Raw genomic sequence first — 57,671 nt, 5'->3', positions numbered from 1 at the left:
AATAAAACCGATAGACGAACCTTCAAAAGCAACCGCTGATCGACTTAACGATCTCATTTTTGCTTCTCAGCGTTTTTTGGCAGACCATCCCATTAACCATAAACGCAAAGCTGAAGGGAAAGATCCTGCCAATAGTATCTGGCTATGGTCTCCCGGATACAGACCCGCCATGAAAGCTTTGAAAGATATGTTCCCGATAAAAAACGGAGCAGTTATCTCAGCAGTAGATTTGATTCGCGGAATCGGCGTTTATGCCGGATTGGAAGTGATAATGGTGGAAGGTGCCACAGGATTATATGATACGAATTATGAAGGGAAGGCTCAAGCTGCAATAAAAGCACTAAAAGAAAAAGATTTCGTTTATCTTCATATTGAAGCCAGTGATGAAGCCGGGCACGAAGGTAACGTGCCGCTGAAAATAAAAACCATCGAAAACCTTGATTCACGAATCGTAAAACCCATTTATGAAGAGATCGAGAAAATGAACGAGCCGGTTACCATTGCCGTTTTGCCTGATCACCCAACTCCTTGTGCTATCCGCACTCACACTCGAGGAGCTGTTCCCTTTGTAATCTATCACCGATATATAAAGCCGGATGATGTGATGACATATGACGAATTTGCAGCCCGAAAGGGAAGCTACGGACTTTTGCATGGCAACGAATTTATAAAAACATTATTTTCAGAACAACCAGAATAAAATGAAATACTACAGTACAAGACATATTGCCCCAATTGCTTCTTTGCAAGAAGCCGTAATAAAAGGACTTGCACCTGATAAAGGATTATATATGCCTGAAAAAATAAACCGGTTGCCTGCCGATTTTTTCAATAAAATCGGGAATCTCAGCTTAACAGATATTGCAAAAATAGTTGCCGAAAAATTCTTCGGAGAAGATATTGATAAAGAAAAATTGAATGCTATCGTAATCGAATCACTCAATTTCGACATCCCGCTCAAAAAAGTGGAAGAAGGTATATATGTACTGGAACTCTTTCACGGACCGACATTTGCTTTTAAAGACGTTGGAGCGCGTTTCATGTCTCGCATGTTATCCTATTTTGTAAAAGAACAACATCACGAAAACCTGAAAGTATTGGTTGCAACATCAGGAGACACAGGAAGTGCGGTTGCTAACGGTTTTTTAGGCGTAGAAGGCATTCAAGTGTTTATTTTGTATCCATCAGGTAAAGTAAGCGAGATTCAAGAAGCGCAATTCACAACCCTTGGACAAAATATTGTTGCATTGGAAATCAATGGCACATTCGACGATTGTCAGGCATTGGTAAAATCGGCTTTCGTGGACGAAGAACTCAACAAAAAAATGTACCTCACCTCAGCCAATTCTATTAATATTGCCCGCTTTCTGCCTCAATCCATTTACTATTTTTATGCCTATTCCCAATTAGCAAAACAACAGCTCGAAGATAATGCAGTTGTCGCTGTACCGAGTGGCAATTTGGGGAATCTGGCTGCCGGTTTATTTGCAAAAAGAATGGGATTGCCCATCAAACGGTTTATTGCTGCCAACAATCGGAACGATGTTTTTTATCAATACCTCAATAGTGGTAATTACAACCCAAGGGCTTCAATTCAAACCATTGCTAACGCAATGGATGTGGGTAATCCCAGCAATTTTGAGCGTATTCTCGATCTTTACAATCATTCACACAAAGCTATACAAAACGATATTTCGGCAAGTACATACACCGATGAAGAAATCAAAAATACTATCCGAATCGTTTACGAGAAAACCGGTTATCTGCTGGATCCTCACGGAGCATGTGCATATCAGGCCTTGAAAGATGGGAAAAAAACCGACGAAACCGGTGTTTTCCTTGCTACTGCACATCCGGCAAAATTTAAAGAAACCGTAGAAAAATGCATAGGTCAAGATGTCGAGGTTCCCGATAGATTATCCGCTTTTATGCAACGCAAAAAACAAGCTTTCCAACTTTCGAATGATTATAATGCATTTAAAAAAACCTTATTCAATCTCACTTAAATTTTATTTTTATACTTTTGTTCCATATTAAATGATCAATTATTCATGCTGTCGGGCTATTTTTGAATGAAACATCTCGAAATAAGCATATTTTTTTTCTTAGTATTCACTTTTTTTTCTCAATCTCCTTTTGCTCAAATAAAAGAGGAGAGTAATAATTTGTTATCCCAAAACGACTCCATCTCAGCAACCCCTGCCGATACTACAAAAACAGACTCCCTAAAAGCAAAAAAAGAAACACTTGAAGCGCCGGTTGATTATTCCGCTGCAGATTCCCTTGTTTTTACAAAAGATAATATCGTCCATTTATATGGCGATGCCAATGTAAAATATGGCAATATCAGCATCAAAGGCGAATATATTACGTTGGACCTGGATAGCAGTATTATTTCTGCCACTTTTGGTATTGATTCTGTCGGTAAAGAATTTGGATATCCTGTTTTTGAAGAAAATGGCACTCAGTACGAAATGAAAAAAGTAAGTTATAACTTTAAAACCGGGAAAGCTTTCATTAATCATGTGGTAACCCAACAAGGGGAAGGATATATAGTAGCCAATGAAGCGAAAAAAAATCCCGATAATTCGTTTTATATGCTAAACGCAAAATATACAACCTGCGATAATCATGAACACCCCCATTTCTACCTGAATTTATCGAAAGCAAAAGTTCGTCCCGAAAAAGATGTAGTAACGGGACCGGCATGGCTGGTTGTGGCAGATGTCCCCCTGTTTCCGATCGTCTTGCCTTTCGCTTTTTTCCCTTTCACCAAAACCTATTCTTCCGGTATAATCATGCCCTCCTACGGAGATGAAATGGAACGGGGTTTTTATCTTCACAACGGCGGATATTATTTTGCTATAAACGATTATGTCGATTTGGCTGTCACGGGAGAAATATATACCAAAGGAACTTGGGGAATCGGCGCACAATCGAATTACCGAAAACGGTACAAATTCTCCGGAAATTTCAATGCCTACTATCTTAATACTGTTCTTGGTGATAAAGGGTTACCTGATTATTCGGTATCCAAAGACTTCCGTATCAGCTGGACACATTCGCAAGATCCAAAAGCAAACATGTATCGCACGTTGTCGGCAAGTGTGAATTTTTCTACCAGTAAATACGAGAAAAACGATATGACCCAATTGTATTCACGGGAATCGACAAACAATACCAAAAGTTCAAGTGTAAATCTCACCCAACGCTTCCCTAATTCGCCTTGGAGCTTGTCTGCTTCAATGAATATCAATCAAATATCGCGAGATTCCACGGTTTCGGTAACCTTACCTAACTTTTCGGTAAACATGAGTCGTATCTTCCCGCTTAAACGCAAAAAGGCTGTAGGAGCCGAACGTTGGTACGAAAAAATATCGATGAGCTACTCGGGAGAATTCAGGAATTCTATCACGACCAAAGAAAATAAATTTCTCCAATCAAATATTATCAAAGATTGGACAAACGGCATGCGTCACAGTATTCCCGTTAGTGCCACATTTACAGCCTTCGATTACATTCAGATATCCCCTTCAATTAATTATAACGAAAGATGGTACACTTCACGCTTCGTAGAAGCATGGGATTCCATTCAAAAAAAGAATGTGAGAGTCGATACGGTTTACGGATTCAATCGCGTATACGACTATAGCACTTCCCTTAGTTTTAACACCAAACTTTACGGAATGTATACACCATGGAAAATATTCGGAAATAAAATACAAGCCATACGCCATGTTTTTACTCCATCCATCAGTTTAAGCTATTCTCCCGATTTCAGCTCATCCCGTTATAATTTTTACGAAAAATATACCTACAAAAATGAATATGGTGAAGATATAGAATACACTTATTCGCCCTATTCCGGCATGATGTTCGGAACAGCTCCAATGGGAGAGAACGGAAGCATCGGATTTAGTTTTAAAAATAACCTCGAGATGAAAATTCGCGACGAAAACGACTCCACAGGTTACCGGAAAATCAGTCTTATTGATGACTTGGATATTGGATTTAGTTACAACATGATGGCCGATTCCATGAAATGGAGTAATATCAACACCGCTTTACGTCTCAAACTAAGTAAATCGTATACACTTAGCTTAAGTGCTACTTGGGATCCTTATTTATATGAACTGGATTCGAACGGAAGGCCGGTGCATGTTGACAAACTTCGTGCATTCAACGGGAAAGGAATCGGAAAACTCATGAGTACAGGCACCTCTTTTTCTTACTCTCTCAATCAGGACACTTTCAAAAAATGGTTTGGGAAAAAGGATGAACAAGAAAATGAGAAGGAAAGAGAAAACCAATCCGCTGATAATCTTACCGATGATAGAACGTTGAGCGAAAACCCCACTGAAGAAACCCCTCCAAAAAGCTTGTTCGATGAATCCAATCAAGATACCGGAGAATATGATGCTGACGGTTACCTGAAAAATGGAATAAATTGGAATCTTTCTTTTAATTATTCCCTGCGTTATGGATATGGAGAATTTGATAAAAACAAGATGGATTATAAAGGAAAATTGACACACAGTTTTGGATTAAGCGGTTCGCTTCAACCTACGAAAAACTGGAATTTCACTTTCAATACCGACTATAATTTCGAAACTAAACGTTTTTCTTACGTGAACTGTACCTTAACACGCAACTTGCACTGCTGGAGCATGTCGGCTAGTTTTATTCCTGTAGGCCCCTATAGATCATATAATTTCATTATCCGTGCCAATTCCTCTTTATTACAAGACCTGAAATATCAGCAACATAGTTCACCATACGATTCATTGAAGTGGTATTAAAAGATCAGAACTGTTTATTTTTTGTTTCCCCATAATTTTTTCATCCATTCGCTTAATTTTGCTTCAGAAGAATTGTTCTGTGGTTCCCAAAAACGATAATTTTTAATTTCAGGAGGCAAATAATCCTGTTCCACAAAATGATTTTCAAAATCGTGCGCATATTTGTAATCTTTGCCATAATCAAGTTCTTTCATCAACGCTGTTGGTGCATTGCGCAAATGAAGAGGAACAGGGAGATCGCCACTTTGCCCGACTTCGCCCAGCGCTTTATCTATAGCAAGGTAAGCCGAATTGCTCTTGGGTGAGGCGGCTAAATAAATCGTTGTTTCGGCCAACACAATACGCCCTTCGGGCCAGCCGATTTTCTGTAAAGTATCAAAACAGGCATTCGCCAATAACAAGGCATTGGGATTAGCTAATCCAATGTCTTCGGCTGCCAAAATAACCAACCGACGTGCAATAAAAGCAGGGTCCTCACCCCCCGCAACCATTCGTGCCAGCCAATAAATCGCTGCATCAGGATCGCTCCCACGGATAGATTTAATAAATGCTGAAATAATATCATAGTGCATTTCTCCACCTTTATCATAGGCTGCCGGATTTTCTTGCAATCGTTCGGTAACACTTTTATCGGTAATCACGATTTTATCGCTATTTTCAGCCGTAACAACCAGCTCTATAATATTCAACAGCTTACGTGCATCACCACCTGCGAAACGAAATAAAGCATTCGTTTCTTTAACTTCTATCTGTTTATCCTTCAAAAAAACATCTTGCGCCAAAGTGCGATGAAGCAAAATTTCGAGATCCTTTTTTTCAAGCGGCTTCAACACATAGACTTGACAGCGAGACAATAAGGGACGAATTACCTCGAATGAAGGATTCTCGGTTGTTGCGCCAATGAGCGTGATTGCTCCTGTTTCAACCGCATTCAACAGCGAATCTTGCTGCGATTTACTAAATCGATGAATCTCATCGATAAATAAAATAGGGCTTATCGTGTCAAAAAAACGTTCGCTTTTCGCTTTTTCAATTACATCACGCACATCTTTTACTCCTGAATTAATTGCACTCAACTTATAAAAGGGAGCATGAAGGGTATTTGCAATAATATTTGCTAGCGTGGTTTTCCCCACCCCCGGAGGTCCCCAAAAAATAAGCGAAGGCACTCTTCCCGAATCGATCATTTTTCGCAAAACAGCCCCTTTACCGACCAAATGCCTTTGCCCGATAAAATCGTCCAGATTTTGAGGACGCATCCGTTCTGCCAACGGTGGATTCATATAACTATCTCCAATTGTTATTTACAAATGTACGGGTTAATTTTTAATTTACACACACAGATAAAAAATCATCCTCCTGAATTTTCTATTCTCACGATGATTCAAATAATTCACATTATTCCTCCCGATTTCTACTCGCAGACTACTAAAAAGAGACCACCTTGCTCAAGATGGTCTCTTTTGTCACGGTTTATATGGACTAGTAATTAAGGTAAAAAGATTGTTTTAGGTTATCGGTTACAAATTTATATGAGTCTTATAAAAAAAGCAAATAAAAAAGCATATTATAAAACATACTTTTACAATATGTTTTTAAGGGTTTATAGTAATCCCTATAGGTTATTTATTTAAAAATCAATCTATTTCGATGCTCCAAATTGACATGGATCAAAAACAAAAACGAGCAAATAATAATTAATTATTTACTCGTTTTTTGACTTTTTCTTGAAAATTTATTTCCTTATACCCAATTCTTTGATAATTGCTCTATACCTTTCGATATCGGTTTCAATCAGGTAATCAAGTAAACGACGACGTTTACCTACTAAAATTTTCAAAGCTCTTTCGGTGTTATAATCTTTTTTATTTGACTTTAAATGTTCAGTCAAATGCGCAATACGGTACGAAAACAATGCTATCTGCGCTTCCGGTGAGCCGGTATCAGTGTTAGACTTCCCGTATCGAGCAAAGATTTCCTTCTTTTTCTCTGCGTCTAAATACATATACTTAATAATTAAATAACTTAGGGCTGCAAAGGTAACGGTTATTTTTTTAATCGCCAAGCATTTCCAAATTATTATTGCTGACGACGACGAAGTTTGCCACTAAGCTTTTTAATTGCAGTAGATATTTCTTCATCGGGTTCAATAACATTATATTCGCCCCAAAAATCGGAATTTTGAAAATCTTCTACTTTTTCAGCAATAACATCAGTTGAACGAATCCGCTCATTTCGCGGAAATTTAACCACATCATCTGTATAACGATCGGTAATGGCAATTTCAGAACTGATCGTATACATAGGGGCAAAAAGGCCAAAGAATCGGTTTGACCAATTTACTTTAAAAGCAACATCCGTTCTGCTATGATTGAAATACCATTTATCGTCTTTCTCGATATAATCCACAATATATTTTGCGTAATTCATATCCACTTTCATCTTGAGCGGTTTCTTTTTAATAAAAATGTTCGCCGCATCTTTTCGATTTTCAACATTCATATTAAATTCCATTCGGGTGAAAGCCAAACTTTTTGCATCCAAATAGATTTTCCCCCGGAAAAGAATATCCTCAATACCGGGACGTGGTAAAAAAGAGATTACATAATTGGGTTTATCGTTAAAACTAACGATATTTTCGATAGTAAAAAGGTATTCTTCACCCTCTTTCCCAAAAACAACCTCCGGATTCTTAGCAATATCAAGCAATAGAGCATCAGTAAGTCCTCCCTGAAATTTAAGCAAAATCGTATCGCGGGGACTGATATCGGTTGCTTTACGTCCCATGTAAATACGAGCCTGATCGTTTTCGAAGGAGCGATACGATGCCTTGTAAATATCTACCACGGCTTCAACAAGTGATATATAAGTATTCCTTTTTTTGATCGATTCCCGATAAAAAGCGATCATCATGTTCGGAACATCAGGATAATTATCCGGAATGCGAAGCAATGCTTCACGTACCAATGGTCCTCCATCTCCTGAAACTACTTCAACCTCTTCCAGCAAGATAGAAGATGGCTGCATCATTATATAATCGTTTAGTCTATCAATCAACGTTATAACGGGGATGACTTTATTTCGGTATCCTAAATGTCGAATAATGAGCTGTGAATTCTTTGCCGATTCCGGAACCTTGATCGAAAAATATCCATCTTGGTTGGTAATGGTGGAAATATTTGAATTTATCACAGAAACACCTGCATAAACCAATGGTTCGCGCGTATCTTCTCCCAACACTCGTCCACGCAACAAGTAATAGGTAGAATCATTTTTTTGCTGCAAAGCGGCTGCATTCAGAATTGTAACCGTTGCACATAACAAAAATAATAAGGTTAATGAAAATGCTTTCATATGGGTATATAACAAATTAAAAATAAATGTCGTAATGAACAGTATCTTATAACAAAGAAAATATTTTATTGCGAATATAGCAATAGAATTCCAATATTTAACCAAATAAATAACTGTACTTTTTAATGAAACAAATTCCACGTTCTAAAACAAAGCATAACTCATTGTTTATCTGCAAGAATAAACAATGAATTAAAAAAGATTTTCGCTGTGAATGGACTATTTTGAATTTAAAATGACCATGATTAAAGTTTAATTTATAAATTTGTAAGATAGAAGGAGCAAATATACCTATATGACTTATAAATATGACTTTTTAGTAATAGGTTCAGGCATAGCAGGAATGAGCTTTGCATTAAAAGTTGCCAATTATGGCAAAGTGGCTATCATTGCAAAAAACTCGTTGGAAGATGCCAATACCTACTATGCACAAGGAGGAATAGCTTCCGTAACCAATCCTTGGGATAATTTCGATAAGCATATTGCAGACACCTTAGATGCAGGTGCGGGATTGTGCGATGTGGCAGTAGTAGAAAAAGTAGTGCGAGAAGCACCTGCACAAATTAAAGAACTGATCAGTTGGGGTGTTGATTTCGATAAAGATGAACAAGGAAATTTCGATCTCCATAAAGAGGGCGGCCATTCCGAATTTCGCATTCTTCATCACAAAGACAATACCGGCGCGGAAATCCAACTTAGGTTGATTAATGCAATTAAAAACCACCCCAATATCGATGTGTTCGACAACCATTTTGCAATTGAAATTCTCACTCAACACCATCTAGGGCAAATAATTACATCTGAAACCCAAGGGATCGAATGCTATGGCGCTTACATCCTGGATCAGAAAACGAACCAAATCGATACGTTTCTATCCCGAATAACCATGATGGCTACAGGTGGAATCGGCTGTATTTATCAGACGACCACCAATCCGTTGGTTGCGACCGGAGACGGTATCGCTATGGTATCCCGTGCAAAAGGCGAAATTAAAGGAATGGAATTTGTACAATTTCATCCTACCGCCCTGTATCATCCCGGTGACCGCCCTTCATTTCTGATTAGTGAAGCGGTGCGAGGATATGGAGCCATCCTGAGGACAAAAGACGGCAAAGAATTCATGAATAAATACGACAAACGAGAATCGTTGGCGCCGCGAGATATTGTTGCAAGAGCCATCGATACGGAAATGAAAAATCGTGGTGACGATTATGTATATTTGGATGTTACACACAAAGATCCGGAAGAAACAAAAAAACATTTTCCCAACATTTACGAAAAATGCAAGTCGTATGGCATCGACATCACCAAAGATTACATTCCCGTAGCACCTGCTGCCCACTATTTGTGTGGTGGAATACGGGTAAACATTAACGGGGAAACCAGCATTAAACGATTGTATGCAAATGGAGAATGTGCTTGTACCGGTTTGCACGGAGCAAACCGATTGGCCTCCAATTCACTTATCGAAGCCGTTGTTTTTGCCGATGCAGCGGCCAAACATTCCATTTCCCGATTCAAAGATTACTCTTTTCAGGAGAATATCCCCCCATGGAATGCAGAAGGTACTACACTACCTGAAGAAATGGTATTGATAACCCAGAGCTATAAAGAGGTAAATGAAATCATGTCGTCGTATGTCGGCATTGTCCGCTCCGATCTTCGCTTACAGCGTGCAATGGCAAGATTGAATATTTTATTTCGCGAAACAGAAAGCTTATTTCAACGCTCGGTAGTTTCTCGGGAAATTTGTGAGTTACGTAATATCATAAAAGTGGGATACTTGGTAATCAAACAGGCAATGGCACGAAAAGAAAGTCGCGGATTGCATTACAATATAGATTATCCGTATCAGTTGCCAACTTCCACATTATAAGAAATGAAAAAATTTCTCAACATAAAAGGATCACTAATGGATCTCTCAACTCCATTAGTAATGGGTATCATTAATATTACTCCCGATTCTTTTTACTCAGAAAGCCGTAAAAACTCGGAAAAAGAAATTCTCGAAAGAGCAAACCAAATTCTGGAAGAAGGTGGAACTATTATCGATATAGGAGGGCAATCCACTTCACCATCATCCGTTTTACTTTCTGAGAAAGAGGAACTTAATCGGTTGGAACCTGCTCTTAAAATTATCAGAAAAGAATTTCCCGATGCCATTTTATCGGTAGACACTTTTTACGCAGAGGTAGCCAAAAGCGCTGTCGAAAAATATGGAGTTGACATGATAAACGACATTTCAGGCGGGCAAATCGATAAAAACATGTTTGCAACAGTAGCTCAACTAAACGTTCCCTATATTCTTATGCATATGCGTGGCACTCCTCAAACCATGCAGCAATTGACAAATTACGATAACTTTATTCAAGATATTTTCTACTATTTTTCCGAAAAAACAGCCCAACTCAATCTATTGGGAGTAAATGATATTATTATTGATCCCGGTTTCGGCTTCAGCAAGACATTATCGCAAAACTATCAACTGATGGCTTATCTCAGGTATTTCGATATTATTGATTTCCCTCTGCTGGTGGGAATTTCACGAAAATCGATGATTTATCGGCTTCTCGATTCCGATCCATCAAAATGCCTGAATGGCAGCACTATTTTAAATACCTATGCATTAATTTATGGTAGTGATATTCTCCGTGTACACGACGTGAAAGAAGCGGTAGAATGCATACGGATTATATCGGAACTCAAAAAATTCGAAATTCCCTTAACCCGACAAAACGAAACAAGTTGACCATGTTTGAACATTTCGGCATAAAAGATTTTATTGATATCTTTCTTGTAGCTCTTCTGCTCTATTATCTTTATAACATAGTAAAGATATCCGGCATACGTCCTTTGTTCATGGGAATACTGGTCTTCTTAATTATTTGGGTGCTGGTTTCTCAAGTATTTAACATGGTTTTATTAGGAGCCATCCTGGATCAATTTGTAAGCGTAGGTCTATTCCTGCTGGTAATTTTATTCCAAGATGAAATCCGACGATTTCTCATGTCATTAGGATCAAAAAAAGGATGGAAATTCATATCGAAGCTTTTCTTTCCAAATAATAAACAAAAGAAAGACAATTCACATCTAACTGCAGTAGTATTAGCTTGTATGAATATGGCAAAATCCAACACCGGAGCACTCATTGTCATTCAGGGTGATATTCAGTTAGGATTATATGAACAAACAGGGGAAATTATCAATGCCGATATTTCATCACGATTAATTGAAAGCATCTTTTTCAAAAACAGTCCTTTGCACGATGGGGCCATGATTATTGTTGGGAAAAAAATCAGAGCTGCCGGATGCATTTTACCCCTGTCGCAAAACCCGAATATTCCCAAATATCTCGGATTAAGACATCGGGCAGGACTTGGGATTTCACAAGAAACCGATGCTAAAACAATTATTGTTTCGGAAGAAAGAGGAAAAATTTCATATGCATGGAAAGGACGACTTAAAATGAACGTTACGCCTGAAGAATTGCAGCAGTTGTTAATTGAAGAATAAAAGAGATTTACTTAATGTTTTTACGACAATTGTCCATTATTAATTACAAAAATCTGTCGCAGATAGAACTTGATCTATCTCCCAAACTTAATTGTTTTATTGGCAACAACGGTATGGGAAAAACAAATCTGTTGGATGCCATTTACTATTTATCTTTTTGTAAAAGTCATACAAATCCTGTCGATTCCCAAATTATCTGTCACCATTCCGATTTCTGCATGCTTCAAGGGAAATACGAATTTCCCGATCATTCTATAGAAGAAGTATATTGCGCTATCCGGCGACGACAAAAAAAACAATTCAAGCGCAACAAAAAAGAGTATGAACGACTTTCAGACCATATAGGATTTATTCCATTAGTTATGATCTCGCCCGCCGATAATGAACTGATAATTGGAGGTAGCGATGAACGACGCAGATTCATGGATATGGTTATTTCCCAATTCGACAAAAATTACATGCACTCCCTGATCCGCTACAACAGAGCTTTACAACAACGAAATATCATATTAAAAAACGAAGAGGAAAACATTGATCTCAACTTACTCGAAATATGGGAAGAACAAATAACAGATGAAGGAACGCTTATTTTTGAAAAACGCAAAGCTTTCATCGACCGATTTATTCCTATTTTCAATCGTTTCTATAACTTGATTAGCCGATCAAATGAAACAGTTTCGCTTAATTACATTTCTCAACTCAAAGAGAGTGATCTTCATCACCTGTTAAAAAGAAACAGAAAGAAGGACATGATGCTGGGGTTTACTACGGTTGGCATCCACAAAGACGATCTGGAAATGCTACTGAACGATTTCCCTATTAAGAAGACGGGATCACAGGGTCAGAATAAAACTTTTTTTGTGTCAATGAAATTAGCTCAATTTCATTTTTTACTCGAAACGACAAAAACCAAACCCCTTCTATTGTTGGACGATATTTTTGACCGCTTGGATAGCTCACGGGTGGAGGAAATCATCAAACTTGTTTTAGAAAACGAATTTGGACAAATATTTATTTCCGATACTAATCGTAAATCACTTGACAAGATGCTGGAAAAAACAGCGCATACCGATTATCACCTCTATTCGGTGAAAAATGGCTACATTAACCGAATAACCGATTAATTTTTTATGCTTAAACACGAATCTAAATCCATTGGCGACATTTTGTCGGAATATTTTGAAGAAAACACTTTTCTTAGAACCAAAATAGCCGAGCACCGGGCAGTTGCTGCCTGGCGTGAATTGCTTGGTTCAGGAGTAAGCAAGTACACAAAAAATGTTTATTTAAAACGAAACACCCTTTATGTTCAGCTTTCATCATCAGTATTAAGGGCAGAATTACAAATGAATAAAGAAAGCCTCATCGAGAAACTCAATGAGGCTGCAGGAATGCCTATTGTATACGATATTATACTTCGATAAATTCGCCTACTCAATTTCAACGTAAAACCGGAATGTATTACTCCGCTTTTTCTATTGGCTGCGTATCCGTTTGACTTTGATCCTGCTGTTGAGTGCCCTGATTGGGTAGCGTTTGCGAAGGCATTGGCATGGCAGGTGTCACATCGGGGGCTGCACTAGGACTAAGAGGAGCAGGTTGCTGCACTTCAACTTGAGATTGAGGTCCTTGAGAATGCGATGCTGTATATTTTGCAGTAAAAATGCTTAAAATAATGATAACGGCGGCAAGCGTCCACGTAGTTTTTTCCAGAAAATCCGTAGTCTTTCGTACACCCATAATTTGATTGGATGATGAGAATCCGGCAGCTAATCCTCCCCCTTTAGATTTTTGAACCAGTACAATAAGGATCAACAAAATAGCTGCAATTAAAATAAGAATAGTAAGGAAAATATACATATCGAGATTATTTTTTATTTTTTTCGTTTATAATCAAATACTCCAAAAAATGAATTTGGTCGGCAAAGTAAGCACTTTTTTTTGGAAAATTCAAACTTAAACGCTTAATAATTGTAAGCGCTTGTTCATATTTTTTTTGTTTAATATAAATTCTTGCCAGGGTTTCGGTTAAAAATTTATCATCATCGATTTCATTATCTGATATATAAGCATTTTGTTCTTTATTAATAGACACCTCATTATCAGATAATGAAAAGGGAGCATTCAAATCGGCATTTTCAATAAATTGATCAATAATATCGTGATGTTGCAATAGATTCTTTCCTGAACTGTCCTCTGCTGTTCCCGTGTTTTTTTGTTCAACCGATTCCAGATACAATAAATAATCAGATGAAATTATATCTATCCCCAAATTGGTGAAAGCAGCGTTATCGGCCTTCGTTTCTTCTCCGATGGTATTAAAAAAAGAGTCGATCAATGCTTGCGTTCGATCTTCTTGAACGTTTTTTTCTACCTCATCATCTTTTAAAAAAACAGCATAATCCCCTCTGTTAATCAAATAAAATAGTTTTTTTCTATCGACACAAAAAAGAGCCGTTTTAGCCAATTTAGCCGAATATAGAGGATGTTGTACCAGTTGCAGATTCTTTTGATAAAGCAAAAGAAGGGTCTGAAAATAAGGATATTCATCCAATGTTTCCTCCAATTTGCCAAGTGTGGCATTGTTCAATACTTCGGGATTTTCAATCCAACTATATAATTCAGAACTGATCATCAGAAAAATACAATTTACCAATTTGACATCGTGGCATTGAATATCTGATCAATTATATCTTTACAAAGTTCCTCAATCAATTGATCTTGCACATCGGTTAACAAGCGATCACTAGGAAAATTTCGATAAGCCGATATTGTTTCCTCTTTATCCTGACCTTCATCTTTATTATTACGATAACGCATCTTCACTGTCATGGTTAACCGGGTTTCCGAAGCAAAAGCATCTTCTTGCACGGCCATTGGAGTAAGTTCGTACCCAACAATTTCCCCCTCAATTTCCAGATCTCCGTTTTGATTTACAAGTCGAAGCTGGGTATTCCTGATAAACATATCTTTCAGCTCCTCGTTAAATCGCTGTTCAAGAGGAGGATATATTAAAGCAGCTTGATTGGGAAAGTTAGCTAAATATAAGGTCTTTGTTGTATTATAATCGACTGAGGCTCCATTGAATCGATAAGAAATGGAACAAGAAGCCAATAAAACACTAATCCCTGCAAGAACAAAAAAAGGGATACGTTTCATAAATTTTCCAGCTTATATTCTTTAATTTTCCGATATAATGTTCGTTCTGATATTTTCAAATCATGAGCAGCCGGTTTTCGTTTGCCGTTATGACGTTCCAATGCTTTCACAATCATATCTTTCTCTACATCTTCCAACGAAAGCGTTCGTTCTTCATATTCCGTAGCTTCCTGAATTTCTTCCTCATGCTTTGATACATCCTCTTTAAAAGAAGCATCAGAAACCTCTCTGCCATATTTAAATGGCAAATTCAATGAAGCAGGGTCGTGTGAAACAAAAGAAGAATCACTATGAGCTCGTTCTGGCGTAAAAGTGGATTTCATTTTGTCACCTGAAGCAGTTAAAATAGTGGCAACAACTTGTTTCAAATCCATGATATCCTTTTTCATATCAAACAAAACCTGATATAAAATTTCACGTTCATTTGCAAACGTTTTTTGTTCGGTCTCTTTCACATCGAATAAACGTACAGGTACCATGCCTACTTCTTCGGTTGGCAAGTATCGTTTCAATATTTCGGGGGTTATGATCCTTTCTTGTTCAATAATAGAAATCTGTTCCGTTATATTTTTTAATTGCCGTATATTGCCCGGCCACCGATAATCCATGAGCATTTCTTTTGCAGCATTCGTTAAGCTAATAGGTGGTATCATATATTTTTCGGCAAAATCGGTAGCAAATTTATGAAAAAGCAAAGGAATGTCTTCTTTCCGCTGGCGAAGAGGAGGAATGCGGATAGGAACCGAATTTAAGCGATAATATAAATCTTCTCTAAATCTCCCTTTTTCCACAGCTTGCACCATATTCATATTGGTAGCAGCAACCACCCGCACATCACTTTTTTCTACTTTTGACGAACCCACTTTGATGAATTCTCCTGTTTCGAGTACCCTTAATAACCTCGCCTGAGTAGGAAGGGGTAGTTCAGCCACTTCGTCAAGGAAAAGAGTCCCGCCATCTGCCACTTCGAAATAACCCTTACGGGTAGCCGTTGCGCCCGTAAACGATCCTTTTTCGTGACCAAAAAGCTCAGAATCAATTGTCCCCTCAGGAATAGATCCACAATTTACTGCAAAATAAGGGCCGTGTTTCCTCCCACTGTACTGATGTATTATTTGAGGAAAAATTTCTTTACCCACTCCGCTTTCACCGGTAATGAGAACAGACAAATCTGTGGGAGCTACTTGCAAAGCGATATCGATAGCGCGATCCAACTCAGGTGAAGTACCTATGATGCCGAATCGTTGTTTTACTTGTTGAATATTTTGTTTTGCCATAAATGAATCTCTAAACCGCAAAAAATAAAATCCATAACAGGATAGGATATCAAAAATACTAAATTTATTTGACATTCCCTAAAGCATACGTTCTCGATTTTAAAAATTCTCCAAGTTCTTCAATGTCTTTATATTTCGATATTTCTCCCGGCATAATGGGGTCTCCGATGGTAATTACCATTTTTTTCCCTTTTTTATTGTTTAATTCATGACATAGGCCTAATGTACGTACCTGCCATCCCAAAAGGCGTAAAGCATAAAAACGCGGTGAATTTCCACCAGAAAAATGCATGGGAATCACCGGGACTCGGGCTTTTTTAATCAATTTTACAACAGAAGGCTGCCATTTCCTGTCGGCAATCGTTATTTTATATCCTTTTCTTGCAAAATCCGAAATAGCACCGGCAGGGAAAAAACCAAGATGATGTCCTTGACGAATATGATCGATGCATTCTTTTATGCCGTTTAGGGTAACGTCTCGATTTTTTTCCGATTTAAAAGGATTAACCACAATAAAATTTTCAGACATGGTATCAATCATTCCCAACACAAAGTTAACCATCATTTTATAATCATTTACGCGACTTCCTACCAATTCAATTGCAGCAATGCCGTCTATGTGTCCATATGCGTGGTTAGACACAGTAATAAAGGGTTTGTCTTTATATCTATCCAAGACTTCAATATTCTGCCAGATGCGTATTATTTCCAGTTTATCCAACACATCTTTACAAAATGCAGGACCGGTAAGGTGTTTTGATCTATCGTAGATTTCATTTACGTAATTCAATCCCGACACCTTCATTATCAAGTTGATGAAATTATCTCCATGTTTTCCTCTGAAAATCGGATGAATTTTTCTTATATCATCATAGCTGATTAACTTATCTTTCATTATGTAATACAGTTATCCTCGTCTTAAAAATATTGCCTGAATCCGCTGCAAACCAATATTAAAAAACCTCTCAAATTAGAGCTAATCATTTGAATTTATTTATCATTTCTATAATCTGTTTTCCGATATTTTCGGCTTCTTCGGGAGATCGTGCTTCAGAATAAATCCGAATGATCGGTTCTGTGTTCGATTTTCTTAAATGTACCCATTTATCGGGAAAATCGATTTTCACCCCATCGATATCGGTAATTTCATGATCTTTAAATTCTTCCTTGATAGCATTCAAAACCAAATTTATATCAATATCGGGCGTCAGCTCTATTTTTTGTTTTGCCATATAGTAGGCAGGATAAGAAGCACGCAAATCGGAACCCTTTTTACCCGATTTTGCCAGATAAGTCAAAAACAAGCCTATTCCTACCAAAGCATCACGTCCATAATGCGATGAAGGATAAATAACTCCACCGTTTCCTTCACCTCCAATCACTGCATTTACTTCTTTCATTTTAGCGACGACATTAACTTCACCCACGGCTGCAGCATAATATTTACCACCCCGAGCTTCGGTAATATCACGCAAAGCACGACTTGAACTCAAATTCGACACTGTATTTCCGGGTTTATGCTGTAATACATAGTCAGCCACAGCAACAAGGGTATATTCTTCACCAAACGGTTCCCCGTTTTCGCAATAAACAACCAGTCTGTCCACATCGGGATCAACAGCAAACCCAATATCGGCATGTGAACTTTTCATCAGAGAAGCAAGTTCGGTCAAATGTTGTGGCAGCGGCTCGGGATTGTGCGAAAAAATGCCATGGGGAGAACAATGCAATTTGAATACTTCTTTTATTCCCAATGCGTAAAGTAACTCAGGCACAGCTATTCCTCCTATGGAGTTTACAGCATCGACCGCCACTCTCAACTTAGCCGACTTAATCGCTTCAACATCCACCAAATCAAGCGACAATATATGTTGAATATGCTGCTGAAGATAAGATTTACTTATGGTTTTACCTAATTCCTCCACCGGTGAAAAAACAAAATCTTCGGATCCGGCAATATCCAAAATTTGTTGACCTTCCTTTGCATTCAGAAATTCCCCATTGAAATTCAGCAATTTCAATGCATTCCAATGCTTGGGATTATGACTTGCAGTCAGAATAATACCACCTGCAGCATTTTCTTTAACTACGGCAATTTCGGTGGTGGGAGTTGTAGCCATACCGATATCCACCACATTAAAGCCCATTCCGTTGAGTGTTGCTACAACAAGTCGGTGAATCATTTCACCTGAAAGGCGTGCATCACGTCCAACAACAATTTTTTTCTCTTTCCCATGCAGATTTTTTTCGATAAACGTAGCATATGCAGCCGTAAATTTTACGACATCAAGCGGTGTCAGGTTATCTCCTGCTTTTCCCCCTATTGTACCACGAATCCCCGAAATAGATTTAATAAGTGTCATGTCTTTTTTATTGATTTCAGTTTATCGGATTAGGATTTTCTATACGATACTGTAGATTTCCATAGTAGGCTGTACGATAATATGATTTATCATATGCAAGTCCTTGATTAAACGGAACTATCAATTTTACTCTACCCAAATGTCCTACATGGACCAATGGCACGACCCAGGCATTGCATGAGTATGTAGTGGGGTTTCCGTAGACCAAAATTTCCGGATCGGGACTAAGAATATTAGCGTATTGTGTAGTATCGCCATCCAAAAAGTATGTCAACCCCTTAAAACGAATGTAAACTTCCTCACCAAAAGTTGCTTTTCGCCCCCCCGAATCAATCACATTATAATATACCCCTGTAGCCGGATCACGGTAAAACTCGTTTGGTTCAAATACATGATCTTCGGGATATTCATCGAGAACGACGAGTTCGTTTTCCGCGATGAATTGCTTAATACCTTTGGATTCATCTTTCAAATATTCCGCATATGTTTTCTGATTGTCGCAGGAATTCCCTATAAACAAAAAAACAGCAATGGCTACTATTACAAAACTTATTTTTCTCATTCTTAGCAATAAAATTCGAATTTGGTACAAAAATAAATAATTCAACTTCAAAAAATATTTATTTATGAAAAATAAACGATTCTTCTGACCTAAAAACATTCGTTGAATAAATTTCAGCGAGATGCACTTTTCAACTTCAATTCATATTTTTTGAGTCCTGTTTCAAATAAAACAATAGCTTCTTCCAGGGTTCCATAAAATTCACCTCCCGCAGCATTCAAATGTCCTCCACCTTGAAAAAATTCTGCAGCGAATTCATTACAAGCAAAGTTCCCTTGGGAACGAAAAGATAATTTGATGTAATTATCGTCCTCATAAATGAAAGCGGAAAAAACGATACCCCGTATGCTAAGCGGATAATTTACAAAACCTTCCGTATCTCCCTTTTTAGACTTATACCTTTGTTGATCTTCTTTCGACAGATAAATAAGGGCAGAATGAATGTCAATGTAAATTTTCATCCGCTTCAACAACGTAAATCCCAATAACCGAAAACGTTCTTCTGTATAATTGTGGTAAACATTCGAATAAATCGCATCTTTGTCGATTTGCTTTCTCAGCAGCAGGCTGATAATCTCGAATATTTCAGGATCATTGGAATTGTATGTAAACCCTCCGGTATCCGTCATCATACCGCAATAGATACATTCTGCAATATCTTTATCTATATACTCATACTCACCCGCTTGATAAAGCAAACGAAAAATCAACTCACTGGTGGAAGAAATTTCAGGATAAGAAATCACTACGTCACAGGAGTTTTCAGGATATGGATGATGGTCTATCAATATCTTTTTCGCGTTAGAAGCCGTTACAAAAGAAGCCATTTTACCAATCCGCTTGGGAACATTGAAATCAAGGCAAAAAATTAATTCTGCATTCATTATAAGATGTTGTCCGACTTCAGGATTATACTCATAAACCAAAACATTTTCCGTCCCTTTCATCCATTTCAAAAAATAGGGGAACGAATTAGGAACAATAAGTTTCACATCCTTTCCTCTACGAAAAAGATAATGATACAATGCCAAAGACGCCCCTAAAGCATCACCGTCAGGAGAAAGGTGAGTAGTGATGAGTATTTTATTGTAATTATTAATGAAAGAACGAATTTCGTCGATTAGTTCTTTGGGGATGATATCTGTAATTGTGGCTGCTCTCATTCAATCTTTTAAGCTATCCGATCTACATCGTCTTTTGCTGCAAATATACTACAAATTTATAGAAAATGCGCCCATTTGCGATACATCATGCACTTTTATATGTAATTGCCGGCACTCCTCTATTATACGCATGACCGTATGTTTCGAAAGAGAACTATCAAGAATGACCGTTTCAGGTAAAAAATAACTGTTCAACGTATACATAGAGAAAGAATTGTCTGCCGATAGGATTAAAAAATCGACCGAAAACGTTTTTTCAGCTATTTTCGATTGGTAGATATTTTCCGATAATTTAACAATTCTCTTGGCAGAATAAGGCAATATGCCATTTCCTTCTCTTATAACAGTCGTTGACCTGTTATCCACAACAATTCCCAGCTCGCTCATTCCCGGTCGGTTATAAACAATAAATCTAGGCAGAGTTCTGTTAATAATCGTATGGGTATCTGTAAGCAAAAATACGAGAATGGATCCCAATACAACAAAAAGATAGTTAAACCGCTTTTTCGTCATATATCCACCAAAAGCAAATAAAACAATAAAAAGGAGTACCACCTGAAAAAAAGAAAGATAGTGATTGGAAATCTGTGCATAAGGCAACGATTCAAACACATAAACAATATGAATAACTATCCGGATCAACACATTGAGCAACCAACTCATTGTTTGAAATAATGAATAAAAAATGATGAAACCCGCTTGACTCAGTCCCGAGAAAAGGATAACCGGCAATACTGCATAGATTACTAAACTAACAAGAGGAACGACCAATAAATTCGTAACAAAAAAATAGGTTGGAAATGTTCCAAAATAGTACAAGACAAGGGGAAAAACTCCCAACTGTGCCGATAAGGACAGAGTAAAAAGATCCCGAATTTTCAGAAAAAATCGATGAGAAGGAGTGCATAACTTATCGAGTTTTGGTTTAAAAAACAAAATAGCAAAGACCGACAAAAAACTCATTTGAAAGCCCACTTCGAAAAAGCTCAACGGATTAAAAACAAGAATTAAAAAAGCTGCTGCCGCAAGAATATTATAAGAAAATCTCTCTCTGTTAAAAATCTTACCCAAACAAAAAAAAGAAAGCATAATTGCCGCACGAATAACGGAAACAGACAATCCCGTAAGGAAAACATAACCCCAAAGAAAAAGGATGATCAGTAACTGTTTCAAAACTATTTTTTTGCCGGAATTCTTAAGAAAAGAAAAAAGCACGCTAAGGATAAGATAAACAACTCCGACATGCAATCCACTTACAGCCAACACATGTGCTGTACCCGATGCACGAAAAGCATCTTGCAGATCGTTGGAAAGATTGGCCTTGTATCCTAAGGTAAGAGCCGCAATGAAAGCATATTCATCGGAATTTAAACCGAAAGATTCATAAAGATGAAGCACTTTAGCCCGTAAATTCTGCGATAAAGTATAAACCGATTGAATGTTATTTCCCGTTTTACTCCATTGTTGAGATGGAACATACGCCGATCCTGCAAAACCCTTTATTCTCATAAACCGGACATAGTTGAAATCATCAGGATTGCCAAAATTTTTGAAAGGCTCCATCTTGGCATGAAATACAATCTCATCACCAGGCCGAAGATCGATACTCTTTGCATCTTTTTCAAAATAAAGGATCACTTTTTTCTGTTCAGGACCTATCAATTTGATATTGCATTGAACAGAACGATGTTTTTGCTGCGGAATATCAAGAACAATCCCTTTACAAGTGACATTTTCGTTTAAATAGCCTAATGAAGTGTCTGCGACCTTCTGCCGGTATTGCAATGTAATCACAGAAAAAACGAACAAGAACAATCCGAAACCAAATACCCATCGATATTGAAATTCTCTGTTTTCCGGAATAAAAAAGGAAAGCAACATGATAAAAAAACCTGCAAAACCGAAAACAAGAGCTGAAGGGACGGGGTGAACAAATTCATTGGCAACAATCCCCGTCACAACGGGAATGAGCAAACGCAGAAAAGGTGTTTTCCCTATTATATGAGTCATCACATTCTCATTGCTAACGCAAAAAGTTCGTATTGATAAAAAAATTGATAAAAAAGACTTTTATAAACTTTTTAATCGATGAATAGTTTCTATGGGATTTTCAGAAGAAAAAACAAAATTCCCGGCAACAAGTACATCAGCTCCGGCATTAATCAGTCGTTTGCCTGTTTCCAGATTAATGCCCCCGTCAACCTCAATGAGGGTAGAAAGATTTTTTTTTACAATCATTTCCTTTAAAGCCGAAACTTTCTTTATAGAATGATCGATAAAATGCTGACCTCCGAATCCGGGATTTACCGACATCAACAAAACCATATCCAACTCATGCAAAATATCTTCAAGTAAAGCGATTGGCGTATGCGGATTTAATGTAACTGCTGCCTTCATCCCGGCTTTTTTGATTTCTTCAATAACTCTATGCAGATGAACACATGCCTCATAATGCACATTCATCACATAGGCACCCACGCGGGCTACTTCCAAAACAAATTTTTCGGGCTGAACAATCATTAAATGAACATCCAGGGGTTTATCGGTTATGTATTGAAGCGAATTAATCACCGGGAAGCCGAAAGAGATATTTGGAACAAAAACTCCATCCATAATATCTAAATGTATCCAATCCGCTTCGCTGTTGTCCAACATTTCCACATCTTTGCGAAGATCCAAAAAGTTAGCGGAGAGAATAGAAGGTGCTATTAAATGATGATTCATAAGCGTTTAATTAATTTTTCAAAGGTAGTGAAAATTTCGAAATGAGAAAAGTCATTAAACCTTAATATCCTTTATTCAGTCAGTAAAATGATTATTTGGAAATATTTAATCCGATTTTTATCACTATTTTTGCAAAAAGAAAAGGCATGTCTCGATATTTCGAAGTATTGTTTTTACTTATTTTCGCAGGATTGCTTTTTCCCGTATTCCCTGTGGCAAGTCAGCAAAAGGAATTTACGGTAGTGATTGATGCGGGCCATGGTGGCAAAGATCCCGGAGCACTCGGATCCTCATCGCGCGAAAAAGATATCACACTTTCGGTAGCAAAAAAGCTGGGCGCATTGATTGAAAAAAAACACCCCGATGTGAAAGTAGTTTATACGCGCAAGGACGACAGTTTTGTTGCGTTGGATCGAAGAGCTGATATTGCCAATAGCGCAAAGGCTGATCTTTTTATCTCCATTCATTGCAATGCATTATCCAAACGACAACAATCGCCTCAAGGCGTAGAAACCTTTATTTTGGGATTACATAGAAGCAAAGACAATCTTGAAGTGGCCAAAAAAGAAAACTCCGTTATTTTACTCGAAGAAGATTATTCACAAAAGTATGAAGGTTTTAATCCTCAAGAACCGGAATCATACATTATCTTTGAATTCATGTCCGATCAATATCTCAAACAAAGCCTTCGTCTTGCCTCGCTGGTTCAACACCAATTAGTTCATAATTCCAACAGAATAAACCGTGATGTCAGACAAGCCGGCTTCCTTGTGCTACGCGAAGTTGCCATGCCGAGTATCCTTGTCGAATTAGGATATATCAGCAATCCGAACGATGAGAAATACTTAAAAAGTACTGCCGGGCAAAATTCCATGGCAAATTCAATTTACATGGCATTCAAGGAATACAAAAGAGATTACGATAAAAAAAACCGGATTTTTTCGAATGAAACGACTAATCAACACCAAAAGACAATTTCATCGGAAACCGCAATCGAATATCGGGTTCAATTTCTGACTTCGCCCAAAAAATACGAAGCCGGTTCTCCTGCTTTTAAAGGATTATCCCCTGTGAGTTTTTATAAAGACGGAACAGTCTATAAATATACTTACGGCAGTGCAACCGATCTATCAGAGATCATAAAAATTTTAAACGAGGTACAACCAAAATTTAAAGACGCCTTCATCGTTAAATTTCAAAATGGTATTCGAATTCAATAATTAACTAACATAATTATTTATGAAATTGAAATTAAGCAAAAACGCAAGCATCGGATTATCCTTCCTTATCAGTCTTGCAATAATTTACTTTGGCATTAATTTTTTGAAAGGAATAAATATTTTTCAAAAACAGAATAATTATATTGCTGTTTTTGACGATGTCTCCGGATTAAATATCTCATCTCCGGTATTGGTAAACGGTTATCAGATCGGATTAGTTAGTTCTATTAGGATAATCAGTACCGATCCACTGAAGTTTGCAGTAGAAATAAGATTGAATAACGACTTTAAAATAAAAGAAGGGAGTACGCTTGAGTTCGGCACTGACCTGCTTGGCGGATCACCGGTTAAACTGAAAATCAATAATAAGGCTACCCGTTATTTGAATCCCGGCGATACCCTGCTCGGAGGGCGATCAGCGGGGATGATGGATAGTGCCGAAAAAATTGTCCCAAAAGCCGATTCTCTCCTCTTACACATTGATTCTACCGTCATAGCATTGAACCAATTACTCACCAATCCTGCATGGCAGCAATCCATCAGCGGAATTAATAGAACTGTAGATGAATTACAAGCTTCTGCACATAATATCAACAATATCATTTATAATATAGGGAAAGAGATTCCTGAAATTACACAAGATCTGACTGTAGTGATCGATAATCTGAAAAAAGTTAGCGATGAATTATACGCAGCTGATCTCAACCATACATTAGTGTCGCTTGACGAAACAATTACAAATTTGAATTTACTATCTCAAAAAATAAACACACCCGACAATTCGTTGGGAAAACTTACAAACGGTTCAGAACTCCACGACAGTTTAATCGTTACCATCAACACTGCAACAAAATTGCTGGAAGATGTAAGAAAAAATCCGAAAAAATATTTAAGTGTAAAATTGCGCCTATTCTAGAATTGAAGCCTATTTGTGCTTTATACTAGAAACATTTAAATAGAATTGCTCTAAATAAATACATTTCTTATAAAAATCATAAAAGTATTTGTATTATTGCATTTAAGGGACAAAAATGAAGTGATTTTCTCATTTTCAAGGACTTTTTCACACTTAATAGAAATGCTGATTTACAATAGTTTCCCAAAAGAGCGTATTTATATATAATTGATATTTAATTATTTATTATTATCAGGTTGATTATTAATCCTGTGTTTTGTTGGCTGTTTTTAAAATAGAAACCCATTTTTTTTTCTGAAAAATATTTCCAAAATTTGTACTCGAGAAGCAACAAGAAAACAAGTTCAAATAAACTAATGAAAGGAGATTTCAAGATTTTATGGAATAACTGTCTAAATGTCATTCGGGATAATATTACCGAAGCTGCGTTTAATACCTGGTTTGCACCCATCATACCCTTAAACTATAAAGATAATGTGCTGACAGTGCAGGTGCCAAGCCAGTTTTTTTATGAATATCTTGAAGAAAAATACCTTGATCTTATTCAACAGACACTTTATCGCGAAATTGGAGAGGGAACAATCTTGAATTACCGCGTGTTGATTGAAACAGAAACCAATACGACAGTAGAGCTTCGTGGAGAAACCAAGGCGCAGTCAGGAGACAAAAATTTTACAAAAAAAATAGCCGTCAAAGTTCCCAACCCTTTTGAACGCGTAGAAACACCCGAATTCGATTCTCAAATAAACTCCAAATATACCTTTAACAATTTTTTTGAAGGTGAGAGTAACCGATTAGCCCGCACAGCTGCAGAAGCAGTGGCCGAGAATCCTGCAAAAACCGCTTTTAATCCCTTATTCGTCTATGGCAATTCGGGAGTAGGGAAAACTCATCTTTGCCACGCCATTGGTTCAAAAATTCTGGATCGATATCCGGAAAAGAAAGTGCTCTATATCTCTGCACACCTTTTTAAGGTGCAATTTACAGATGCCCGACGTTTCAATACCATAAACGACTTTATTAATTTCTATCAGGGAATCGATGTGTTAATTATCGACGATATTCAAGAACTATCGGGATTGGAAAAGACACAAAATACCTTCTTCCACATCTTCAACCACTTGCATCAAAACAACAAACAGCTGGTAATGACTTCCGATTGCGCTCCCATGGATATGCTGGGAATGGAAGAACGATTACTGACTCGTTTCCGCTGGGGATTGACCACAAGTCTGGAACGTCCCGACAAAGAATTGCGCAAGAAAATATTGAAACACAAAGTACTTTCCGATGGGTTGTCCATCTCAAATGAAGTCATCGACTACATTGCTGAAAATGTGACCGATAACGTACGCGACCTCGAAGGTGTTATTGTTTCGCTGATGGCACATTCCATCATCAACGACCGCGATATTGACATGAACCTTGCCCGCAGGGTAATGGAACAAACCATCAAATTCGAGAAAAAACGCATTACCGTACAAAAAATTCAAGATACTGTTTGTAATTTTTTCAACATCAAGAAAGAACTTGTTCACTCTGCATCGCGAAAAAGAGAAATTGTTCAAGCTCGCCAGGTAATCATGTATTTTACTAAAAAACACACCGAACTGTCACTTTCTCAAATTGGTGCACAAGTAGGCAACAGAAATCACTCCACTGTTCTTCATGCCTGCAACGCCGTCAAAGATCTTGTGGAAGTCGATAAAGGATTTCGTGCCAATATTGAAGAAATTGAGCGATTGCTTAATTCATAAAAACATCAACCGTTGCTGCCATTAGCCTAACTCGCTATTATCGGCACATTTTTTTATCTATTTCCCCGATAAAGCCATTTTATTTAGAATCCCCTGTAATGAAACGATTTTTATATATCCTGTTTTTCCTAACCTCCCAACTATCGCTTTGGGCAGCAAAACCAATAAAAATAGCAGTCATCAGCGATGTACATTATCTTTCGTCTCAACTTGCAGGGAAAGGCGCTGCATTAGAAAAATACGAAACAGCGACGGGGAGGAATACGGAAGATCTTCATGCGGTACTAGATAAAGTAGTGACCGATTTGCGCGATGAATCTCCCGATATTTTACTCATACCAGGCGATATAACCAAAGACGGGGAAAAGCAGAGCCATCTGGATTTTAAGGAGAAACTGCTGCCGTTAACAAAAAACGGAACACAAATCTTTGTTGTTCCGGGTAATCATGACATCAATGTTCCCACAGCAAAAAAATACACGGGAGACAAAACCGAACCTGCAGAGAATGTTACAGCCGAAGAATTTGCGCAGATCTATGCGGATTTCGGCTACGGAAAAGCCTTGAAACGCGATACCGCATCGCTGAGCTACCTTGCATTTATAAACGATTCCCTATGGCTGCTGTGTTTCGATACCAATCGATACAACGAATACCGCACCTCTACACTTTCATCCGGAAGAATTCTCCCACAAACGCTGCAATGGGCATTGGAAATTTTCTCCCAAGCAAAAGAAAAAAATATCAACATAATTGGAATGATGCATCACGGCTTAGTGGAACATATGCCGTATCAAAGCACCTTCTTCCCGGAATATCTGGTTGATGACCGGAAGAAAAATGCGGAAATTCTTGCAGACAGCGGATTAAAAATTGTTTTTACCGGACACTTTCATTCCAATGACATCACATCTTACACCTCGACCGCCGGAAATACGATTACCGATGTGGAAACCGGAAGTCTGGCTCAATACCCATTTCCCTATCGCTTGATTCTCCTTGAAAATGATACATTGAAAATAAACACCCATGTTGTAAATTCGATCCCTCCAAAACCTCAATTGGCAGAAGAATACAAAGAGAAACTCAGCCAACAAACAGAAGCTTTGGCTTCATCGAAAATCAACAGCCTCAACATACCGTTACCCAAAGAAATCCGACAGGCGCTAGCTCATGTTATTGTTCAGATGAACCTATTGCATGTTTGCGGCGATGAACAACTTACAGAAGAAATGGCACACGCAATAAAAAATTTCAGTAAAATAATGGGGCAGGAAAATTTCGATTCGTCAACATTTCAATTGGATTATCCGCCTGCCGACAACAAGGTGGAACTTGCCTTATGAAACCAAAACCGTCTCCGCATCTGGCATGTTACATGCATAGCAATTGCTTGGAAGCAGGTTGCGACGAAGCAGGACGTGGATGTCTTGCAGGGCCTGTCTTTGCCGCCGCCGTTATCCTCCCTCCCGGTTTTGAATGTGCCAAGCTGAACGACTCTAAACAACTTTCGGAAAAAGATCGCAACGAACTGCGAAACCTTATAGAAAACCAGGCTTTGTGCTATGGCGTGGCTTGGTGCTCTGTTCGGGAAATCGACGAAATAAACATTCTTCAATCATCCATAAAAGCCATGCACAAAGCATTGGACAAGCTCTCCATACGACCGCAACATATTCTGGTGGACGGAAACCGCTTTAATCCATACGAAGATATCCCTCATATGTGTATTGTAAAAGGTGACGGAAAATACATGTCGATAGCAGCCGCTTCCATTTTGGCGAAAACTTATCGGGACGAATACATGAAAAATCTTCACAACGAATTTCCGGATTACGGGTGGGCGCAAAACAAAGGATATCCTACCCTTTCGCATCGCGAGGCAATCAAAAAAAATGGAATCACTCCTCACCATCGCAAAAGTTTTACGTTGTTTGAAAAACAATTAAAAATCGAATTCTAAAACACTCCGTCACTCACTTTTTATTGTTCTAATTATAAACGAATATGGAAAAAATGAATCCCCTATCGGTTTCGAATTAAAATTATTTCATGATAATTTGTAGATTTTTACGGTAAAACAAGAGGATATACCCACATTTTAATCGTTTGACTTGCAAATAATGGCTAACTTTGCGAAGAAAGAACGATGGCAAAACTCAAATCGGTTTATTTTTGCAGCAATTGCGGCAATGAATCACCCAAATGGATGGGGCGTTGTCCGGCTTGTGGCGAATGGGGAACATTCGTAGAAGAACTCGTTGGCAAAAACGATTCCTCAAACGAGGAAGATACGCGTTCTTTTTCGGGCATAAAAAGTCAGCCATTGTCTCTTGGCGAAATAAAAGCCGATGAAGAACCGCGCATTAACCTTATCGATACCGAATTGAACCGTGTGCTTGGTGGAGGACTTGTTCCTGCATCGGTGGTGTTGATAGGAGGGGAACCGGGTATCGGAAAATCTACCTTGGTACTGCAAACTCTATTAAAACTACCGCACATTCGGTCGCTCTATGTGTCGGGAGAAGAAAGTGCCAGACAAATAAAACTACGTGCGGACAGAATCGGGATACAAAACGAGAACTGCCTGGTTGTTTGCGAAACCAATCTCGATCAGATTTTTACCCATATCAAAAACACATTACCCCAATTGGTTGTCATCGACTCCATTCAAACGGTTTACAGCGATGCGCTGGAATCGTCGCCGGGAAGCATTTCTCAGGTGCGCGAATGCGCTGTTTCGATTTTGAAGTTTGCGAAACAATCGGGTATACCCGTGATGCTTATCGGACATATCACCAAAGAAGGCAACATTGCAGGACCTAAAATTCTGGAACATATTGTGGATACGGTTTTGCAGTTCGAAGGCGATCAACATTACATGTATCGCATTCTACGAAGCATAAAAAATCGCTTCGGCAGTACATCCGAAGTCGGCATATACGAAATGAACTCGTCGGGGTTGCGTGAAGTAATCAATCCATCGGAGCTACTGCTCACCCAAAACCATGAAGGATTGAGCGGCGTGAGCATCGCCGCCGCAATCGAAGGTATCCGACCTTTTTTGATCGAAACTCAGGCACTGGTAAGCACGGCGGCCTATGGTACACCCCAACGTTCATCCACCGGTTTCGATATCCGAAGAATGAACATGCTGCTGGCCGTATTGGAAAAAAGAGCGGGATTCAAACTTTCGCAAAAGGATGTTTTTCTCAATATAGCAGGCGGTCTGCGCGTAAGCGATCCCGGATTGGATTTATCGATAATCAGCGCCATTCTATCGTCAAGTCTCGATATCTCCATAGACAGAAACATTTGTTTGACAGGAGAAGTAGGGCTTTCGGGAGAAATCCGCCCCGTTAACCGCATTGAACAACGCATCCTTGAAGCGGAGAAACTCGGCTTTTCCTCCATCCTCATCCCGGCACATAATCTGAAAGGTTTTACTGCAATAACAGCGATAAAGATTGAAACGGTACGAAAAGTTGAAGAAGCTTTCAAACGTCTCTTTGCATAAAATATATCCGTTGTTTTATTAAATCGGGAAAATGTATTATCTTTGTAGCCACTTTACTCGGTACCTTGACCGAGTGGCTAGGTAGCGGTCTGCAAAACCGTTTACGGCGGTTCGAATCCGCCAGGTACCTCTCGAACAAGAAAAAAACGGCACTCAAAAGTGCCGTTTTTATTTATCAAACAACAAAATCGCCATTGTTTCAATCGTTATTCACCAAAAAAAAAGAAACGAATGACGTATATTTGTGATGAAAGAAATATAAACATACTAATTAAAAAGCAAACTATGTTGAACATTGTTATTTTTGGAGCACCCGGTTCGGGAAAAGGCACACAAAGCAATTATTTGAAAGAAAAATACGGACTGAAACACATCTCGACGGGAGATTTGTTAAGAGCTGAGATAGCAGAAAAGAGCGAATTAGGAAAAATGGCCGAAAATTATATCGTTAAAGGCCAATTAGTTCCCGACGAAGTAGTCATTGGCATGTTGGAAGAGACCATCAAAAAAAATCCGGATGCTAAAGGGTTTATTTTTGACGGATTCCCTCGAACGCTGGCTCAGGGAGAGGCTCTTGATAAAATACTGAAAAAATACGGACAAGAAATATCCATTGTCATCAGCCTTGAGGTTGACGATGAAGAGCTCATTGACCGACTTCTCAAACGAGGAGAACTAATGGGCCGTTCTGACGATAACCGCGAAACCATTGAATCGCGATTGAAAGTTTATTATAACCAAACTGCTCCTTTAAAGGAATTCTACGCCAAACAAGGAAAGCTGGTAGAGATTAAAGGGAAAGGCTCTATTGAAGAGATTTTTGCTTCCATTGTACAAGCAGTCGACAATATTATTGCAAAGAAAAAAGAATGACGGAATCCAATTTTGTTGATTATGTGAAAATATTTTGTCGCTCAGGGAAAGGTGGCAGTGGGTCTGTCCATTTCCACAGGGCAAAATATTTGCCAAAAGGTGGACCTGACGGGGGCGATGGCGGGGATGGTGGAAATATTATCCTGCGCGGAAACCGCAATTGTCGCACCCTGTTGCATTTACGCTATCAACGCCATTTTTTTGCCGAAAACGGCCACAGCGGATCACGTAACCAATCATCGGGTAAAAAAGGAGAAAGCAAAATCATTGAAGTGCCTTGCGGAACGGTAGTATATGATGCCGATACAGGGGAATTTTTATGCGATATATCGGAACATGGCCAAGAAGTTATTTTATTAAAAGGCGGCAGGGGCGGACAAGGAAATGCCCGATTCAAATCGGCAACCAATCAAACTCCGCGTTATGCACAACCCGGAGAACCTTCAGAGGAACGATGGGTGATCATGGAACTGAAGCTTTTGGCCGACGTAGGTTTGGTAGGTTTTCCAAACGCTGGAAAATCGACCTTGCTGTCGGTAGTTTCTGCTGCAAAACCCAAAATTGCAGATTACCCTTTCACCACGTTAGAACCAAATTTGGGAATGGTGGAATATCGAGATGGAAAATCGTTTGTAATGGCAGACATCCCCGGTATCATCGAAGGGGCAAGTAAGGGAAAAGGTCTCGGTTTGCGCTTTTTGAGACACATTGAACGCAATGCCCTGCTGCTCTTTGTTATTCCGGCCGATGCTGAAGATATACGCAAAGAATACGACACGCTGGTAAACGAACTGATCCAATACAATCCCCAATTGGCAGATAAGCGTCGTGTTTTGGCCATCTCTAAATCGGATATAGTGGACGAGGAGAAAATGAAAAAGATAGCACAAGATTTACCCGATATTCCCTATGTATTTATTTCCTCCATTACGCGTTTTGGCATCGATAAACTAAAAGATATTCTTTGGGAAACACTCGACTTCGAAGATTTTGATCCTCATGTTCTGTTAAAAGACACATTGGTTCACCGAAATTTGGATATAACATCCACCTCCCTCGATGAAGCCGAGGATACCGCAAACAACGAAAATGAAAATGATAGTAACGACAATGATTCGGGAAACACGATCAATTACTACGAAGAAGATTTTTAAATAAAGAGATACAATACAACTAAAAATAGAGACGTCGGTTTTTCGACGTCTCTATCCCCCACACATGTCCATTCTACCGGATATAAACTGCCTTCAATTAATAACGCTGACTGACAACGTCCCAGTCTATAATCTCCCATAATTCTTTCAGGTGATCTGCCCGGCGATTCTGATAGTCGAGATAATAAGCATGTTCCCAAACATCGAATCCCAAGATTGGAGTCAATCCTTTTCTTATCGGATTACCGGCATTACTTTCCTTTTCGATAGAAAGTTTGCCATTCTCGTCTTTAGCCAGCCAAACCCATCCCGAACCGAACAATGAGACTCCGGCATCATTGAATAATCCCTGAAATTTCTCGAATGATCCAAATTGTTCATCTATCGCTTCTGCCAATTTGCCTTTTGGCTTACCTCCTCCGTTTGGAGAAAACGAAGTGAAATAAAGATTATGATTCAGTACTTGACCTGCATTATTGAATATAGCCCCCTCACTCATTTTTACGATCGTTTCCAAATCGGCATTCTCAAACTCTGTTCCGACGATAAGTTTATTTAAATTATCCACATAAGCCTGATGATGTTTACCGTAATGGAATTCAATTGTTGTTTTGCTGATGACCGGCTCAAGAGCATCAGGAGCATAAGGAAGCGGTACTTTTTCGAATTTCATACTTTTACTGTTTTTAGAGTTAATATTATTACTACTTTGAGCATTTGAATTGTTGCATAAAACCATGCTCATCGCAACTAATCCTGCAAAATAGGCATATAATTTTTTCATTTTATTTGTCATTAGTCACATCCAAATATATAACGAAAAAGAGAGGCATTTTGTTCGAGCTAATTTAGATTGATTCTTATTAATAAAATCTAAAATCAATAAAAAGAAAAAATTGTCATAAAGCAACGAGGGCACCTAACGTTATATTGAGTGCCCTCGTTATTAATTTAAAAGGAATTAATTTTCATCATTAGGTGGCATATGGACTTCTTTTTTGTCATCGGATAACTCATACTCTTTTATTTCGTCTTCTTTTTTAATAGAAGAAGCTTTAGAAGCAACATCATCGTCCATTTCACTAACAGCGTTTACTTTCTGAGGTTTCGAACGGATGGTGCTATCGTCTGTTTTCGTATTCTTATTGCTTTCCAAAATCTCTTGTGAGCGCGATATCCACGGACGTTTACCAAAAATCGCTTCCAAATCTTCTGCATAGATAATCTCTCTTTCCAAAAGAATTGCAGCCAATTTGCCATGACCTTCCTTATGCTCCAAAAGAATGGCTTTAGCACGCTCATATTGTTCCGATATCAGGGCTTTTACTTCGCTATCGATCACTTTCGCCGTTTCCTCACTGTATGGTTTAGAAAAAGAATATTCCTGACCGGTAGAATCATAATAGCACAAGTTGGCTAATTTTTCACTCATACCCATATACATAATCATGGCATATGCTTGTTTTGTAACCCTCTCCAGATCATTCATTGCCCCCGATGAAATAGTTCCTGTAAACAATTCTTCTGCAGCACGACCACCCAATAATGCACACATCTCGTCGAGCATTTGTTCTTTGGTGGTAATTTGCCGTTCTTCAGGTAAATACCAAGCAGCGCCCAAGGCTTTCCCGCGCGGAACAATGGTGACTTTGACTAAGGGATTAGCATACTTTAAAAACCAGCTCAGCGTTGCATGACCGGCTTCATGAAGTGCAATGGAGCGTTTTTCATCCTGCGTGATAATTTTATTTTTCTTTTCCAATCCACCGATTATGCGATCTACCGCACTCAAAAAATCATCTTTCTGTACAAACTTTTTTTTCCTGCGTGCAGCAATCAATGCTGCTTCATTGCACACATTGGCTATATCGGCACCCGAAAAGCCGGGCGTTTGACGAGCCAAAAAATCAACATCTACCGTTTCATCAATTTTAATCGGACGAAGATGAACATTGAATATTTCCTTCCGGTCATTTAAATCGGGCAATTCAACATAGATCTGGCGATCGAAACGACCGGCACGCAACAAAGCTTTATCCAGAATATCGGCACGATTGGTTGCTGCAAGAATGATGACTCCGCTGTTAGAACTGAATCCATCCATCTCGGTTAGCAGTTGATTCAACGTATTTTCACGTTCGTCGTTTGCTCCGAAATTGACATTTTTGCCCCTAGCACGTCCTACCGCATCAATCTCGTCAATAAAAACAATGCACGGGGCTTTTTCTTTTGCCTGACGAAAGAGATCGCGCACACGCGAAGCGCCTACTCCAACAAACATTTCAACAAAATCGGACCCCGAAATGGAGAAAAAAGGAACATTAGCTTCACCGGCAACAGCCTTTGCCAACAGGGTTTTACCTGTTCCCGGAGGGCCTATCAACAATGCTCCTTTAGGGATTTTTCCACCTAAATTGGTGTAATTGTCGGGATGTTTTAGAAATTCCACTATTTCCTGAACCTCTTCCTTGGCTTCCGAAAGTCCGGCAACATCTTTGAACGTAACTTTTACTCCCGAATCTTTATCAAAAAGCTGTGCTTTAGATTTTCCTACACTGAAGATATTCCCGCCTCCACCACCTGCACCGCTTTGCATTCTTCGCATCATCCAAATCCAAAAAACGATCAATAAAATAAAAGGTAAAGCCGTAAGCAGAATTCCCCATATTTCGGATGTCGTATCAAAACGTACCTCAATATTATATCCTTTTTCCGATTTCACTTTATCGACAAATTCCGAAGCACCTTCTGCAGATGGGATGCGGACGGCAATCACCGGATTCCCTGTGGCGGCATTGGCTTTATCCCCAAAGATATAGTTTACAGATTCTTTTCTGACTTTAGCTTCCGCCATTTCTTTATTGCTGTAGATGACAATGCTTTCAATGCGATTTTCATTTATATACTGCTGAAAATCAGACCATGATACTTCTTTTACTGTAGCATTGCCCCCAAAAAAATACAATGCCAACAATGCCACAAAAACAAGGGTATAAATCCAATAAGCATTAAAAGATGATTTTGGAGGTTTATTGCCTTTATTGGGGTTTGAGGGTGATTGTCTGTTTAAATTTTTATTGCTGTTATCCATTTAAAAATTCCCAAAAAAATTAATAATGTACGAATGTAACAATTTTGAAAGAAATAAGTTTTTATTCTAAACCAGGAATATTTTTGAGAAAAGCGTCAGCCCACAAGTGATCGATATTGTAGAAAGAACGAAGCTCAGGCAAAAAAATATGCACTATAACTGTGCCGTAATCCATACCGATCCATTCTGCCCGTTGTTGTCCATGAATTCGGAGTGGCTTTTCTTTTGTATTCTTTCTTACAATTTCTTCTATAGATTCGGCAACAGCCGAAACTTGTGTAGGAGTGTTTCCTTCACAAATAACAAAATAATCGCAGATGGAACCCGCAATTCCGCTCAATTCTATAGTGGTAATGTTTTTCCCTTTTTTTCCCTGTATCCCTTCTATTATGCTTTCTAATAACCTGTTTTTTTCTTTCATTCGCTGCTTTAGTGAGTTAATAAGACAAAGATAGGTTGTTTTTTCGTAAAAAACTATCCTCTAAAAAAATAACGTTCATCGTTTTATTTTTTTAGTACAAAAAAGATGCCAAAAAAACCCGCTGAACATTTCCAGGTTAGTTCAACGGGTTTGTCAAATGAAAATTATATTGTTATAGGGTCTTCAGTTTCAAGTTTTTCCAGCGGACTTTAATACCGCCGCCATCATGTATTTGCAATGCAATACGACCTTGTCCCTTACCTATTTTTTCGTCACTCAGATCTACCATTTCTTCTCCGTTCAACCATGTTTTTACGTTGTCCCCTTGTACGCGTATGCGCAATGTATTCCATTCTCCTTCTTTCAAGATATTTTCTTTTTCGTCTGGGATCTGAACGAGCCATCCTCTCCCATACGATTCATAAATGCCACCTGTATCGTTCCCCTTGGGTGCTACTTCCACTTGCCATCCATTGATAATCTCACCTGGTTCAATAAAAGAGCGGAAAAATACACCCGAATTTCCATTGGCTTCTTGCTTGAAATCGAGCGTAAGATCAAAATCATCGTAATATTCGCGTGTTGCAAGGTAACCATATTTTTTGTCCGGGCCGCTTTCACATACCAAAACACTATCTTCAACATACCATTTCTCGGTTCCATATATCTCCCAACCATGTAAATCGACACCATTGAAAAGCACTACTTCCTTTGTTTTTCTAGGCAATTCTTTAATTTTAAGATTGCGAAACCATGCGGCCGAGCCATGATCTTGAAGGCAAATTACCCCTTTGTGGGCTAATCCGTATTCAGGAGCATCTTTCCATTTCCCACTGTTTTTCAGTTCAAACCACTTGTCTGTCCATGCTTCGAATTCCAGCACTTTTTCGCCATTGAGCCAATGTTCAACATGTCCGTTATCGAACACGATTTTCGAAGTATTCCATTCTCCGGCAGGTTTCAAATGCTTCTTTGCGGGATCGGGGATATGCATGGCATAATCGGCCGCCGTTTTTTGCCACTCTTCAAGAGGTTGGGGAAAATTTTCTTCATCGATCAACTGATATTCGGGACCTGTGATGTAGGGTACCTTAAATTTGGGATGTTCCACAACGTGATACAACATACCACTGTTCCCGCCTTGGGCTATTTTCCAATCCCATACCAACTCAAAATTTTCATAAATATCATCGGTCACGATATATCCACTTGCATCACTCCCTTTACCCAATGCCTTAATCGTTCCGTTTTCAACTGTCCAGGGAACAGTTAATGAATCGCCATTGTAATCGCGCCAACCATTCAATGTTTTGCCATCAAACAACAATTTCCATCCTTCGGCTTCTTCTGCTTTAGTCAACACATTATTTTTTTCTCCTTTTTGGCAAGAAACAAAAAATATTCCCGCCACCATTACGCAAACAAATAAAATTTTTGTTTTCATGATTCCTTCTTTTTTATATTATTTAATTAAATACGGGCAATTCATTTCATGTTTTGCAAAGATAAGGAAATATTGAATTATTCATTTATATTCCCGAAAAAATATTCCAAAAGGTTTTTCCACCTTATTTTTTAAACCAAAAAGGGGGTTCATGTGTTTATTTGAAGACAAACAAAAAGATCACTTGTTTTGGAACTTATCGATTTATCAAAAACAGAGCACATCAAACACAAGCCATTGGTTGCCACTCTCGGGTTCTTCGACGGAGTACACATAGGGCACCGACATTTAATCAATCAGGTAAAAGCGAAGGCAAAGCAATTGAATTTGCCGGCAGCAGTAATTACTTTTCCTGAACATCCACGTAAAGTTTTACAACAAGACTATCAACCGAAACTTTTGTGTGGATATGAGGAAAAACTGGAACAACTGGAAACCACAGGAATCGATTATTGTGTGAGTATGCCTTTCACTGTTGAACTTTCAGCGTTGACAGCAAAAGAATTTATGGGAAAGACACTGAAGGAAAAAATCGATGTACACACCTTGATTGTGGGGCACGATCATCGTTTTGGGCATAACAGGGAAGAAGGATTTCCAGAGTATGTGCAATATGGCAACGAATTGGGAATTAATGTTATGCAGGCAACCGAACTGCGTTTTGAAGACCATCATGTAAGCTCATCCCAGATACGTCGTTTACTGGCCGAAGGAAAAATCAAATTGGCGAATAAATTACTATCGTACAATTACAAATTTTCGGGAAAAATTATCGAAGGGTATAAGGTGGGCCGCACCATCGGTTTTCCAACAGCCAATATTCAGGCATGGGAAAAATATAAGGTAATTCCGGCATTAGGCGTTTATGCCGTTTTTGTCCGACTCGAAAATGAAATTTACAAAGGAATGTTATACATCGGTACACGGCCGACATTACAAAACGATAACGAGATCAGCATGGAGGTAAATATATTTGACTTCGAAGGAGATCTGTACAATCAATCATTGACCGTTGAATTTATCGATTTTATCCGCCCCGATCTGAAATTTGAGAACATAAAATCTCTAGTCGAACAAATAAGACACGACAAAATTACAGTAATGGAAAGACTTAACAACTAAAAAGAGAAAATTATGGAATACGCGACATTAAACAACGGAATTAAAATTCCTTATATAGGATTAGGTGTTTTTCGATTAACCGATGATAAAATTGCATACGATACAGTACGAATGGCTCTCGATGTGGGATACCGACATATTGATACAGCAATGATATACGAAAACGAAGAAGCTGTGGGAAGAGCTATCAGAGATAGTGGCGTGCCGCGTGAAGAAATTTTTTTGACTACCAAACTATGGAACGACGATATCCGGAAAAACAATGTGCAAGGTGCTTTTGAAAGCAGCCTGCAACGCCTTGGAACAGAATACGTGGACTTGTATCTTGTACATTGGCCGGTGAAAGGAAAATATGTATCGGTTTGGAAAGAAATGGAAAAAATTTATGCCGGTGGGAAAACGAGGGCTATAGGAGTCAGCAATTATCTTGAACATCATCTGGAAGAACTGCTTAAAACAGCATCGATTGTCCCGGCTGTAGATCAAATAGAGCTTCACCCTTATCTGAATCAGGAAAAATTGGTAAATTACCTACACAAAAAAAATATCGTTCCTGAAGCTTGGAGTCCTTTCTGTGCCAAGAAAAATAACTTGCTTGAAGAACCCATTCTCAAAAAAATAGCCGATAAATACAGTAAAACACCAGCACAAGTAGTACTGCGATGGGATATACAACGCGGGATCGTAGTTATCCCCAAATCATCAAATTTATTACGTCAAAAAGAAAACCTGGATATTTTTGATTTTAAACTATCGGAAGAGGATATGAAACGAATTAATTCGTTGAATAGAGATCAACGGGTGGGATCTCATCCCGACGAAATTACTTTTTAATAGATTTTTCGTTCATTTAGTGCCCGCTGATAGCGTAACGCATTGCGTACATGTTCAGAATGGGTAGATGCAAAATTATGCCTGCCCGAAAGATCCTCTTTTGCACACATAAACAGGTAACTGTGCTGCTGAGGTGAAAGAACAGCATCGATAGCTTCAATAGAAGGTATGCGAATGGGTCCCGGCGGCAATCCGGCATATTTATATGTATTATAAGGTGAATCAACCTCTAAATGTTTAAACAAAATACGCCTTAACGAAAAATCCCCAACGGCAAATTTCACCGTCGGATCGGCCTCAAGTTTCATCCCTCTTCGCAAACGATTCAAATAAAGCCCGGCTATAATAGGATATTCATCGGGATAGGTAGCTTCTTCTTCAACAATGGAAGCCAAGATGGAAACTTCTACCGGCGTCAAGCCAATCTTTTGAGCTTTAGTCTTCCGCACATCATTCCAGAAAGTGTCGTATTCGCGTTTCATTCGCAAAAGCAGTTTATCGAGACCAATATCCCAATATACTTCATACGTATTGGGAATAAACATGCATACAACCGTACCGGTATCAAAACCCAACTCTCCGACTTTTTCGGGATCATTCAAAGCAGTCATCAAAGAAATGCTATCTACCATGAGTTGTTGTGAAAGGCGGGAAGCAAGATCGGCTTTGGTGCGTATATTATTGAAAGTAACGTTTATGGGAGTTTGCATTCCTGCACGCAGAATACGGATTAACTCCATCATGGTCATGCCATTTTTAACGGCATAACAACCGGTTTTGATGTTGGACAAATACTTCATCCGCTTGGCCAACATGGTAAAAATTTTTTCAGACGGCAAATTGGCTTTTTCCTTCAATTGATAAACGATGTCTTCGAAATCTTTTCTTTCATCAATATAGATGTAAACGGTTGTATCCGGTGTAAAAGGTTTAAGAACAGTATTTCTTAAATAAAAAATAGCGCCAGCCATCAACAATACAGCAAAAGAAAAAATCCACCACGCCTTTTTGTACCGCTTTCTTTTTGAGTTCTTTTTCATTAGACCGATTTTACCATAAAAAAGGAATGCAAATGTAGGAATATTTTCATGAAAAATTTAAATATTCTTTGATAAGCTGAAAACAAACTCGTATATTTGCAAGCGATTTTGCAAATACTTCATCCGGAAGTTTGGGTGAGTGGCTGAAACCAGCAGTTTGCTAAACTGCCGTACGAGTAATCGTACCGGGGGTTCGAATCCCCCAGCTTCCGCAAATAACCGCTTTTTTGAGCGGTTATTTTGTTGATTGATATTGACAAACCTTTTTTTCTTACAAAATTCCGCAAAAAAACACACAGAAAATGAATTTTCATTATATTTGCGCAGATTATTGTTCAAAAAGTCAAAAAATACAGTTTATGAATGATTCCTTATCTTCTCGAATAACGATGCTTTCTCCGTCGGAAACATTTGCCATGTCGCAAAAAAGTAATGAGCTGAAAGCTCAGGGAATTGACGTGATCAATCTCAGTGTTGGGGAACCCGATTTCAATACCCCTGAACACATAAAAGAAGCTGCCAAAAAAGCCATCGACGATAATTTCACTTTTTATTCTCCTGTACCGGGCTACCTTGATTTGCGAAAAGCAATATGCGAAAAGCTGAAAAAAGAAAATCAGCTGGACTTCGCACCCGACCAAATCGTCTGCTCCAATGGAGCAAAACAATCCATTTGCAATGTCATATTGGCATTGATAGACAAAAATGATGAGGTAATCATTCCCGCGCCTTATTGGGTGAGCTATCCCGAAATGGTTAAACTGGCTGAAGGAAAATCGGTTTTTATTGCAGCTGACATCGAACAAAATTTTAAAATTACTCCGGAACAACTGGAAAAAGCCATTACCCCCAAGACAAAAGCGCTTATCCTGTGTTCTCCTTCAAATCCGACAGGAAGTGTTTACACTAAAAAAGAAGTCGAGAAATTGGCTGAGGTCCTAGCTGCTCATCCCCGGGTATTCATAATCTCGGACGAGATTTACGAGCATATCAATTATGTTGGGAGACACGAAAGCATCGCACAATTTGATAAAATTCGCCAACGTGTAATCATAGCAAACGGAGTATCGAAGGCTTACGCCATGACAGGGTGGCGCATCGGATGGATCGCCGCTCCCAAATGGCTGGCATCGGCTTGCAGTACATTGCAGGGGCAATATACGTCGGGACCGTCATCGATTTCCCAAAAAGCGGCCTTAAGCGCGTATACCGGTGATCAGACGTGTGTGGAAATCATGCGGCAGGCTTTTGAAAGAAGAAAAAATCTTATCGTGAACCTTCTCAATAAAATTCCGGGTTTGAAGGTTAACGATCCGATGGGTGCTTTTTATATTTTCCCGCAATGTGACAGCTATTTCGGAAAATCATATAACGGACGAATCATTGAAAATGCCTCCGATCTGGCCATGTATTTACTGGAAGAAGGGCATGTAGCCTGTGTAGGTGGTGCAGCATTTGGTGCACCCAAATGCATCCGATTATCCTATGCAACATCCGATGAAAATATAGCTAAGGCAATCGCCCGCATAAAAGAAGCATTGGCAAAACTGGCATAAAATATTCTTATCAGATTAAATCAATCGAATAGGAGGAGACTTTATTTTATTTTCCTCCTATTTCTATTTTCCGGGCTCCACGTTAATCACCTTGTATGGTTCACTGACCGGAATCACTGTTTTTTAAAAAACAGCCTTGATTAACACAGGAAAATGATCCGAAGGGAATCGCCCATGTTGTTGTTCATTGAGTGTGCCATATTTAATAACCGTTATGTTTTTTGTTACCCAAATATAGTCGATCCTGTCTTTCATGGGTGAGTTCAGATTAAAAGAATTAAAAGTGCCCTCCGTTCCGTAAGGCGGTTGCCGGGTAATCCGGTAAGAATCCATGAGTTTACCGTCATCGTAAATGATCTGAATGGGTTCATCGTCGGGTGTCGCATTGAAATCGCCTGTACAGAATACGGGCAGATTCCCCGCAATTTTGCTTATCCTTTTTAATAACAGCAACGATGAATTCTTGCGAGCAATCCTTCCCTCATGATCATAATGCGAATTAAAAACATAAAACTCTTTCCCCGATTTTTTATCTTTAAACTTGGCCCAAGAACAGATGCGGTTGCAACACGTTGCATCCCAACCTTTCCCCGGAACATCAGGCGTTTCGGAATACCAGAAATTGCCTTTCTCGAGCACATCTAAACGATCTTTCTTATACAGAATTGCCGAATGCTCACCGGCATTCTTGCCATCATCGCGCCCTACTCCCACATAAGCATAATTACCCAATTCCAATATATCGTCTAACTGATGTTTGAAACCCTCTTGTGTGCCACAGATATCGAAATCGTGAAAACGGATCAACCCTTTCACCTTTTCTTTTCTGTGAGGCCATGCATTTTCGCCATCACTTGGCGTATCCATACGCAAATTGAACGTTGCCACATTTAATGTGCACGTTTTTTTCTCTTGGGTAAAAGCTGTCGTCAATATAGCAGCTAACGTAAAACAAAATAAAAAAGTCACTGTTTTTTTCATTCCCTAATTGTTTTTTACATTTTACAAAGCTACTCAATTTTCTCACTAATTGACGATTTTTGATTGCTAATTTTCAATTTATCACTACCTTTGCAACTTAAATTTTATACGAGGTGTAATTTTAATATGAAAAAGAAATTTTCGGAATATAATCAATTGGATCTTTCAGAGGTGAACAAAGAAATGTTGAAGGAATGGGATGAAAAGGAAATATTCCAAAAAAGTCTGGAAATTCGCCAAGGACATCCTGCATTTGTGTTTTATGAAGGACCTCCTTCTGCAAACGGAATGCCGGGCATTCATCACGTAATAGCCCGTTCCATTAAAGACATCTTTTGCCGCTATAAAACCATGAAAGGATTCCTCGTAAACCGAAAAGCCGGATGGGATACTCATGGTCTGCCCGTGGAACTCGGAGTGGAAAAAATGTTGGGTATTACTAAAGAAGATATCGGAAAGAAAATTTCTGTAGAAGAATTCAATGCTACCTGCAAAAGGGAAGTAATGAAATACACCAAAGAGTGGGAAGACCTTACCCGAAAAATGGGTTACTGGGTAGATATGAAAAATCCGTACATCACGTATGATAACCGGTACATCGAAACCCTGTGGTACTTACTCAACGACCTGTACAAAAAAGGGTACCTATACAAAGGGTATACCATTCAACCCTATTCTCCTGCTGCCGGAACCGGACTGAGCACACATGAACTGAATCAACCCGGCTGTTATCGCGACGTAAAAGATACAACATGCACGGCACAATTCAAGATTAAAGATCCATTGCCTGAAATGCAGCAATTTGGCGAGGCCTTTTTCTTGGCATGGACCACCACTCCATGGACGCTGCCTTCGAACGTATTACTGGCCGTAAATCCCGATATAGAGTATGCAGCGGTTCAAACCTATAATCCCTATACAGGGAACCCCATGACTGCCATACTCGCAAAGGATCGGATACCTGTATATTTCCCCGAGAAAAACAAAAATTTATCACTGGAAGATTACAAACCCGGCGATAAAAATATCCCTTTCAATATATTGGAGAAAACATGGAAAGGAGCAGAGCTGGCAGGAATGCATTACGAACAGCTTATACCCTGGGTAAAAGCTTCCGATAATGCCTTTCAGGTTGTTGCTGCCGATTTCGTTACTACGGAAGAAGGTACAGGCATCGTACATATTGCCCCCACCTTTGGAGCAGACGATGCCAAAGTGGGAAAAGAGTACAATGTGCCGGGATTAATGCTGAAGGATAAAGACGGCAATCTCCGGCCAATGGTCGATTTAACAGGAAAATATTTCATATTGGAAGATCTCGATCCTGATTTTGTAAAAGACAACGTGAATGTCGATTTATATGCCGAATATGCAGGTCGTTATGTGAAAAACGAATACGACGAAACACTTACAGAGGATGATCCTACACTTGATATTGATCTTTGTGTAATGATGAAACAGCAAAACAAAGCATTCCGAATCGAGAAACAAGTGCACACTTATCCACACTGCTGGCGTACCGATAAACCCATTTTGTATTATCCGTTGGATAGTTGGTTTATCCGCACCACGGCTTGCAAAGAACGAATGATAGCGCTCAACCAAACAATCAATTGGAAGCCGGCTTCTACCGGTACGGGACGTTTTGGCAAATGGCTCGAGAACCTGCAGGATTGGAATTTAAGCCGCAGTCGTTATTGGGGTACTCCTTTACCTATCTGGCGTACAGAAGACGGAAAAGAAGAAAAATGCATCGGATCGGTGGAGGAATTGTTTAATGAAATGCAAAAAGCATTGAATGCCGGCGTAATGAAAGAAATCCCATGGAAAAATATCGATCTGAATAATTGCCGCGATATCCCTTATGAAAAAATAGACCTGCATCGTCCATATGTAGATAATGTGATATTGGTTTCAGACAGCGGAAAACCAATGAAACGCGAAACCGATCTTATCGATGTATGGTTCGATTCGGGAGCAATGCCGTTTGGACAGGTGTTCTATCCTCATATTTCGGAAGAAGAATTTCGGAAGGTTTATCCGGCCGATTTCATTGCAGAAGGGGTCGATCAAACACGGGGGTGGTTTTTTACGCTTCATGCCATTTCTACAATGGTAAAAGACAGCGTTGCGTTTCGAAATGTAATTTCCAACGGACTGGTGCTCGACAAAAATGGGAACAAGATGTCGAAACGGCTGGGTAATGTCGTAGATCCTTTCGAAACGATAGAGAAATACGGATCCGACCCATTGCGGTGGTATATGATTACCAATGCATCTCCTTGGGAAAATCTGAAATTCGATATTGAAGGGGTTGAAGAAGCACGTCGCAAATTCTTTGGGACTCTCTACAATACCTATTCATTTTTTGCCTTGTATGCCAATGTGGACGATTTTTACAACCAATACCCGCAAATTCCCATTGAAGAACGTCCTGAAATTGATCGATGGATCATTTCCGAGCTAAATACGCTCATTAAAGTTGTAGATGAAGATTTCGCATCATACGAACCGACAAAAGCCGGGCGTGCAATTACCGATTTCGTAATCGACAACCTTAGCAATTGGTATGTTCGTCTCAACCGGAAACGTTTTTGGGGCGGAAAAATGACTAACGATAAACTTTCTGCTTACCAAACACTCTATGAATGTTTGATTACCGTGGCTAAACTCATGGCTCCTATCGCGCCTTTTTATGCCGACAAGCTCTATCTTGATTTGACATCGGTAACAGAAAGTGAAAAGTTTGAATCGGTTCATTTGGCCGACTTCCCCAAAGCTGACGAGAACAATATCGATAAACAGCTTGAAGAACAAATGTATCTGGCAAAAATAACTTCGTCAATCGTTCTTTCTTTGCGTCGAAAAGTGAACATCAAGGTAAGACAACCCCTGTCTCAAATCATGATTTCCACAGCGGATGAAACCCAAAAGCATAACATCAGCACCGTAAAATCGCTCATCTTAAATGAAGTAAACGTAAAAGAGCTGAATTTTGCAAATTCTGCCAACGCCATGTTGGTAAAGAGAGTGAAACCCGATTTCAAAAAACTGGGACCCCGCTACGGAAAAATCATGAAACAACTTGTTCCTCTTCTGCAAGAAATATCACAAGAAGAGATCGAAACACTTGAAAAAAACGGCATACTGATTTTCAATATAAATGGTCAGGAAGTTGAAATTCAACGGGATGATGTAGAGATCATTTCGGAAGACATTCCCGGTTGGCTGGTTGGTAATGCAGACAAAATCACAGTTGGATTGGATATTACCATTACTGATGAATTACGGAAAGAAGGCATTGCGCGCGAATTAATAAATCGGGTTCAAAATCTTCGTAAAGCAAAGGATTTCGAGATCACAGACAGAATATCCCTCGAAATATCGACAAATCCTATATTTGAAGAAGCCATTCGTGAAAACGCAGAATATATTAAATCGCAAGTATTGGCAAACAACATTATATTATCATCAAAAAAATTAGAAGACGAAATCGAAATAGACGAACAACCGTTAACTATTACTATCAAAAAAATCAATTGAAAATTGATAGTTTATTTGTATATTTGGAACAAAAAATAGAAAAAAACAATAAAGACTAAAAGATATGAGTGAAAAAACAAGATATTCAGAAGAGGAACTGGAAGAATTTCGGATTCTGATAAACGAAAAACTCGAACAGGCAAAACATGAATACGAAATATTGCGAGCAGCAGTTATGAATGCTGACGGCAATGATACTATCGACACTTCTCCAACATTTAAAATTCTGGAAGAAGGGGCATCCACATTGTCAAAAGAAGAGGCTGGCAGATTGGCACAACGTCAATTAAAATTCATCCAAAATCTTCAGGCAGCTCTTATACGTATTGAAAACGGTACTTACGGAATTTGCCGTGAAACAGGTAAACTTATTCCCAAAGAACGTCTTCGTGCCGTACCTCACGCCACACTGAGTATTGAAGCAAAAAAAGCAGCTAATAAAAAATAATAGGCATCTTGTATGTTAATCCGGATAATCGCGGTGGAAATAAAATATTTTTCCTTTCCGTAAAAGGGATGAATATATAAGATAAAGGTTTCTCTATGAAAAGAAATATACCCAAAAGCCTTATTGCCATACTGGTTGTTTTTCTGGTTCTTCTTATCGACCAGCTTACAAAAATATGGGTAAAGACACACATGGGGCTTTATGAATCTATCGATATAGCCCCGGGATTCAAGATTTACTTTGTGGAAAATAACGGTATGGCTTTCGGAATAGAAGCTGTGGGGAAATTATTCCTTTCAGCCTTTCGGATTATTGCTGTCATCGCCATCATTATTTATTTGAATAAACTGATAAAACAAAATTATAAAACAGGATTTATCGTTTGCATATCCCTTATATTGGCAGGTGCTTCAGGAAACATTATCGACAGTGTGTTCTATGGCACTATTTTCGAAGCCAGCTATCCCGGCCATGTTGCTTCATTTGTTCCTTTTGGAGAAGGGTATGCACCACTGTTACATGGTAAGGTAGTAGATATGCTCTATTTCCCAATTATCGAAACCTCAATACCCGAGTGGGTACCGCTGGTGGGAGGGAAAGAGGTGCTGTTTTTTCGTTTTATTTTTAACATTGCTGATGCTTCCATTACAATTGGAGTGATTATATTGTTGTTGTTTTACCGTAAAACATTATCTTACTCTCTTTTATCTAAAAAAGAAAGGGAAATCCTTGCCCAAAAGAAACTTGCCAAAGAAAAAGGTTTAAACAATGAAATATAAGGTTATTGCATATGTTCTATTCATTGCAACATCAGGAATACTTGTTTTTTCATGCAACCGTCCAAAAGAAGTACTGAGCAAAAAAGAGATGGAAAAGCTGATGTATGATATCTATATTGCTGAAGCCATGATTGAGAACGATTATGCGACCTTCGATACTCCCGAAAAAAAAGAGGCATTCATGCAACAGGTTTTCCGCAAGCATGGTGTTACCGAAGCACAATGGGATACATCACTCTCTTGGTATGCCGACCATATTGATATTTATCTTAAAATTAACGATTCGATAAAAGCACGTATTTTACGCGAACAAAAAAATATTGAACAGCAAATAATGCAACAGTATTCCCGCGATCAGGAAAAGCAAAGAAAAAATCAGTCCCCATCCTATATTCCACCAATATACAATTTCGACATGATGGGATCTAAAAGCGGCTTCTCTTTCGCGCTGAATGAAGCAGATATTTCAAAGCTAATTGATCAAAATGATTTTGATTTTCGTTTTGATGTCATCGGACTATCTAAACAAATCGTACCGAAGCTTACTTCCATGCTTATTCTTGAATATCGCGACACAATCCTATATAAAAATAATCCGGTGACTTCAAATCAATCCTATTCGATCAGTGCATCAAAATATATAACAAATGACACGTTACAGAAACTGTCCGGATTTATTCATTTACAAGATAGAATGAATTTTCATCATAATATTCAGATTTATAACATCTCATTAAGTAAAAGACAAAATTTCGAACCACCGAATCAAACATCAACCCTCAAGGAATCTAATAAAAAACAACGCCTGAAACCGGATGCAAACAAATGATAGTTTTGTATCTTTTTTTACTATTTTTGCCGAAAGATAATACATTATAAATAAAATCGACCAATATGTTAAATGCTCAAAATCCAACAAAAAAGAGAGTTTACACCTTTGGCAACGGAGCTGCTGAAGGTCGTGCCGATATGAAGGACCTGCTCGGAGGAAAAGGTGCTAATTTAGCCGAAATGAATTTAATCGGACTTCCTGTTCCTCCCGGTTTCACCATTACCACCGAAGTATGTACCGAATATAACAAATTGGGGAAAGAGCGCGTCTTAGAACTCCTGAAACCGGAAGTTAAAAAAGGCATAAAACATATTGAATCCATCATGGGTACAACGTTTGGCGACAAAATAAATCCGTGTTTGGTATCCGTACGTTCAGGTGCCCGTATTTCTATGCCGGGAATGATGGACACCGTATTAAATCTGGGGATAAATGATGAAGTTGTGGAAGGTATCGTAAAAAAATGGAACAACGAACGTTTCGCATGGGATTCATACCGCCGTTTTGTGCAAATGTACGGCGACGTGGTACTTGGCATGAAACCACAAAATAAAGAAGACATGGATCCTTTTGAAGAGATTATAGAAAAGCTAAAAACTTCAAAAGGAATTAAACAAGATGCAGACTTAACAGTAGAAGATCTGAAAACATTAGTCACTCAATTTAAGGAAGCTGTAAAAAAGAATACCGGAAAGGATTTTCCGGAAGATCCATGGGAACAGCTCTGGGGTGCTATTATTGCTGTTTTTGACAGTTGGAAAAACGAACGTGCCATTATCTACCGAAAAATAAACAAGATACCCGACGACTGGGGCACAGCAGTCAATGTGCAAGCGATGGTCTTTGGAAACATGGGTAACACTTCAGCCACAGGCGTTGCTTTTACCCGCGATGCAGCTACAGGTGAAGATATCTTCAATGGAGAATATCTGATCAATGCTCAAGGCGAAGATGTGGTAGCCGGCATCCGTACACCGTTACAGATTACCCTCGAAGGTTCTCGCCGATGGGCAAAATTACAAGGAATTTCAGAAGAAGAAAGGGCATTAAAATATCCCTCTCTTGAAGAAACAATGCCAAAGTGTGCCAAAGAGCTTTTCGAGATACAACAGAAGCTTGAAGAATATTTCAAAGACATGCAGGATATTGAATTTACTATTCAGGAAGGTAAATTATGGTTATTACAAACCCGTTCGGGAAAACGAACAGGTACCGCTATGGTGAGAATTGCCATCGATATGCACCATCAGGGATACATTGATGAAAAAACGGTACTCAAACGTTGTCAACCCGAAAAGCTCGATGAATTGCTTCATCCGGTCTTCGATAAAGAAGCACTAAAAAAAGCTACCGTGCTCACTCGTGGTTTGCCTGCCTCACCCGGCGCTGCAACAGGACAAATTGTTTTCCATGCCGACGAAGCAGAAGCATGGCGCAAAGAAGGGAAAAAAGTAATTCTTTGCCGCATAGAAACATCCCCTGAAGACCTTCGAGGCATGAATATTGCCGAAGGAATCCTCACTGCACGAGGTGGCATGACTTCACATGCTGCAGTTGTTGCACGAGGAATGGGAAAATGTTGCGTTTCGGCAGCCAACGATTTGGTGATCGACTACAAAAAGAAAACGCTTTCGGTAAAAGGTCATACACTAAAAGAAGGAGACTGGATTTCGCTGGATGGCTCTACCGGTTATGTTTATATAGGAAAAATACAAACGCAGGAAGCCGAGATCAGCGGATATTTTGCCGAACTGATGGACCTTACCGATAAATATGCTCGACTAAAAGTTCGCCAAAATGCCGACACCCCACGCGACGCAGCTATCGGACGCCGTTTTGGCGCACAAGGTATCGGCCTTTGCCGTACAGAACACATGTTTTTTGAAGGAGGAAAAATCCAAAGCATGCGCGAAATGATTCTGGCAAAAGACGAATCCGGCAGGCGGAAAGCGCTATCCAAACTGTTGCCTCTTCAACGCAATGATTTCATTGAAATTTTTAAGGTTATGGACGGATTTCCGGTTACCATTCGTCTGCTGGACCCCCCATTGCACGAATTTGTTCCTCACGATGAAGCGGGGCAACGTGAAATGGCCGATGTCATGAATCTTTCATACGAAGAGGTGCGCGATCGGGTCAACAGCCTCATAGAAGCAAATCCGATGTTGGGCTTGCGCGGCTGCCGCCTGGGCAATCTTTATCCCGAAATAACTGAAATGCAAACACGTGCCATTCTGGAAGCTGCATTGGAAGTAAAGAAAAAAGGCAACGAGGTAATCCCTGAAATCATGGTCCCACTCACCAGTATCGTCAGTGAATTTGATGCTCAAAAAGAAGTTATTGACCGTACAGCAAAAACCGTCTTTGAAGAAAAAGGCGAATCTATCGATTACAAAGTAGGTACAATGATCGAAGTTCCTCGCGCAGCTCTTACGGCATTCAAAATAGCGAGAAGTGCCGAATTTTTCTCTTTTGGAACTAACGACCTCACACAAATGACCTTCGGGTATAGTCGCGACGATGTAGCTAAATTTCTGCCCATGTACCTCGATAAAGGTATACTGAAAGAAGATCCTTTTGTGTCACTCGATCAGATTGGTGTAGGTCAACTCATTGAAATAGCGGTTAAACGTGGACGAGAAGTACGCCCTGACCTCAAATGCGGTATTTGTGGCGAACACGGCGGGGAACCTTCTTCAGTTAAATTTTGCCACAAAGTAGGATTAGATTATGTTTCCTGCTCACCTTATCGTGTACCCATCGCCCGATTAGCAGCAGCACAAGCCGCCATTGAAGAAGAATAACCTATTACTCGTCATCCCCATAAAGAAATCTGCAGCGCTTCACGCGATAGCTTTATCACTGTATTTTATTTTGGAAACGCATTTTCGTTCCCGGCAGCTATACTCATGATCATATTCCTTATTAAAAGGAGGAAAATGCCCAACACAATCGAATCATAAAAAAATTTTAGACTTTGCATTACTTTATAAATTACTTTAACCCTAGAACGATTTGGTTATTAATGATTTTATCTCTATTTTTACATTGATTTTAAAGGGAGAAATTTTTTATGAAACAACGGATAAAGATATTTTTTTTATTTATTACATTATTAAATACCCAACATATCATTTCTCAAAATAACATTATCGACGAAATTGTATGGGTAGTAGGTGACGAGGCTATCCTAAAATCGGAAGTTGAAGAATATCGCAAAGAAATGTTGATGCAAAATCAACGAATCGAAGGCGATCCGTATTGTTTTATTCCGGAACAATTAGCCGTAAACAAATTGTTTCTCGACCAAGCCAAACTAGACAGTATTAAAATAGAAGAGGGCGAAGTTAATCGGATAGCCGAGCTCTATATAAATGAATACATAGCCAATATTGGTTCAGCAGAGAAGGTCGAGGAATATTTTCAGAAAGACATGAGTTCCCTTCGTGAAGATACAAGAAGAATGGTACGAGAGGGGCAACTCATACAGGGTGTTCAGCAAAAGCGATTTGGCGAAATCACGTTAACTCCATCGGAAATAAGGAAATACTACAATAAACTTCCACAAGATAGTGTACCCTTCATTCCCACTACGGTAGAAGTGCAAATTATTACAGCAAATCCAATAATTCCGCTGAGTGAAATTGATGCAGTAAAAGCCCGACTCCGCGATTTCACCGAACAAATATCCAGTGGAAAAGCCAGCTTTTCGACATTGGCACTACTTTATTCCGAAGATCCTGCATCTGCCGTACGAGGTGGTGAATTAGGCTTTTCGGATCGAACATCGTTTGTTCCTGAATTTGCAAATGTGGCATTCGCATTAAATGATCCCAATAAAGTTTCAAACATTGTGGAAACAGAATACGGATTTCATATTATTCAACTCATTGAACGAAGGGGAGATAGAGCCAATTTTCGGCATATTTTGTTAAAACCTAAAGTTCCAAAAGAAGAATTAGATAAAGCACTTGCTCAGCTCGACTCGGTTAAAACAGCAATAGAAGAAAAGAAATTCACGTTTGAAGAAGCGGCAACATTTTTATCAGCGGATAAAGACACCCGAAACAACAAGGGTATTATGGTAAATTCCAACCGTCAGAGCAGTTATTACGGCACTCCCCGTTTTCAATTAAATGAGCTCAATCAGGATATTGCCAATGTAATTGGCAATATGAAGGTTGGCGAAATATCAGAACCCTTTATCATGCTCGATAAAAACGGCAAACAAGTTGCAGCAATGGTAAAATTAACTAACCGTATCGAAGGACATAAAGCCAATCTTAACAACGACTATCAGATTATAAAAACAATGGCCGAAAATGCCCGAAGACAAGAAATGATAGACCAATGGCTGCGTGAAAAAATAAAAAATACCTATGTAAGGATTGACCCTGCGTGGAAAAATTGTGATTTCAAATACCCGGGATGGATAAAATAATAAGGTTTCAGCTCTTTCATTAAAAAATGAAACAACACAAAAAACATTCGAATAACTACTCCGGGAATCTGTTTTTTGCAGCAATAGGTGTGCTTTTTGCCCTTGTCGCAGGTATTTATGCTCAACAGCCACCACCTGCGTCGTTTGCCAATCAAAATATAAAAATCATCGAACTCAAACAGGCTGACCTACTGTACAAAAGGCAAAATTTCGATGCACAAATTCTTAAAGACAGCGTTGTGCTGTATCATGAGGGTGCATACATGTATTGCGACAGTGCTTATTGGTATGAGCGGGAGAATATTTTTGAAGCATTCAGCAACGTCCGGATGGAACAAGGCGATACTATTTTTGTCTATGGAGATTATCTTCATTATGATGGCAATCGAAAACTTGCTCGCCTGCGTTATAATGTGCGTATGGAGGACCGGCGAGCAACACTTTTTACCGATAGCCTGGATTATGATCGCATGGAAAATCTCGGCTATTATTTTGATGGCGGAATGCTCGTTGACGACAAAAACGAATTGACATCCACATGGGGGCAATACAATCCTACAAGCAAAGAGGCATTGTTTAGCGAGAACGTAAAGCTGGTAAATGAAAAATATACCTTGTATGCGGATACACTCAAATATAATACGGAAACTAAAATTGCCGATATTTTGGGACCATCAACACTTGTTTCGGATAGTGGATATATTTATACTACACGGGGCTGGTATAACACTGAAACTGATGATTGTCTACTGTTGGATCATTCTCAGGTAATCAGCAAAGACAGCACCCAAATCCTTATAGGAGATACTATTTATTATAACAGAATTACCGGGATCGGAAAAGTTTACGGTCATATGTTTCTTCAAGATACGGTTAAAAAAGTCATTCTCAAGGGCAATTACGGATATTATAATGAAAAAACGGAATTTGCATTGGCTACCGACTCTGCATGTGCTATAGAATATTCACAAAAAGACAGCCTTTACATCCATGCCGATACCTTGAAAATGACAACCGATTCGCTGGGAAGAGAAATGAAAGCATATCCAAACGCACGATTCTACCGGATTGATTTACAGGGAATCTGCGATACAATGCATTATGTTTCGAAAGATTCCACCATATACCTGAAAAAAGATCCGGTAATCTGGAACGAAGATAATCAGGTACTGGGCGATCGAATCGATATACTTTTAAATGACAGCACAATCGAAAAAGCATTTGTAAGATATTATGCATTCACCATTCAAAAAAGACCAATAGAAGATCAATATAATCAGTTAAAAGGACGCAATATGACCGTTTCGTTCATCGACGGTGAAATACGTCATGTATTAGTAGAAGGGAGTGCCGAATCGTTATATTACTTAATGGAAAAAGACAGTACCCTTATCGGAGTCAACAAAACGGAAAGTCCCTTCTTATCAATGGATATCGAAAACAATAAACTCGAAAAACTAAAATTATGGTCAGCCACAAAAGGTGTAACTATTCCACTAAGCAAAACTGCTCCTGAAGATAAAGTTCTAAAAGGATTTGTTTGGATGGATTACTTACGACCTATGGATAAAAACGATATATTCAGAAAAACCGAACGAAGAGCTTCAGAAATTGTTCAACCTCCGCGACGATTCGTGAGAGAAGAAAATCTTTGATAAACGGCAAATAATAGTCGGTATAATGTTCATTTTATAAATTCACACAAATACAAAACAAACACACAGCATATGGGAACGTTCTTTTTTTACAATAACCGAAAACCTCGTCAATATAAATATAAACCCATCCTTTACGATCCCGATGAAGAAGAGCGAAAGGAAAAACTGAATCGACGCATTCACGAGATAAAGAAAGAGATGAACGCATTAACTCCTGAAGAAGACACCAATAAAGCTGAAGAAATCCGAGGAGAATTTCTCGCTCAGACTAAACACCTGAAGCGCCGTAAAGAGCGCGAAGAAGCAGGAAAAAGTTCGTTTCTTACCAATAACGGATTACTCATCGTTATACTCCTGTTTTTATTGGCAATTTTATTTTTTTGGATTTTGAGCTAAAAACTGCAGATTATCTTAAATTATGCCCGATATCATTCATCTCCTACCCGATTCCATTGCTAATCAGATTGCGGCAGGGGAAGTAATTCAACGACCGGCATCAGTCGTTAAAGAACTCATTGAAAATTCTATTGATGCAGGAGCCACCCAAATTCAAGTTATTATTAAAGATGCAGGAAGAACACTTATTCAGGTGATCGACAACGGGAAAGGCATGTCGGCTACCGATGCCAGGATAGCCTTTGAACGCCATGCAACTTCTAAAATTCAGAAAGTTGATGATCTGTTTTCGCTCACCACAATGGGTTTTCGTGGTGAAGCGTTACCATCTATTGCCGCTATTTCTCAAGTAGAGGTTAAAACCCGGAGAGAAGAAGATGAAATAGGCACGCTTCTATCCATTTCCGGATCAAAAGTTGAAAAGCAGGAAGCTGTTTCGTGCACAAAAGGCACAATCATCTCGGTTAAAAACATTTTCTTCAACGTCCCTGCTCGCCGCAAGTTCCTTAAATCCAACGAATCGGAACGAAGAAATATTCTCATGGAAATCGAGCGCATAGTCCTGGCACATCCCGATATCGAATTTTTGCTTTTCGAAAACGAAATGCAGACACTTCAACTTCCTCCATCAGTACTGCGTAAGCGAATTGTACAACTGGAAGGGAAAAACATCAATCAACAATTGATTAAAATTAACGAAGAAACTACGTTGGGGAAAATTTACGGCTATGTTACTAAGCCTGAAAGCGCAAAAAAAAGTCGTGCAAGCCAATTTTTCTTCGTCAACGGACGTTTTATTCGCCATCCTTATTTTCACAGGGCAGTGATGACAGCATTTGAACACCTATTGCAACCGAATGAAAACCCGGCATATTTCATCTATTTTGAAGTAGATCCGGCATCAATCGACGTCAACATACATCCGACAAAAACCGAAGTAAAATTCGAAAATGAGCAGGCGCTTTGGCAAATCCTTATGGTAACGATAAAAGAAGCTTTAGGCAAATTCAATGCCTTGCCTCCTATCGATTTCGACAGGGAAGATGCAGTGGAAATCCCTATTTATGACAAATCGAAAAAAACAACGATGCCGAAGGTAAATATTGATCCCAATTATAACCCCTTTTATACTACACAACGAAATTCATATCATCATTCCCCACCTCGCTTCGATTGGGAAACCCTTTTTCAACGATTCGAAAAAGATAAACCAACGGAAGACAAAATCAAGTCATCGTCGCAAACAAATTCGGATTTATTCGATTCCACCGACAAAAAAAATGCTCACTCCGAAAATTTACCCGGACATTACCAATACAAACAAAAATATATTCTTACTTCGGTTAAATCGGGATTAATGATTATTGATCAGCATCGGGCACATATTCGCATTCTTTTCGATACTTTTTTAGAACAAATTAAAAATAAAAAAGGTGTTTCACAACGCGTACTTTTCCCCGAAATTATCGAACTAACGCCTTCTGAAGCGGCTACTTTATCCTCAATTATGGAAGATCTTCAGGCTGTGGGATTCGAATTAAACAATTTAGGTAATCACACATTTGTCATTCAAGGGATTCCTTCTGAAATAGGAACTTCCAATCCGATCCCGCTGATTCAATCCCTAATTGAAAAAAGGACAGAAACCGCGCTCGATGTAAAATCAGAAATTCAGGAATCTATCGCACTTTCACTTGCTCGTCTAACCGCTATTCCTTATGGGAAAACCTTATCGCCCGAAGAAATGACGCATCTCATCGATCAGCTTTTTGCCTGCCACTTGCCTAACTACACTCCGGATGGAAATACCATTATCTCGGTGATAAGTGATGATGAGATTGAAAAGAGAATGAAATTGCTATGAATAAAATACGGGTATCCAATGAGGTTAACAGCATTTTAATGTAGTAAAATTTGTTCGCTTTTAATAGCTATAAAACATTGTGATTTAGCGGAAAGCGAGGGATTCGAACCCCCGGTACGGTAACCCGTACACTTGATTTCGAGTCAAGCCCGATCGACCACTCCGGCAGCTTTCCTTCAAAAACGATGTAAAGTTACATAATTGCGAGTTAATTACAAGCAAAAACCCACAAAATAGAGGAAATTTATTTTCCCATTAATAGCTGATGAAACTATCCTGAAACGATGTGAGCAAATGACATGAATTTAGTTTCTTCACTTACAGGATTCAATGGCAAAAATCCCGAAACGATACGATTATCCTTGACAATAAGAGGATCCTCTGCCACCATTTTTGTTTTATACTGCAATGATTCACCATTTTGTTTAAAAAAGACAGTTTTAAATATCCCTTCTGAAGCTTCATGCACAAAACGATCATAAAAAGCCCGTGCGACCAATCCCATATTCATCCGCATATTAATCTCCACACAAGGATGAATGCGATAATCATGTTCTTTATTTCGACATATCATCATGTCAACCCCCAAGAAACCGTTATAAGCAGGGAAATAGCTAACAAGTTTGTGTTCGAGTTCGATAATTAAATCGCGTAGATACGTTATAGGAACATAAGTCGAAAGGTGTTGTTCGATGAATAAATCAGACAAAAGACGGTTCCCCGCATACATACCCGAAGATGTATTGATATTCCGGTGATATCCACCCAGTGATTCCGGTGATACCCACCCACTGGCTGAACTATCAATTTGGCAAAGTTATCTTTTTTTTCTTAAACTATCTCCTTTTAATTCGATTCTATGTGAAGGAA

General features: G+C 38.9%; 48 protein-coding genes and 3 tRNA genes (1 of these 51 running past the window's edge). 30 read left to right on the top strand and 21 right to left on the bottom strand.

Going from position 1 to position 57,671, the window contains the following annotated elements; genetic code table 11:
* The 3 genes from OLM34_RS03010 to OLM34_RS03000 all read left to right on the top strand — a co-directional run.
* A protein-coding gene (locus tag OLM34_RS03010; protein ID WP_264405137.1) for a cofactor-independent phosphoglycerate mutase crosses the window boundary here: on the top strand, nt 1–700 show its 3' portion. The gene continues 518 nt to the left of window position 1, outside the view; the window shows 700 of its 1,218 coding nt (coding positions 519–1,218); its start codon lies beyond the left edge, outside the window; the stop codon is at nt 698–700.
* 1 nt (nt 701) lies between these two features.
* Nucleotides 702–2,006, top strand: coding sequence for a threonine synthase (thrC, locus tag OLM34_RS03005; protein WP_264405135.1), 1,305 nt, complete (start codon nt 702–704; stop codon nt 2,004–2,006).
* Nucleotides 2,007–2,072: 66 nt separating this feature from the next.
* Nucleotides 2,073–4,799 carry a putative LPS assembly protein LptD gene (locus tag OLM34_RS03000; RefSeq protein ID WP_264405134.1) on the top strand — a complete coding sequence of 909 codons (2,727 nt, stop codon included), beginning with the start codon at nt 2,073–2,075 and terminating at the stop codon, nt 4,797–4,799.
* 14 nt (nt 4,800–4,813) lie between these two features.
* Here OLM34_RS03000 and OLM34_RS02995 read toward each other — a convergent pair whose 3' ends face one another.
* The 3 genes from OLM34_RS02995 to OLM34_RS02985 form a co-directional block, all read right to left on the bottom strand.
* Complete coding sequence (locus OLM34_RS02995) at nt 4,814–6,082, bottom strand: replication-associated recombination protein A (protein WP_264405132.1); 1,269 nt, start codon at nt 6,080–6,082, stop codon at nt 4,814–4,816.
* Between the two features lie 452 nt (nt 6,083–6,534).
* Nucleotides 6,535–6,804, bottom strand: a complete 270-nt coding sequence (gene rpsO, locus OLM34_RS02990) for a 30S ribosomal protein S15 (protein WP_264405315.1) — start codon at nt 6,802–6,804, stop codon at nt 6,535–6,537.
* Between the two features lie 74 nt (nt 6,805–6,878).
* A complete protein-coding gene (locus OLM34_RS02985) occupies nt 6,879–8,153 on the bottom strand; it encodes a carboxypeptidase-like regulatory domain-containing protein (RefSeq protein WP_264405131.1) in 1,275 nt (424 codons plus the stop codon).
* 295 nt (nt 8,154–8,448) lie between these two features.
* Here OLM34_RS02985 and nadB point away from each other — a divergent pair, with 295 nt between their 5' ends.
* From nadB to OLM34_RS02960, 5 genes are read left to right on the top strand one after another with little or no spacing between them, the layout of a single operon-like run.
* Complete coding sequence (nadB, locus tag OLM34_RS02980) at nt 8,449–10,029, top strand: L-aspartate oxidase (protein WP_264405129.1); 1,581 nt, start codon at nt 8,449–8,451, stop codon at nt 10,027–10,029.
* 3 nt (nt 10,030–10,032) lie between these two features.
* A complete protein-coding gene (folP, locus tag OLM34_RS02975; RefSeq protein ID WP_264405128.1) occupies nt 10,033–10,902 on the top strand; it encodes a dihydropteroate synthase in 870 nt (289 codons plus the stop codon).
* A gap of 2 nt (nt 10,903–10,904) precedes the next feature.
* Entirely contained in the window at nt 10,905–11,666 is a 762-nt protein-coding gene (cdaA, locus tag OLM34_RS02970; RefSeq protein ID WP_264405127.1) for a diadenylate cyclase CdaA, read from the top strand.
* A gap of 14 nt (nt 11,667–11,680) precedes the next feature.
* Nucleotides 11,681–12,790, top strand: coding sequence for a DNA replication/repair protein RecF (gene recF / locus OLM34_RS02965; RefSeq protein WP_264405126.1), 1,110 nt, complete (start codon nt 11,681–11,683; stop codon nt 12,788–12,790).
* 6 nt (nt 12,791–12,796) lie between these two features.
* Nucleotides 12,797–13,090: a DciA family protein gene (locus tag OLM34_RS02960; protein ID WP_264405125.1), complete on the top strand. Its 294-nt coding sequence runs from the start codon at nt 12,797–12,799 to the stop codon at nt 13,088–13,090.
* 37 nt (nt 13,091–13,127) lie between these two features.
* Here the strand turns inward: OLM34_RS02960 and secG are convergent, their stop codons facing one another.
* The 10 genes from secG to rpe form a co-directional block, all read right to left on the bottom strand.
* On the bottom strand, nt 13,128–13,526 hold the full coding sequence (gene secG / locus OLM34_RS02955; protein WP_264405123.1) for a preprotein translocase subunit SecG: 399 nt from the start codon (nt 13,524–13,526) through the stop codon (nt 13,128–13,130).
* A 7-nt stretch (nt 13,527–13,533) separates the two neighbouring features.
* On the bottom strand, nt 13,534–14,220 hold the full coding sequence (locus tag OLM34_RS02950) for a tetratricopeptide repeat protein (RefSeq protein WP_264405122.1): 687 nt from the start codon (nt 14,218–14,220) through the stop codon (nt 13,534–13,536).
* A gap of 95 nt (nt 14,221–14,315) precedes the next feature.
* On the bottom strand, nt 14,316–14,825 hold the full coding sequence (gene lptE, locus OLM34_RS02945; RefSeq protein WP_264405121.1) for an LPS assembly lipoprotein LptE: 510 nt from the start codon (nt 14,823–14,825) through the stop codon (nt 14,316–14,318).
* Nucleotides 14,822–16,102: a sigma-54 interaction domain-containing protein gene (locus OLM34_RS02940; protein ID WP_264405119.1), complete on the bottom strand. Its 1,281-nt coding sequence runs from the start codon at nt 16,100–16,102 to the stop codon at nt 14,822–14,824. The genes lptE and OLM34_RS02940 overlap by 4 nt, the downstream gene beginning before the upstream one ends.
* Before the next feature lie 64 nt (nt 16,103–16,166).
* Nucleotides 16,167–16,997 carry a 1-acyl-sn-glycerol-3-phosphate acyltransferase gene (locus tag OLM34_RS02935; protein ID WP_264405118.1) on the bottom strand — a complete coding sequence of 277 codons (831 nt, stop codon included), beginning with the start codon at nt 16,995–16,997 and terminating at the stop codon, nt 16,167–16,169.
* An 85-nt stretch (nt 16,998–17,082) separates the two neighbouring features.
* Entirely contained in the window at nt 17,083–18,465 is a 1,383-nt protein-coding gene (glmM, locus tag OLM34_RS02930; RefSeq protein WP_264405117.1) for a phosphoglucosamine mutase, read from the bottom strand.
* 16 nt (nt 18,466–18,481) lie between these two features.
* Complete coding sequence (locus OLM34_RS02925; protein WP_264405115.1) at nt 18,482–19,027, bottom strand: DUF4827 domain-containing protein; 546 nt, start codon at nt 19,025–19,027, stop codon at nt 18,482–18,484.
* Between the two features lie 113 nt (nt 19,028–19,140).
* Nucleotides 19,141–20,190, bottom strand: coding sequence for a DHH family phosphoesterase (locus OLM34_RS02920; RefSeq protein ID WP_264405113.1), 1,050 nt, complete (start codon nt 20,188–20,190; stop codon nt 19,141–19,143).
* A gap of 48 nt (nt 20,191–20,238) precedes the next feature.
* Complete coding sequence (locus OLM34_RS02915; protein WP_264405112.1) at nt 20,239–22,200, bottom strand: ComEC/Rec2 family competence protein; 1,962 nt, start codon at nt 22,198–22,200, stop codon at nt 20,239–20,241.
* A gap of 60 nt (nt 22,201–22,260) precedes the next feature.
* The gene (gene rpe, locus OLM34_RS02910) at nt 22,261–22,914 is read right to left on the bottom strand and encodes a ribulose-phosphate 3-epimerase (RefSeq protein WP_264405111.1); all 654 of its coding nucleotides are present in this window, start codon (nt 22,912–22,914) and stop codon (nt 22,261–22,263) included.
* A 146-nt stretch (nt 22,915–23,060) separates the two neighbouring features.
* Here rpe and OLM34_RS02905 point away from each other — a divergent pair, with 146 nt between their 5' ends.
* The 9 genes from OLM34_RS02905 to obgE all read left to right on the top strand — a co-directional run bounded on the left by OLM34_RS02905 (nt 23,061) and on the right by obgE (nt 32,351).
* Nucleotides 23,061–24,134, top strand: a complete 1,074-nt coding sequence (locus tag OLM34_RS02905; RefSeq protein WP_264405110.1) for an N-acetylmuramoyl-L-alanine amidase family protein — start codon at nt 23,061–23,063, stop codon at nt 24,132–24,134.
* A 19-nt stretch (nt 24,135–24,153) separates the two neighbouring features.
* The gene (locus OLM34_RS02900; RefSeq protein ID WP_264405109.1) at nt 24,154–25,050 is read left to right on the top strand and encodes an MlaD family protein; all 897 of its coding nucleotides are present in this window, start codon (nt 24,154–24,156) and stop codon (nt 25,048–25,050) included.
* A gap of 356 nt (nt 25,051–25,406) precedes the next feature.
* Entirely contained in the window at nt 25,407–26,807 is a 1,401-nt protein-coding gene (gene dnaA, locus OLM34_RS02895) for a chromosomal replication initiator protein DnaA (protein WP_264405107.1), read from the top strand.
* A gap of 98 nt (nt 26,808–26,905) precedes the next feature.
* The gene (locus tag OLM34_RS02890; RefSeq protein WP_264405106.1) at nt 26,906–28,153 is read left to right on the top strand and encodes a metallophosphoesterase family protein; all 1,248 of its coding nucleotides are present in this window, start codon (nt 26,906–26,908) and stop codon (nt 28,151–28,153) included.
* Nucleotides 28,150–28,770 (top strand): ribonuclease HII, encoded by a 621-nt coding sequence (locus OLM34_RS02885; protein WP_264405105.1) that lies wholly within the window; start codon nt 28,150–28,152, stop codon nt 28,768–28,770. The genes OLM34_RS02890 and OLM34_RS02885 overlap by 4 nt, the downstream gene beginning before the upstream one ends.
* Nucleotides 28,771–28,956: 186 nt before the next feature.
* Nucleotides 28,957–30,324, top strand: coding sequence for a DNA repair protein RadA (radA, locus tag OLM34_RS02880; RefSeq protein ID WP_264405103.1), 1,368 nt, complete (start codon nt 28,957–28,959; stop codon nt 30,322–30,324).
* Between the two features lie 59 nt (nt 30,325–30,383).
* Nucleotides 30,384–30,454, top strand: a tRNA-Cys gene (locus tag OLM34_RS02875).
* A 155-nt stretch (nt 30,455–30,609) separates the two neighbouring features.
* Complete coding sequence (locus tag OLM34_RS02870) at nt 30,610–31,197, top strand: adenylate kinase (RefSeq protein WP_264405102.1); 588 nt, start codon at nt 30,610–30,612, stop codon at nt 31,195–31,197.
* Nucleotides 31,194–32,351: a GTPase ObgE gene (gene obgE, locus OLM34_RS02865; RefSeq protein WP_264405101.1), complete on the top strand. Its 1,158-nt coding sequence runs from the start codon at nt 31,194–31,196 to the stop codon at nt 32,349–32,351. Before OLM34_RS02870 ends, obgE begins: the two co-directional genes overlap by 4 nt.
* A gap of 97 nt (nt 32,352–32,448) precedes the next feature.
* On the opposite strand, the gene OLM34_RS02860 is transcribed toward obgE, so the two are convergent.
* From OLM34_RS02860 to OLM34_RS02845, 4 genes are all read right to left on the bottom strand, one after another.
* The gene (locus OLM34_RS02860) at nt 32,449–33,024 is read right to left on the bottom strand and encodes a superoxide dismutase (protein WP_264405099.1); all 576 of its coding nucleotides are present in this window, start codon (nt 33,022–33,024) and stop codon (nt 32,449–32,451) included.
* Nucleotides 33,025–33,312: 288 nt separating this feature from the next.
* A complete protein-coding gene (ftsH, locus tag OLM34_RS02855; protein WP_264405097.1) occupies nt 33,313–35,442 on the bottom strand; it encodes an ATP-dependent zinc metalloprotease FtsH in 2,130 nt (709 codons plus the stop codon).
* Between the two features lie 61 nt (nt 35,443–35,503).
* Nucleotides 35,504–35,863 carry a ribosome silencing factor gene (rsfS, locus tag OLM34_RS02850; protein ID WP_264405096.1) on the bottom strand — a complete coding sequence of 120 codons (360 nt, stop codon included), beginning with the start codon at nt 35,861–35,863 and terminating at the stop codon, nt 35,504–35,506.
* 172 nt (nt 35,864–36,035) lie between these two features.
* Nucleotides 36,036–37,307 (bottom strand): 3-keto-disaccharide hydrolase, encoded by a 1,272-nt coding sequence (locus OLM34_RS02845; RefSeq protein WP_413777179.1) that lies wholly within the window; start codon nt 37,305–37,307, stop codon nt 36,036–36,038.
* Nucleotides 37,308–37,496: 189 nt separating this feature from the next.
* Here OLM34_RS02845 and ribF point away from each other — a divergent pair, with 189 nt between their 5' ends.
* The gene (ribF, locus tag OLM34_RS02840; RefSeq protein ID WP_264405095.1) at nt 37,497–38,429 is read left to right on the top strand and encodes a riboflavin biosynthesis protein RibF; all 933 of its coding nucleotides are present in this window, start codon (nt 37,497–37,499) and stop codon (nt 38,427–38,429) included.
* Nucleotides 38,430–38,441: 12 nt separating this feature from the next.
* The gene (locus OLM34_RS02835) at nt 38,442–39,263 is read left to right on the top strand and encodes an aldo/keto reductase (RefSeq protein ID WP_264405094.1); all 822 of its coding nucleotides are present in this window, start codon (nt 38,442–38,444) and stop codon (nt 39,261–39,263) included.
* Here OLM34_RS02835 and mltG read toward each other — a convergent pair.
* Nucleotides 39,260–40,303, bottom strand: a complete 1,044-nt coding sequence (gene mltG / locus OLM34_RS02830; RefSeq protein ID WP_264405093.1) for an endolytic transglycosylase MltG — start codon at nt 40,301–40,303, stop codon at nt 39,260–39,262. The genes OLM34_RS02835 and mltG overlap by 4 nt on opposite strands.
* Nucleotides 40,304–40,428: 125 nt before the next feature.
* On the opposite strand from mltG, the gene OLM34_RS02825 reads away from it, so the two are divergent.
* Both OLM34_RS02825 and OLM34_RS02820 read left to right on the top strand, forming a co-directional pair.
* A tRNA-Ser gene (locus tag OLM34_RS02825) sits at nt 40,429–40,515 on the top strand.
* Nucleotides 40,516–40,662: 147 nt separating this feature from the next.
* Nucleotides 40,663–41,859 (top strand): pyridoxal phosphate-dependent aminotransferase, encoded by a 1,197-nt coding sequence (locus OLM34_RS02820; RefSeq protein ID WP_264405092.1) that lies wholly within the window; start codon nt 40,663–40,665, stop codon nt 41,857–41,859.
* Between the two features lie 123 nt (nt 41,860–41,982).
* On the opposite strand, the gene OLM34_RS02815 is transcribed toward OLM34_RS02820, so the two are convergent.
* Nucleotides 41,983–42,840, bottom strand: coding sequence for an endonuclease/exonuclease/phosphatase family protein (locus OLM34_RS02815; RefSeq protein WP_264405090.1), 858 nt, complete (start codon nt 42,838–42,840; stop codon nt 41,983–41,985).
* Between the two features lie 126 nt (nt 42,841–42,966).
* Here OLM34_RS02815 and ileS point away from each other — a divergent pair, with 126 nt between their 5' ends.
* The 9 genes from ileS (at nt 42,967) to mutL (ending at nt 56,801) form a co-directional block, all read left to right on the top strand.
* Nucleotides 42,967–46,383, top strand: a complete 3,417-nt coding sequence (gene ileS, locus OLM34_RS02810; protein ID WP_264405089.1) for an isoleucine--tRNA ligase — start codon at nt 42,967–42,969, stop codon at nt 46,381–46,383.
* 64 nt (nt 46,384–46,447) lie between these two features.
* Complete coding sequence (locus OLM34_RS02805) at nt 46,448–46,831, top strand: TraR/DksA family transcriptional regulator (protein WP_264405087.1); 384 nt, start codon at nt 46,448–46,450, stop codon at nt 46,829–46,831.
* A 95-nt stretch (nt 46,832–46,926) separates the two neighbouring features.
* The gene (locus OLM34_RS02800; protein ID WP_264405085.1) at nt 46,927–47,610 is read left to right on the top strand and encodes a lipoprotein signal peptidase; all 684 of its coding nucleotides are present in this window, start codon (nt 46,927–46,929) and stop codon (nt 47,608–47,610) included.
* Nucleotides 47,600–48,439 carry a DUF4296 domain-containing protein gene (locus tag OLM34_RS02795; protein WP_264405084.1) on the top strand — a complete coding sequence of 280 codons (840 nt, stop codon included), beginning with the start codon at nt 47,600–47,602 and terminating at the stop codon, nt 48,437–48,439. The genes OLM34_RS02800 and OLM34_RS02795 overlap by 11 nt, the downstream gene beginning before the upstream one ends.
* 65 nt (nt 48,440–48,504) lie before the next feature.
* The gene (ppdK, locus tag OLM34_RS02790) at nt 48,505–51,246 is read left to right on the top strand and encodes a pyruvate, phosphate dikinase (protein ID WP_264405083.1); all 2,742 of its coding nucleotides are present in this window, start codon (nt 48,505–48,507) and stop codon (nt 51,244–51,246) included.
* A 269-nt stretch (nt 51,247–51,515) separates the two neighbouring features.
* Nucleotides 51,516–52,883: a peptidylprolyl isomerase gene (locus OLM34_RS02785; protein ID WP_264405082.1), complete on the top strand. Its 1,368-nt coding sequence runs from the start codon at nt 51,516–51,518 to the stop codon at nt 52,881–52,883.
* 26 nt (nt 52,884–52,909) lie between these two features.
* The gene (locus OLM34_RS02780) at nt 52,910–54,538 is read left to right on the top strand and encodes an OstA-like protein (protein WP_264405081.1); all 1,629 of its coding nucleotides are present in this window, start codon (nt 52,910–52,912) and stop codon (nt 54,536–54,538) included.
* Nucleotides 54,539–54,610: 72 nt separating this feature from the next.
* Nucleotides 54,611–54,937: a hypothetical protein gene (locus OLM34_RS02775; protein ID WP_264405080.1), complete on the top strand. Its 327-nt coding sequence runs from the start codon at nt 54,611–54,613 to the stop codon at nt 54,935–54,937.
* A 22-nt stretch (nt 54,938–54,959) separates the two neighbouring features.
* A complete protein-coding gene (gene mutL / locus OLM34_RS02770; RefSeq protein ID WP_264405079.1) occupies nt 54,960–56,801 on the top strand; it encodes a DNA mismatch repair endonuclease MutL in 1,842 nt (613 codons plus the stop codon).
* An 88-nt stretch (nt 56,802–56,889) separates the two neighbouring features.
* Here mutL and OLM34_RS02765 read toward each other — a convergent pair.
* Both OLM34_RS02765 and OLM34_RS02760 read right to left on the bottom strand, forming a co-directional pair.
* A tRNA-Ser gene (locus tag OLM34_RS02765) sits at nt 56,890–56,976 on the bottom strand.
* Between the two features lie 96 nt (nt 56,977–57,072).
* Nucleotides 57,073–57,531, bottom strand: coding sequence for a hypothetical protein (locus tag OLM34_RS02760; protein ID WP_264405077.1), 459 nt, complete (start codon nt 57,529–57,531; stop codon nt 57,073–57,075).
* Nucleotides 57,532–57,671 lie beyond the last annotated feature (140 nt).

The sequence above is a fragment of the Anaerorudis cellulosivorans genome (assembly GCF_025943985.1).
In the GTDB taxonomy this organism is placed as follows: domain Bacteria; phylum Bacteroidota; class Bacteroidia; order Bacteroidales; family Dysgonomonadaceae; genus Anaerorudis; species Anaerorudis cellulosivorans.
Note: the sequence above shows the minus strand (reverse complement) of the source record. Positions and strands in the feature narration are given on the sequence as shown.

Coding starts and splice junctions, on each gene's coding strand:
- obgE (WP_264405101.1), top strand. CDS start 31,194: ATGACGGAATCCAATTTTGTTGATTATGTGAAAATATTTTGTCGCTCA.
- OLM34_RS02885 (WP_264405105.1), top strand. CDS start 28,150: ATGAAACCAAAACCGTCTCCGCATCTGGCATGTTACATGCATAGCAAT.
- cdaA (WP_264405127.1), top strand. CDS start 10,905: ATGTTTGAACATTTCGGCATAAAAGATTTTATTGATATCTTTCTTGTA.
- glmM (WP_264405117.1), bottom strand. CDS start 18,465: ATGACACTTATTAAATCTATTTCGGGGATTCGTGGTACAATAGGGGGA.
- OLM34_RS02940 (WP_264405119.1), bottom strand. CDS start 16,102: ATGGCAAAACAAAATATTCAACAAGTAAAACAACGATTCGGCATCATA.
- recF (WP_264405126.1), top strand. CDS start 11,681: ATGTTTTTACGACAATTGTCCATTATTAATTACAAAAATCTGTCGCAG.
- OLM34_RS03000 (WP_264405134.1), top strand. CDS start 2,073: ATGAAACATCTCGAAATAAGCATATTTTTTTTCTTAGTATTCACTTTT.
- OLM34_RS02985 (WP_264405131.1), bottom strand. CDS start 8,153: ATGAAAGCATTTTCATTAACCTTATTATTTTTGTTATGTGCAACGGTT.
- OLM34_RS02995 (WP_264405132.1), bottom strand. CDS start 6,082: ATGAATCCACCGTTGGCAGAACGGATGCGTCCTCAAAATCTGGACGAT.
- OLM34_RS02920 (WP_264405113.1), bottom strand. CDS start 20,190: ATGAGAGCAGCCACAATTACAGATATCATCCCCAAAGAACTAATCGAC.
- mltG (WP_264405093.1), bottom strand. CDS start 40,303: ATGAAAAAGAACTCAAAAAGAAAGCGGTACAAAAAGGCGTGGTGGATT.
- ftsH (WP_264405097.1), bottom strand. CDS start 35,442: ATGGATAACAGCAATAAAAATTTAAACAGACAATCACCCTCAAACCCC.
- dnaA (WP_264405107.1), top strand. CDS start 25,407: ATGAAAGGAGATTTCAAGATTTTATGGAATAACTGTCTAAATGTCATT.
- thrC (WP_264405135.1), top strand. CDS start 702: ATGAAATACTACAGTACAAGACATATTGCCCCAATTGCTTCTTTGCAA.
- secG (WP_264405123.1), bottom strand. CDS start 13,526: ATGTATATTTTCCTTACTATTCTTATTTTAATTGCAGCTATTTTGTTG.
- rsfS (WP_264405096.1), bottom strand. CDS start 35,863: ATGAAAGAAAAAAACAGGTTATTAGAAAGCATAATAGAAGGGATACAG.
- nadB (WP_264405129.1), top strand. CDS start 8,449: ATGACTTATAAATATGACTTTTTAGTAATAGGTTCAGGCATAGCAGGA.
- ileS (WP_264405089.1), top strand. CDS start 42,967: ATGAAAAAGAAATTTTCGGAATATAATCAATTGGATCTTTCAGAGGTG.
- rpsO (WP_264405315.1), bottom strand. CDS start 6,804: ATGTATTTAGACGCAGAGAAAAAGAAGGAAATCTTTGCTCGATACGGG.
- OLM34_RS02905 (WP_264405110.1), top strand. CDS start 23,061: ATGTCTCGATATTTCGAAGTATTGTTTTTACTTATTTTCGCAGGATTG.
- OLM34_RS02835 (WP_264405094.1), top strand. CDS start 38,442: ATGGAATACGCGACATTAAACAACGGAATTAAAATTCCTTATATAGGA.
- folP (WP_264405128.1), top strand. CDS start 10,033: ATGAAAAAATTTCTCAACATAAAAGGATCACTAATGGATCTCTCAACT.
- OLM34_RS02960 (WP_264405125.1), top strand. CDS start 12,797: ATGCTTAAACACGAATCTAAATCCATTGGCGACATTTTGTCGGAATAT.
- OLM34_RS02915 (WP_264405112.1), bottom strand. CDS start 22,200: ATGACTCATATAATAGGGAAAACACCTTTTCTGCGTTTGCTCATTCCC.
- OLM34_RS02785 (WP_264405082.1), top strand. CDS start 51,516: ATGAAACAACGGATAAAGATATTTTTTTTATTTATTACATTATTAAAT.
- lptE (WP_264405121.1), bottom strand. CDS start 14,825: ATGAAACGTATCCCTTTTTTTGTTCTTGCAGGGATTAGTGTTTTATTG.
- OLM34_RS02890 (WP_264405106.1), top strand. CDS start 26,906: ATGAAACGATTTTTATATATCCTGTTTTTCCTAACCTCCCAACTATCG.
- OLM34_RS02820 (WP_264405092.1), top strand. CDS start 40,663: ATGAATGATTCCTTATCTTCTCGAATAACGATGCTTTCTCCGTCGGAA.
- OLM34_RS02760 (WP_264405077.1), bottom strand. CDS start 57,531: ATGTATGCGGGGAACCGTCTTTTGTCTGATTTATTCATCGAACAACAC.
- OLM34_RS02900 (WP_264405109.1), top strand. CDS start 24,154: ATGAAATTGAAATTAAGCAAAAACGCAAGCATCGGATTATCCTTCCTT.
- OLM34_RS02795 (WP_264405084.1), top strand. CDS start 47,600: ATGAAATATAAGGTTATTGCATATGTTCTATTCATTGCAACATCAGGA.
- OLM34_RS02780 (WP_264405081.1), top strand. CDS start 52,910: ATGAAACAACACAAAAAACATTCGAATAACTACTCCGGGAATCTGTTT.
- OLM34_RS02800 (WP_264405085.1), top strand. CDS start 46,927: ATGAAAAGAAATATACCCAAAAGCCTTATTGCCATACTGGTTGTTTTT.
- OLM34_RS02775 (WP_264405080.1), top strand. CDS start 54,611: ATGGGAACGTTCTTTTTTTACAATAACCGAAAACCTCGTCAATATAAA.
- OLM34_RS02805 (WP_264405087.1), top strand. CDS start 46,448: ATGAGTGAAAAAACAAGATATTCAGAAGAGGAACTGGAAGAATTTCGG.
- OLM34_RS02845 (WP_413777179.1), bottom strand. CDS start 37,307: ATGAAAACAAAAATTTTATTTGTTTGCGTAATGGTGGCGGGAATATTT.
- OLM34_RS02935 (WP_264405118.1), bottom strand. CDS start 16,997: ATGAAAGATAAGTTAATCAGCTATGATGATATAAGAAAAATTCATCCG.
- OLM34_RS02925 (WP_264405115.1), bottom strand. CDS start 19,027: ATGAGAAAAATAAGTTTTGTAATAGTAGCCATTGCTGTTTTTTTGTTT.
- radA (WP_264405103.1), top strand. CDS start 28,957: ATGGCAAAACTCAAATCGGTTTATTTTTGCAGCAATTGCGGCAATGAA.
- OLM34_RS02870 (WP_264405102.1), top strand. CDS start 30,610: ATGTTGAACATTGTTATTTTTGGAGCACCCGGTTCGGGAAAAGGCACA.
- ppdK (WP_264405083.1), top strand. CDS start 48,505: ATGTTAAATGCTCAAAATCCAACAAAAAAGAGAGTTTACACCTTTGGC.
- rpe (WP_264405111.1), bottom strand. CDS start 22,914: ATGAATCATCATTTAATAGCACCTTCTATTCTCTCCGCTAACTTTTTG.
- mutL (WP_264405079.1), top strand. CDS start 54,960: ATGCCCGATATCATTCATCTCCTACCCGATTCCATTGCTAATCAGATT.
- OLM34_RS02860 (WP_264405099.1), bottom strand. CDS start 33,024: ATGAAATTCGAAAAAGTACCGCTTCCTTATGCTCCTGATGCTCTTGAG.
- OLM34_RS02815 (WP_264405090.1), bottom strand. CDS start 42,840: ATGAAAAAAACAGTGACTTTTTTATTTTGTTTTACGTTAGCTGCTATA.